52 protein-coding genes, 1 tRNA gene and 2 pseudogenes (2 of these 55 running past the window's edge) are annotated in these 55,470 nt (G+C 71.2%); 25 read left to right on the top strand and 30 right to left on the bottom strand.

What is annotated here, in order from left to right; genetic code table 11:
* Nucleotides 1-2,385, top strand: partial view of a beta-glucosidase gene (locus ACWD11_RS07275; RefSeq protein ID WP_451281779.1) — the 3' portion only. 48 nt of this gene lie to the left of the window's left edge; only the last 2,385 of its 2,433 coding nucleotides appear in the window; its start codon lies off the left edge, out of view; it ends in the stop codon at nt 2,383-2,385.
* A gap of 68 nt (nt 2,386-2,453) precedes the next feature.
* On the opposite strand, the gene ACWD11_RS07270 is transcribed toward ACWD11_RS07275, so the two are convergent.
* Both ACWD11_RS07270 and ACWD11_RS07265 read right to left on the bottom strand, forming a co-directional pair.
* Complete coding sequence (locus tag ACWD11_RS07270) at nt 2,454-3,428, bottom strand: aldose epimerase family protein (RefSeq protein WP_451281777.1); 975 nt, start codon at nt 3,426-3,428, stop codon at nt 2,454-2,456.
* 15 nt (nt 3,429-3,443) lie between these two features.
* Nucleotides 3,444-4,337, bottom strand: coding sequence for an SGNH/GDSL hydrolase family protein (locus ACWD11_RS07265; protein WP_451281775.1), 894 nt, complete (start codon nt 4,335-4,337; stop codon nt 3,444-3,446).
* A gap of 255 nt (nt 4,338-4,592) precedes the next feature.
* Here ACWD11_RS07265 and ACWD11_RS07260 point away from each other — a divergent pair, with 255 nt between their 5' ends.
* The gene (locus ACWD11_RS07260) at nt 4,593-5,087 is read left to right on the top strand and encodes a DUF3145 domain-containing protein (RefSeq protein ID WP_389416249.1); all 495 of its coding nucleotides are present in this window, start codon (nt 4,593-4,595) and stop codon (nt 5,085-5,087) included.
* Nucleotides 5,088-5,153: 66 nt separating this feature from the next.
* On the opposite strand, the gene ACWD11_RS07255 is transcribed toward ACWD11_RS07260, so the two are convergent.
* The 5 genes from ACWD11_RS07255 to fasR all read right to left on the bottom strand — a co-directional run bounded on the left by ACWD11_RS07255 (nt 5,154) and on the right by fasR (nt 10,094).
* Nucleotides 5,154-6,425, bottom strand: a complete 1,272-nt coding sequence (locus ACWD11_RS07255) for a beta-ketoacyl-[acyl-carrier-protein] synthase family protein (RefSeq protein WP_389416250.1) — start codon at nt 6,423-6,425, stop codon at nt 5,154-5,156.
* An 86-nt stretch (nt 6,426-6,511) separates the two neighbouring features.
* On the bottom strand, nt 6,512-6,760 hold the full coding sequence (locus tag ACWD11_RS07250; protein WP_389416251.1) for an acyl carrier protein: 249 nt from the start codon (nt 6,758-6,760) through the stop codon (nt 6,512-6,514).
* Between the two features lie 105 nt (nt 6,761-6,865).
* Nucleotides 6,866-7,867: a beta-ketoacyl-ACP synthase 3 gene (locus ACWD11_RS07245; protein WP_451120144.1), complete on the bottom strand. Its 1,002-nt coding sequence runs from the start codon at nt 7,865-7,867 to the stop codon at nt 6,866-6,868.
* Between the two features lie 17 nt (nt 7,868-7,884).
* The gene (locus ACWD11_RS07240) at nt 7,885-8,799 is read right to left on the bottom strand and encodes an ACP S-malonyltransferase (RefSeq protein ID WP_451281773.1); all 915 of its coding nucleotides are present in this window, start codon (nt 8,797-8,799) and stop codon (nt 7,885-7,887) included.
* A gap of 89 nt (nt 8,800-8,888) precedes the next feature.
* Nucleotides 8,889-10,094 carry a fatty acid biosynthesis transcriptional regulator FasR gene (gene fasR, locus ACWD11_RS07235; protein WP_389416254.1) on the bottom strand — a complete coding sequence of 402 codons (1,206 nt, stop codon included), beginning with the start codon at nt 10,092-10,094 and terminating at the stop codon, nt 8,889-8,891.
* Between the two features lie 63 nt (nt 10,095-10,157).
* Here fasR and ACWD11_RS07230 point away from each other — a divergent pair, with 63 nt between their 5' ends.
* The gene (locus ACWD11_RS07230; RefSeq protein WP_451281875.1) at nt 10,158-10,811 is read left to right on the top strand and encodes a pirin family protein; all 654 of its coding nucleotides are present in this window, start codon (nt 10,158-10,160) and stop codon (nt 10,809-10,811) included.
* On the opposite strand, the gene ACWD11_RS07225 is transcribed toward ACWD11_RS07230, so the two are convergent.
* Nucleotides 10,808-11,620 (bottom strand): serine hydrolase domain-containing protein, encoded by an 813-nt coding sequence (locus tag ACWD11_RS07225; RefSeq protein WP_389416255.1) that lies wholly within the window; start codon nt 11,618-11,620, stop codon nt 10,808-10,810. The genes ACWD11_RS07230 and ACWD11_RS07225 overlap by 4 nt on opposite strands.
* Nucleotides 11,621-11,680: 60 nt before the next feature.
* The gene (locus tag ACWD11_RS07220; RefSeq protein ID WP_451281770.1) at nt 11,681-12,151 is read right to left on the bottom strand and encodes a GNAT family N-acetyltransferase; all 471 of its coding nucleotides are present in this window, start codon (nt 12,149-12,151) and stop codon (nt 11,681-11,683) included.
* Nucleotides 12,152-12,248: 97 nt separating this feature from the next.
* On the opposite strand from ACWD11_RS07220, the gene ACWD11_RS07215 reads away from it, so the two are divergent.
* Together ACWD11_RS07215 and ACWD11_RS07210 are read left to right on the top strand one after the other, a co-directional pair.
* Nucleotides 12,249-12,713: a MerR family transcriptional regulator gene (locus ACWD11_RS07215; RefSeq protein ID WP_389416257.1), complete on the top strand. Its 465-nt coding sequence runs from the start codon at nt 12,249-12,251 to the stop codon at nt 12,711-12,713.
* Nucleotides 12,710-13,729, top strand: coding sequence for an aldo/keto reductase (locus ACWD11_RS07210; RefSeq protein ID WP_389416258.1), 1,020 nt, complete (start codon nt 12,710-12,712; stop codon nt 13,727-13,729). The genes ACWD11_RS07215 and ACWD11_RS07210 overlap by 4 nt, the downstream gene beginning before the upstream one ends.
* 4 nt (nt 13,730-13,733) lie before the next feature.
* Here ACWD11_RS07210 and ACWD11_RS07205 read toward each other — a convergent pair whose 3' ends face one another.
* The 3 genes from ACWD11_RS07205 to ACWD11_RS07195 are packed head-to-tail and all read right to left on the bottom strand — an operon-like array spanning nt 13,734 to nt 16,545.
* On the bottom strand, nt 13,734-14,588 hold the full coding sequence (locus ACWD11_RS07205; RefSeq protein WP_389416439.1) for a DUF4429 domain-containing protein: 855 nt from the start codon (nt 14,586-14,588) through the stop codon (nt 13,734-13,736).
* Between the two features lie 58 nt (nt 14,589-14,646).
* Nucleotides 14,647-15,864: an alpha/beta hydrolase gene (locus ACWD11_RS07200; RefSeq protein WP_389416259.1), complete on the bottom strand. Its 1,218-nt coding sequence runs from the start codon at nt 15,862-15,864 to the stop codon at nt 14,647-14,649.
* Between the two features lie 54 nt (nt 15,865-15,918).
* On the bottom strand, nt 15,919-16,545 hold the full coding sequence (locus ACWD11_RS07195) for a TetR family transcriptional regulator (protein WP_389416260.1): 627 nt from the start codon (nt 16,543-16,545) through the stop codon (nt 15,919-15,921).
* Nucleotides 16,546-16,610: 65 nt separating this feature from the next.
* Here ACWD11_RS07195 and ACWD11_RS07190 point away from each other — a divergent pair, with 65 nt between their 5' ends.
* Both ACWD11_RS07190 and ACWD11_RS07185 read left to right on the top strand, forming a co-directional pair.
* Nucleotides 16,611-18,203, top strand: coding sequence for an MFS transporter (locus ACWD11_RS07190; protein ID WP_451281767.1), 1,593 nt, complete (start codon nt 16,611-16,613; stop codon nt 18,201-18,203).
* A gap of 288 nt (nt 18,204-18,491) precedes the next feature.
* Nucleotides 18,492-18,799, top strand: a pseudogene (locus ACWD11_RS07185) (small hydrophobic protein).
* A gap of 4 nt (nt 18,800-18,803) precedes the next feature.
* Here ACWD11_RS07185 and ACWD11_RS07180 read toward each other — a convergent pair.
* Entirely contained in the window at nt 18,804-19,535 is a 732-nt protein-coding gene (locus ACWD11_RS07180; RefSeq protein WP_389416262.1) for a potassium channel family protein, read from the bottom strand.
* A 75-nt stretch (nt 19,536-19,610) separates the two neighbouring features.
* Complete coding sequence (gene aceE, locus ACWD11_RS07175) at nt 19,611-22,358, bottom strand: pyruvate dehydrogenase (acetyl-transferring), homodimeric type (protein WP_389416263.1); 2,748 nt, start codon at nt 22,356-22,358, stop codon at nt 19,611-19,613.
* Nucleotides 22,359-22,731: 373 nt separating this feature from the next.
* Between aceE and ACWD11_RS07170 the strand changes: the two genes are divergently transcribed.
* The 6 genes from ACWD11_RS07170 (at nt 22,732) to ACWD11_RS07145 (ending at nt 27,218) form a co-directional block, all read left to right on the top strand.
* Nucleotides 22,732-23,172 (top strand): DUF3052 domain-containing protein, encoded by a 441-nt coding sequence (locus tag ACWD11_RS07170; RefSeq protein WP_328871073.1) that lies wholly within the window; start codon nt 22,732-22,734, stop codon nt 23,170-23,172.
* Between the two features lie 121 nt (nt 23,173-23,293).
* A complete protein-coding gene (locus ACWD11_RS07165; protein WP_389416264.1) occupies nt 23,294-23,752 on the top strand; it encodes a peroxiredoxin in 459 nt (152 codons plus the stop codon).
* A gap of 113 nt (nt 23,753-23,865) precedes the next feature.
* Complete coding sequence (locus tag ACWD11_RS07160) at nt 23,866-24,441, top strand: calcium homeostasis/redox stress adaptation protein (protein WP_250078559.1); 576 nt, start codon at nt 23,866-23,868, stop codon at nt 24,439-24,441.
* Between the two features lie 105 nt (nt 24,442-24,546).
* Entirely contained in the window at nt 24,547-25,122 is a 576-nt protein-coding gene (locus ACWD11_RS07155; RefSeq protein ID WP_389416265.1) for a TerD family protein, read from the top strand.
* A 126-nt stretch (nt 25,123-25,248) separates the two neighbouring features.
* On the top strand, nt 25,249-26,388 hold the full coding sequence (locus ACWD11_RS07150) for a DUF475 domain-containing protein (protein WP_389416266.1): 1,140 nt from the start codon (nt 25,249-25,251) through the stop codon (nt 26,386-26,388).
* An 89-nt stretch (nt 26,389-26,477) separates the two neighbouring features.
* Nucleotides 26,478-27,218 carry a TerD family protein gene (locus ACWD11_RS07145; protein ID WP_389416267.1) on the top strand — a complete coding sequence of 247 codons (741 nt, stop codon included), beginning with the start codon at nt 26,478-26,480 and terminating at the stop codon, nt 27,216-27,218.
* A gap of 65 nt (nt 27,219-27,283) precedes the next feature.
* On the opposite strand, the gene ACWD11_RS07140 is transcribed toward ACWD11_RS07145, so the two are convergent.
* On the bottom strand, nt 27,284-28,063 hold the full coding sequence (locus tag ACWD11_RS07140) for a TerD family protein (RefSeq protein WP_389416268.1): 780 nt from the start codon (nt 28,061-28,063) through the stop codon (nt 27,284-27,286).
* A gap of 181 nt (nt 28,064-28,244) precedes the next feature.
* Here ACWD11_RS07140 and ACWD11_RS07135 point away from each other — a divergent pair, with 181 nt between their 5' ends.
* Genes ACWD11_RS07135 through ACWD11_RS07125 form a run of 3 tightly spaced genes read left to right on the top strand, consistent with a single transcriptional unit; the run spans nt 28,245 to nt 32,678 of the window.
* The gene (locus ACWD11_RS07135) at nt 28,245-29,411 is read left to right on the top strand and encodes an HpcH/HpaI aldolase/citrate lyase family protein (RefSeq protein ID WP_451281763.1); all 1,167 of its coding nucleotides are present in this window, start codon (nt 28,245-28,247) and stop codon (nt 29,409-29,411) included.
* A 22-nt stretch (nt 29,412-29,433) separates the two neighbouring features.
* Complete coding sequence (locus ACWD11_RS07130; RefSeq protein ID WP_451281761.1) at nt 29,434-31,866, top strand: phosphoribosyltransferase; 2,433 nt, start codon at nt 29,434-29,436, stop codon at nt 31,864-31,866.
* Nucleotides 31,866-32,678, top strand: a complete 813-nt coding sequence (locus ACWD11_RS07125) for an HAD family hydrolase (protein WP_451281759.1) — start codon at nt 31,866-31,868, stop codon at nt 32,676-32,678. Before ACWD11_RS07130 ends, ACWD11_RS07125 begins: the two co-directional genes overlap by 1 nt.
* An 18-nt stretch (nt 32,679-32,696) precedes the next feature.
* On the opposite strand, the gene ACWD11_RS07120 is transcribed toward ACWD11_RS07125, so the two are convergent.
* The 3 genes from ACWD11_RS07120 to ACWD11_RS07110 form a co-directional block, all read right to left on the bottom strand.
* Nucleotides 32,697-32,915: an FmdB family zinc ribbon protein gene (locus tag ACWD11_RS07120; protein WP_389416272.1), complete on the bottom strand. Its 219-nt coding sequence runs from the start codon at nt 32,913-32,915 to the stop codon at nt 32,697-32,699.
* Nucleotides 32,916-33,075: 160 nt separating this feature from the next.
* Nucleotides 33,076-34,461 (bottom strand): hypothetical protein, encoded by a 1,386-nt coding sequence (locus ACWD11_RS07115; protein ID WP_389416273.1) that lies wholly within the window; start codon nt 34,459-34,461, stop codon nt 33,076-33,078.
* Nucleotides 34,462-34,538: 77 nt separating this feature from the next.
* Nucleotides 34,539-35,264, bottom strand: a complete 726-nt coding sequence (locus ACWD11_RS07110; protein ID WP_451281757.1) for a DUF4097 family beta strand repeat-containing protein — start codon at nt 35,262-35,264, stop codon at nt 34,539-34,541.
* Nucleotides 35,265-35,459: 195 nt separating this feature from the next.
* Here ACWD11_RS07110 and ACWD11_RS07105 point away from each other — a divergent pair.
* Nucleotides 35,460-35,531 (top strand) — tRNA-Val (locus ACWD11_RS07105).
* 48 nt (nt 35,532-35,579) lie between these two features.
* Here ACWD11_RS07105 and ACWD11_RS07100 read toward each other — a convergent pair.
* Nucleotides 35,580-35,813, bottom strand: a complete 234-nt coding sequence (locus ACWD11_RS07100) for a DUF2277 domain-containing protein (RefSeq protein WP_451281756.1) — start codon at nt 35,811-35,813, stop codon at nt 35,580-35,582.
* Between the two features lie 117 nt (nt 35,814-35,930).
* Between ACWD11_RS07100 and ACWD11_RS07095 the strand changes: the two genes are divergently transcribed.
* Nucleotides 35,931-36,827 (top strand): ketopantoate reductase family protein, encoded by an 897-nt coding sequence (locus ACWD11_RS07095; protein ID WP_451281754.1) that lies wholly within the window; start codon nt 35,931-35,933, stop codon nt 36,825-36,827.
* A gap of 58 nt (nt 36,828-36,885) precedes the next feature.
* On the opposite strand, the gene ACWD11_RS07090 is transcribed toward ACWD11_RS07095, so the two are convergent.
* From ACWD11_RS07090 to ACWD11_RS07080, 3 genes are all read right to left on the bottom strand, one after another.
* Nucleotides 36,886-37,971 (bottom strand): hypothetical protein, encoded by a 1,086-nt coding sequence (locus tag ACWD11_RS07090; RefSeq protein WP_451281752.1) that lies wholly within the window; start codon nt 37,969-37,971, stop codon nt 36,886-36,888.
* Nucleotides 37,968-38,639 (bottom strand): hypothetical protein, encoded by a 672-nt coding sequence (locus tag ACWD11_RS07085; protein WP_451281750.1) that lies wholly within the window; start codon nt 38,637-38,639, stop codon nt 37,968-37,970. Before ACWD11_RS07085 ends, ACWD11_RS07090 begins: the two co-directional genes overlap by 4 nt.
* Nucleotides 38,640-38,915: 276 nt before the next feature.
* The gene (locus tag ACWD11_RS07080) at nt 38,916-39,422 is read right to left on the bottom strand and encodes a GNAT family N-acetyltransferase (RefSeq protein ID WP_451281748.1); all 507 of its coding nucleotides are present in this window, start codon (nt 39,420-39,422) and stop codon (nt 38,916-38,918) included.
* Between the two features lie 127 nt (nt 39,423-39,549).
* Between ACWD11_RS07080 and ACWD11_RS07075 the strand changes: the two genes are divergently transcribed.
* A complete protein-coding gene (locus tag ACWD11_RS07075) occupies nt 39,550-39,879 on the top strand; it encodes a hypothetical protein (RefSeq protein ID WP_389416284.1) in 330 nt (109 codons plus the stop codon).
* Nucleotides 39,880-39,942: 63 nt separating this feature from the next.
* Here the strand turns inward: ACWD11_RS07075 and helR are convergent, their stop codons facing one another.
* Both helR and ACWD11_RS07065 read right to left on the bottom strand, forming a co-directional pair.
* Nucleotides 39,943-42,111: an RNA polymerase recycling motor ATPase HelR gene (gene helR / locus ACWD11_RS07070; protein ID WP_389416285.1), complete on the bottom strand. Its 2,169-nt coding sequence runs from the start codon at nt 42,109-42,111 to the stop codon at nt 39,943-39,945.
* Between the two features lie 151 nt (nt 42,112-42,262).
* The gene (locus tag ACWD11_RS07065) at nt 42,263-42,862 is read right to left on the bottom strand and encodes a DedA family protein (RefSeq protein WP_389416286.1); all 600 of its coding nucleotides are present in this window, start codon (nt 42,860-42,862) and stop codon (nt 42,263-42,265) included.
* Nucleotides 42,863-43,044: 182 nt separating this feature from the next.
* Between ACWD11_RS07065 and ACWD11_RS07060 the strand changes: the two genes are divergently transcribed.
* Nucleotides 43,045-43,578 carry a superoxide dismutase family protein gene (locus ACWD11_RS07060; protein WP_389416287.1) on the top strand — a complete coding sequence of 178 codons (534 nt, stop codon included), beginning with the start codon at nt 43,045-43,047 and terminating at the stop codon, nt 43,576-43,578.
* Nucleotides 43,579-44,087: 509 nt separating this feature from the next.
* On the opposite strand, the gene ACWD11_RS07055 is transcribed toward ACWD11_RS07060, so the two are convergent.
* The 3 genes from ACWD11_RS07055 to ACWD11_RS07045 all read right to left on the bottom strand — a co-directional run bounded on the left by ACWD11_RS07055 (nt 44,088) and on the right by ACWD11_RS07045 (nt 48,526).
* Nucleotides 44,088-45,977, bottom strand: a complete 1,890-nt coding sequence (locus ACWD11_RS07055; protein ID WP_451281745.1) for an FAD/NAD(P)-binding protein — start codon at nt 45,975-45,977, stop codon at nt 44,088-44,090.
* A 188-nt stretch (nt 45,978-46,165) separates the two neighbouring features.
* Nucleotides 46,166-47,806: an alkaline phosphatase D family protein gene (locus ACWD11_RS07050; protein WP_389416289.1), complete on the bottom strand. Its 1,641-nt coding sequence runs from the start codon at nt 47,804-47,806 to the stop codon at nt 46,166-46,168.
* 75 nt (nt 47,807-47,881) lie between these two features.
* On the bottom strand, nt 47,882-48,526 hold the full coding sequence (locus ACWD11_RS07045) for an HNH endonuclease family protein (RefSeq protein WP_389416290.1): 645 nt from the start codon (nt 48,524-48,526) through the stop codon (nt 47,882-47,884).
* 358 nt (nt 48,527-48,884) lie between these two features.
* Between ACWD11_RS07045 and ACWD11_RS07040 the strand changes: the two are divergent.
* Together ACWD11_RS07040 and ACWD11_RS07035 are read left to right on the top strand one after the other, a co-directional pair.
* Nucleotides 48,885-49,467 (top strand): annotated as a pseudogene (locus ACWD11_RS07040) (TMEM165/GDT1 family protein).
* A 188-nt stretch (nt 49,468-49,655) separates the two neighbouring features.
* The gene (locus ACWD11_RS07035) at nt 49,656-50,321 is read left to right on the top strand and encodes an HAD family hydrolase (RefSeq protein ID WP_389416292.1); all 666 of its coding nucleotides are present in this window, start codon (nt 49,656-49,658) and stop codon (nt 50,319-50,321) included.
* Between the two features lie 141 nt (nt 50,322-50,462).
* Here the strand turns inward: ACWD11_RS07035 and ACWD11_RS07030 are convergent, their stop codons facing one another.
* The gene (locus ACWD11_RS07030) at nt 50,463-51,380 is read right to left on the bottom strand and encodes a peptidoglycan-binding domain-containing protein (protein WP_451281742.1); all 918 of its coding nucleotides are present in this window, start codon (nt 51,378-51,380) and stop codon (nt 50,463-50,465) included.
* 181 nt (nt 51,381-51,561) lie between these two features.
* Between ACWD11_RS07030 and ACWD11_RS07025 the strand changes: the two genes are divergently transcribed.
* The gene (locus tag ACWD11_RS07025) at nt 51,562-53,610 is read left to right on the top strand and encodes a DHA2 family efflux MFS transporter permease subunit (RefSeq protein ID WP_451281740.1); all 2,049 of its coding nucleotides are present in this window, start codon (nt 51,562-51,564) and stop codon (nt 53,608-53,610) included.
* Here ACWD11_RS07025 and ACWD11_RS07020 read toward each other — a convergent pair.
* On the bottom strand, nt 53,591-54,082 hold the full coding sequence (locus ACWD11_RS07020) for a GNAT family N-acetyltransferase (RefSeq protein WP_451281738.1): 492 nt from the start codon (nt 54,080-54,082) through the stop codon (nt 53,591-53,593). The genes ACWD11_RS07025 and ACWD11_RS07020 overlap by 20 nt on opposite strands.
* Before the next feature lie 108 nt (nt 54,083-54,190).
* Between ACWD11_RS07020 and ACWD11_RS07015 the strand changes: the two genes are divergently transcribed.
* Both ACWD11_RS07015 and ACWD11_RS07010 read left to right on the top strand, forming a co-directional pair.
* Nucleotides 54,191-54,874: a hypothetical protein gene (locus ACWD11_RS07015; RefSeq protein ID WP_389416295.1), complete on the top strand. Its 684-nt coding sequence runs from the start codon at nt 54,191-54,193 to the stop codon at nt 54,872-54,874.
* Between the two features lie 5 nt (nt 54,875-54,879).
* Nucleotides 54,880-55,365, top strand: coding sequence for a hypothetical protein (locus ACWD11_RS07010; protein WP_389416296.1), 486 nt, complete (start codon nt 54,880-54,882; stop codon nt 55,363-55,365).
* Between the two features lie 5 nt (nt 55,366-55,370).
* Here the strand turns inward: ACWD11_RS07010 and ACWD11_RS07005 are convergent, their stop codons facing one another.
* A protein-coding gene (locus tag ACWD11_RS07005) for a DnaJ family domain-containing protein (protein ID WP_389416297.1) crosses the window boundary here: on the bottom strand, nt 55,371-55,470 show its end. It continues 320 nt past the right edge of the window; the window shows 100 of its 420 coding nt (coding positions 321-420); its start codon lies off the right edge, out of view — the gene reads right to left on this strand; the stop codon is at nt 55,371-55,373.

Here is a 55,470-nt window from a genome sequence, read left to right as displayed (position 1 = left end):
GAGGCAGCCCTCGCCCGGCTCGACCTCGGCGCCAAGGCCCGACTGCTCGCCGGCCAGGACATGTGGACGCTGCCCGCCCTGCCGGAGATCGGCCTCAAGTCGCTGGTGATGTCCGACGGCCCGATCGGCGTCCGGGGTGTGCGCTGGACCGCCGACGACCCCTCCGTCGCGCTGCCCTCCCCGACCGCGCTCGCCGCCACCTGGGACCCGGAGCTGGCCCGCCGGGCCGGCGTGCTCCTCGCCCAGGAGGCCCGCCGCAAGGGCGTCCACGTCCTGCTGGCGCCCACCGTCAATCTGCACCGCTCGCCGCTGGGCGGCCGGCACTTCGAGGCGTACAGCGAGGACCCGTACCTCACCGGGCTGATCGGCGCGGGCTATGTCAGCGGCGTCCAGTCCGGCGGCGTCGGCACCACCGTCAAGCACTTCGTCGCCAACGACGCCGAGACCGACCGCTTCACGGTGAACAACCTGGTGAGCGAACGCACCCTGCGCGAGCTGTACCTCGCGCCCTTCGAGACCATCGTGGCGAACGCCCACCCGTGGGGCATCATGACCGCCTACAACACGGTCAACGGCACCACGATGACCGAGCACCACCACCTGGTGAACAAGGTGCTGCGCGGCGAGTTGGGCTTCGACGGGTTCAACGTCTCCGACTGGACGGCCGCCCGCTCCACCACCGGCGCCATCGAGGGCGGCCTCGACGTCGCCATGCCGGGCCCCGACACGGTGTACGGCGACGCCCTGGCGGCGGCCGTACGCGCGGGGGAGGTCAGGGAGGCCGCCGTCGACACCGCCGTACGCCATGTGCTGCGGCTCGCCGCCCGGGTCGGTGCCCTGGAAGGGGCCGAACCGGCGGTGACCGAACCGCCCGCGCCGGTCGACGGCGCGGCGCTGGCCCGCGAGATCGCCCACCGCTCCTTCGTCCTGGTCCGCAACCAGGGGGCGCTGCCGCTGAAGCCCGGCACGGTCGCGCTGATCGGCGCCGCCGCCCGCGACGCCCGGATCCTCGGCGGCGGCTCCGCCACCGTCTTCCCCGCCCGGACCGTCTCCCCGCTCGACGGCCTCACCGCCGCCCTCCCCGAGGGCAGCCTGCGCTACGCCGTCGGCGCCGACCCCACCACCGAACTCGCCGTCGCCGACCGGGGATTCGCGCTGCGGGCCATCTGCCGCGACGCCGCGGGACAGGTCATCGGCACCGCCTCCGCGCCCAACGGCCAGATCCAGTGGATGGGTTCCGACCTCCCCGACGGCGTCACCCACGACACCCTGCACAGCGTCGAACTGACCGGCACCTACACCCCGCGCGAGACCGGCCGGCACACCTTCGGCATCAAGGGCCTCGGCGCCTTCACCCTCACCGTCGCCGGCACCACCTGCTACGACGACGTCCAGGGCACCGAGCGCGACGACCCCTTCATCAGCTTCTTCGGCGCCCCCGAACCCCGCGCCGAGGCCGAACTGACCGCCGGGCAGCGCGTCGACGTCTCCCTCACCCACGTCGTGCGCTTCCCCGAGGGCGCCCCGGTCAAGGCCGTCGGCTTCGCCCTCGCCCACCAGGAGCCGCAGCGCGACCCCGACGAACTGATCGCCGAGGCCGTCGACGCCGCGCGCGCCGCCGACACGGCCGTGGTCGTCGTCGCCACCACCGACCGGGTGGAGTCCGAGGGCTTCGACCGCGCCGACCTGAACCTCCCCGGCCGCCAGGACGACCTGGTGCGCGCCGTCGCCGCCGCCAACCCGAACACCGTCGTGGTCGTCAACTCCGGCTCCCCGGTGGAACTCCCCTGGCGCGAGGACGTCGCCGCCGTCCTGCTCAGCTGGTTCCCCGGCCAGGAGGGCGGCGCGGCCCTGGCCGACGTCCTGACCGGGGCGCGGGAGCCCGGCGGCCGGCTGCCCACCACCTGGGGCTCCCTGACCGACGCCCCGGTCACCCAGGTCGCGCCCACGGGCGGCGAACTCCCGTACACCGAGGGCGTCTTCATCGGCTACCGGGCCTGGGACAAGGCGGGCCGCACGCCCTCGTACCCCTTCGGGCACGGCCTCGGCTACACCGAGTGGGCCTACCAGTCGCTGGAGCTCGACGGCCGGACCGCGAGGATCCGCGTCCGCAACACCGGCGCCCGGGCCGGGCGCGAGGTCGTGCAGCTGTATCTGGCCCCGGGGGAGCGCGACGCCGAGCGTCCGGCGCGGGTGCTGGCCGGATTCGCGCAGGTGACGGCGGAGCCGGGGGAGACGGTCGAGGCCGTGGTGGAGATTCCGCGCCGCGCTTTCGAGATCTGGGACGAGAAGACCACCTCATGGTCATGTGTGAAGGGTTCGTACGAGATCCAGGCCGGTCGCTCGATCACGGACCGCAGGCTCACCGGGACGATTAACGTCTGAGTCGGGACACGTTCCCCATGGACAGCCCCGGTCCGGGACCTGACGCCCGGACCGGGGCTCGACCATGCCTACCTGCGGGAGAAGGCGTACACCGTCGCCGAGCGGAACACCTCGCCGGGCCGCAGCACCGTGCTCGGGAACTCCGGCCGGTTCGGGGAGTCGGGGAAGTGCTGGGTCTCCAGGGCGATGCCGTCGCCGGGCGCGAAGGGCGCGCCGAGGTGGTCGGCGGTGTAGAGCTGCAGTCCCGGCTCGGTCGTCGACACCGTCAGGACCCGGCCGGACCCCGGGTCGTGCAGCTCGGCCACCTCCACCGGGGCCTCGGTCACGCCCTTGTCGAGCACGAAGTTGTGGTCGTAGCCCGCGCCCACCTTGCGCGCCGCGCGGAAGTCGAACCGGGTGCCCTCGACCGGCTCCAGGCCGACCGGGATCAGATCCGCGTCCACGGACGTGATCCGGGAGGCGGCGATCCGCAGTTCGTGCCCGCCCGCGTTGCCCGCCTCGGGACCGGCGAGGTTGAAGTAGCTGTGGTTCGTCAGGTTCACCACGGTCGGCGCGTCCGTCACCGCCTCGTACGCGATCCGCAGCGCCCCGCCGTCGTCCAGCGTGTACGTCGCCGACACTTCCAGCCGGCCCGGGAAGCCCTCCTCGCCGTGCCCGGCGACCCGGCTCAGCCGCACCCCGTGCTCGACCGGCTCCGCCTCCCACACCCGCTCGTCGAAGCCCCGCTCCCCGCCGTGCAGACAGTTCGGGCCGTCATTGCGCGGCAGCGTGTACGTCCGCCCGTCCAGCGTGAAGCGGCCGCCCGCGATCCGGTTGGCGTACCGCCCCACCAGGGCGCCGAAGTACGGCCCCCGGTGCGCCCGGTAGCCGTCCAGGTCGGCGAACCCCAGCACCACGTCCCCGGCGGTCCCGTCCCGGTCCGGCACCTCCAGCGACTGCACGATCCCGCCGTACGTCAGCACCCGCACCCGCACCCCGGCCCGCTCCAGCGTCCAGCGGTGCACGGCCGTTCCGTCGGAAAGTGCGCCGAAGAGTTCGTTCATGTGCGGAACCTTAAATCACGAGGTTCTCGCCGTGACGGTCCGGTAGGCGATCTCGGCCAGCCTCGCCTGGCCGTTCACGCTCGGATGGAACCAGTCCCAGCGGCTCAGCTGCTCCGTCCCGAACCGGTAGGCGTACACCGCGCCCCCGTCGGACCGGCACCGCCGGTCCTTCGCGCAGACCTCCCTCAGCACCGCGTTGTAATCCTCCACCCGCTTTTGCACCGTCTCCCGGCGCAGGGTCGCCGCCGCGTCCAGCGAGTCCGCGTCCCCGAGCATCGACGGGCAGATGCCCAGCTTCCACACCTGCTTGCCCAGCGCACTGGTCCGCCCCTGCGACCACAGCCGCTTCAGATCCGGCACGCTCGCCACATACACCTGCGCCTTCGGCAGCGCCCCGCGCAGCGTGCGCATCGCCTCCTCGAACTGCGCCCGGAAGTCGGCCACCGACGTCATCGCCGCGGTGGTGTTCCGGCAGGCGTCGTTCGCCCCGGCCAGCACCGTGACCAGCTCCGGCTTGCGGGTCGCCGCCTGCGCCATCTGCCCGGGGAGGTCCGCCATCCGGGCCCCCGTCACCGCGTAGTTCCAGCTCCGCCCGGCCGCCCGCGTCTCGCCCAGCAGCCGTACGGCGAGACTGTCCACCTGCTCGCTGCTGCCCGTCGCCCACGACACCTCGGGGCAGTCCGAGAGCACCGAACAGGCGTCGAAACCGGTGGTGATGGAGTCCCCGACGGCCGCGACCGACTCGGGGCTGCGGTCCCACACCGGCGTCGGCTTCGGCTTCACGCGCTGCGCGTCCGTCCCCGACGGCCCCGGTGAACTGCCCCCCACGGCGTCACAGCCGGTGAGGCCCAGGACGGCCGCGGACAGCACGGCGAGCACGGCTCGTGCGCGGTGACCGGTCTTCCGCATCCGCTGCTGCTCCCCTCGCTCGACGGCTACTGCCCCCTCCCCATACAACGCGTGGGAGTTCCCGAGCGCGCGCGAGGCGGCGGATCCACCCCGCACAGGGGTCCTGCCGGGTGAATGGCGGGCGTTTCGCGGCACCGGGACCGACGGTACGTCACACTCCTTGCGCCGCCGCACGGTAGCCTCGCCATCAGCGTGGCTGCCCGGCCACCGCCGTCCGTCGGTTCGCAAGATGTCCCGCTCTGCCCGGAGGTCCCGGTGACGACACGTGGAGTTCTGTACGTGCACTCCGCGCCGCGCGCGCTGTGCCCGCACGTCGAGTGGGCCGTCGCCGGGGTGCTCGGCACACGCGTCAGCCTCGACTGGATCCGGCAGCCCGCCGCGCCCGGCACCTGGCGCTCGGAGTTCTCCTGGAAGGGCGAGGTGGGCACGGCCTCCAAGCTGGCGTCGGCCCTCAGAGGCTGGCACCTGCTGCGCTTCGAGGTCACCGCCGAGCCCTGCCCCACCGCCGAGGGCGAGCGCTACAGCTGCACCCCCGACCTCGGCATCTTCCACGCCGTCACCGGCATGCACGGCGACATCCTGATCCCCGAGGACCGGCTGCGCGCCGCGCTGCTGCGCAGCCAGCGCGGGGAGACGGACCTGGAGGGCGAACTGCTCAAGCTCCTCGGCAAGCCCTGGGACGACGAACTGGAGCCCTTCCGGTACGCGGGAGAGGGAGCCCCGGTGCGCTGGCTTCACCAGGTGGTCTGAGACCCGGACACCCGAAGGGCCCCCACCTCGCGAGGTGGGGGCCCTTCACGTTCGTACCAGCGCTGGTCAGACCGTACGGAACGCCAGCACCACGTTGTGCCCGCCGAAGCCGAACGAGTCGTTCAGCGCGGCGATGCGGCCCTCGACCGGCAGCTTGCGGGCCTCGCCGCGGACCACGTCCGCGTGCGCCTCGGCCTCGGGGTCGAGGTTCTCGACGTTGATGGTCGGCGGCGCCACCCGGTGGTACAGGGCGAGCACGGTCGCGACGGTCTCGACACCGCCCGCGCCACCGAGCAGATGCCCGGTCATCGACTTGGTCGCGGACACCGCGATGTGGTCGGCGTCGTCGCCGAACACCTTCCGCAGCGCCTTCAGCTCGGCGATGTCACCGGCCGGCGTCGAGGTGGCGTGCGCGTTGACGTGCACGACCTCCGACGGCGCGAGGTCGGTGCGGTCCAGCAGGTTCTGCAGGGCGTGCGCGATGCCGCGGCCCTCCGGCTCCGGCTGCACGATGTCGTGGCTGTCGGCGGAGACGCCCTGGCCGACCGCCTCGGCGTACACCCGCGCCCCGCGCTTGGCGGCGTGCTCGGCGGACTCCAGGACGATCACGCCGGCGCCCTCGCCGAGGACGAAGCCGTCGCGGGCGACGTCGTAGGGACGCGACGCGCCCTGCGGGTTCTCGTTGTTCTTGGACATCGCCATCATGTTGCCGAACGCGGCGATGGGCAGCGGGTGGATCGCCGCCTCGGTGCCGCCGGCGACGACCACGTCGGCACGGCCGGAACGGATCATCTCGATGGCGTAGCCGATGGCCTCGGCGCCCGAGGCGCACGCGGAGACCGGCGTGTGCACGCCCGCGCGGGCGCCCACCGCCAGGCCCACGTTCGCGGAGGGGCCGTTCGGCATCAGCATGGGGACGGTGTGCGGGGAGACGCGGCGGACGCCCTTCTCCTTGAGCACGTCGTACTGCTCCAGCAGGGTCGTCACGCCACCGATGCCGGAGGCGATGACGGCACCGAGCCGGTCGGGGTCGACATTGCCGTCCTCCCCCGCCTTGTCGGTGAAACCGGCGTCGGCCCAGGCCTCCTTCGCCGCGATCAGCGCGAACTGCGCCGAGCGGTCCAGCCGGCGCGCCTGCGGGCGCGCGATCACCTCGGTCGGCTCCACGGCGACCGGTGCGGCGATCCGGACCGCCTGGTCGGCGGCCCACTCCTGCTCCAGGGACTTGACACCGGAACGTCCGGCGACGAGGCCCTCCCAGGTAGAGGCCGCGTCGCCACCCAGCGGTGTGGTTGCGCCGATACCGGTGACGACCACGGTGCGATTGGTCGAGCTCACGGGAATTCTTTCTCCAACGGGATACGAGGATTCAGCGGCGCCACCGCCGGGTGGCGGGGCCGGGCACGTCCGGCCTAAGCGGAAACTCAGGCCTGGTGCTTGAGGATGTAGTTGGTCGCGTCGCCGACCGTCTTGAGGTCCTTCACGTCCTCGTCCGGGATCTTGACGTCGAAGCGCTCTTCGGCGGCGACGACGACCTCGACCATGGACAGGGAGTCGACGTCCAGGTCGTCGGTGAAGGACTTGTCCAGCTGGACGTCCTCGACCGGGATGCCGGCGATCTCGTTCACGATGTCGGCGAGACCGGCGACGATCTCTTCCTGAGTGGCGGCCATGTCAGGCGCTCCTTCTTAGTGATCCAGAGGGTTTGGCAGGCCCGCCGCGGAAGCGGCGGGTAAGTACAGCCGGGCCGGACCTGATGATGATCCGGCACGGAGTGCCTAGGGGAGGGTAACGACAGTGGCGGCGTAGACGAGACCCGCCCCGAAGCCGATGACGAGCGCGGTGTCGCCGCTCTTCGCCTCGCCGGTCGCCAGAAGCCGCTCCATCGCGAGCGGGATCGAGGCGGCCGAGGTGTTGCCGGTGGTGCGCACATCGCGGGCGACCGTGACGTGCTCCGGCAGTTTCAGCGTCTTCACCATCGAGTCGATGATCCGCTCGTTGGCCTGGTGGGGAATGAAGACGTCCAGGTCGTCCGGGCTGATTCCGGCCGCGTCCAGCGCCTGCTGGGCGACCTTAGCCATCTCGAACACGGCCCAGCGGAACACCGCCTGGCCTTCCTGCGTGATCGCAGGGAACTTGTCGACCCCGCCGGTGCGGTAGTCCGTCCACGGCACGGTCTGCTTGATCGTCTCGGACTTGTCGCCCTCGGAACCCCAGACGGTGGGGCCGATGGCCGGCTCCTTGGCGGGGCCCACGACGACCGCGCCCGCGCCGTCGCCGAACAGGAAGGCCGTCGCGCGGTCCTCCAGGTCGGTCAGGTCGCTGAGCCGCTCCACGCCGATGACGAGGACGTACTCCGCGCTGCCCTCGACGATCATGCCCTTGGCGAGGGTGAGGCCGTAGCCGAAGCCCGCGCAGCCGGCCGAGATGTCGAAGGCGGCGGCCTTGTTCGTGCCGAGCTTGTCGGCGATCTCGGTGGCCACGGCCGGGGTCTGCTTGAAGTGCGAGACGGTCGAGACGATCACGCCGCCGATCTGCTCGGCGGAGATCCCGGCGTCGGCGATCGCCTTGCCGGACGCCTCGATCGACATGGCGGCGACGGTCTCCTCGTCGGAGGCCCAGTGCCGGGTCTCGATGCCGGAGCGGGAGCGGATCCACTCGTCGGACGAGTCGATCTTCTCGAGGATCACCTCGTTCGGCACGACCCGGGTGGGGCGGTAGCCGCCCACACCGAGGATCCGCGCGTACGGGGCGCCCTTGCTGGGCTTGATCTTCGACATGCTCTTCGGGCTCCTTGTCAGCCGCTGTGCTCTGCGATGAGCTCGCGAGCCGCGTCGAGGTCGTCGGGGGTCTTCAGGGCGAGCGTCTTCACACCGGGCAGCGCGCGCTTGGCGAGGCCGGTCAGGGTGCCGCCGGGGCACACCTCCAGCAGCGCGGTGACGCCGAGCTCCTTGAAGGTCTCCATGCACAGGTCCCAGCGGACCGGGTTGGCGACCTGGCCGACCAGCCGCTCCAGCACCTCGGCGCCGGTGGCGACGGTCCGGCCGTCCTTGTTGGAGACGTAGGGGACCGCCGGGTCGGCCGCCGAGAGCGCCTTGGCGGCCTCGGCCAGCGTGTCCACGGCCGGCGCCATGTGGTGGGTGTGGAAGGCGCCGGCCACCTTCAGCGGGACGACCTTGCGCACGCCCTCGGGCTTGTCCTCGGTGAGCGCGGCGAGCTGCTCCATGGTGCCCGCGGCCACGATCTGCCCGGCGCCGTTGATGTTCGCCGGGGTCAGGCCGAGCTTCTCCAGGTGCGCCACGGAGGTGTCCGGGTCGCCGCCGAGCAGCGCCGACATCCCGGTCTCGGTGATCGCGGCGGCCTCGGCCATGGCCAGGCCCCGCTTGCGTACGAGGGTGAGGGCGGCGGTGTCGTCCAGCACACCCGCGAAGGCGGCGGCGGTGATCTCACCGACACTGTGGCCCGCGACGGCACCCGGGGTCACGGCACCCAGTGCCGCGGCGGAGAGGATCCCGGCGGCGACCAGGAGCGGCTGGGCCACGGAGGTGTCCCGGATCTCGTCCGCGTCGGCCTTGGTGCCGTAGTGGACGAGGTCGAGGCCGACGGCGTCGGACCAGCCGGCGACGCGGTCGGCGGCGCCGGGCAGGTCGAGCCAGGGAGTCAGGAAGCCGGGCGTCTGGGCGCCCTGGCCGGGAGCGACGAGTACGAGCACTCTCACACTCTCTCTTGGGGACGGCCACGGCCGCCCGTGGGGACAAGGACGAAGAACAGGAGGGGGTTTTGTGGAACCCCGACAAAACCCTACGGCTGAAGATCGCCGTCGACCAGACGTCCCAGGATGAGCGCGATCCGCAGCGTGAACGCGGAACGTACATCGGAAGGCGACCAGCCGGTGACGTCAGTCACACGTCGAAGCCGGTAGCGCACGGTGTTGGGATGCACGAACAGCATCCGGGCGGCGCCCTCGAGGCTGCTCGCCTGCTCCAGATAGACGGAGAGGGTCTCCAGAAGCGCCGACCCGGCCTCTTCCAGCGGTCTGTAGATCTCCTCCACCAACTGCTCGCGCGCACCGGGATCCCCGGCGATGGCACGTTCCGGAAGCAGGTCGTCCGCCAGGACCGGGCGCGGGGCGTCCTGCCAGGCGGAACAGGCCTTGAGCCCGGCCGCGGCGGCCTGCGCGGAGCGGGTGGCGGCCAGCAGATCGGGCACGATCGGCCCGGCGACGACGGGCCCGGCGGCATAGGGGCCGATCAGCGACTTGGCGACGGCGAGCGGATTGTCGCTGCCGCCGGCGATGACGACGAGCCGGTCGCCGAGCACCCCGGTGAGCACCTGGAGCTTGGCGTGCCGGGCGGCCCGCCGGATGGCCTCGACGGTCAGCTCGGAGTCCCCGTCGGGGGCGGTCCCGAGGACGACGCACACATGCTCGGGGGAGTTCCAGCCGAGGGCGGCGGCCCGGGACACGGCGCCTTCGTCGGCCTCGCCGCTGAGCACGGCGTTGACCACCAGGGACTCCAGGCGGGCGTCCCAGGCACCGCGTGCCTCGGCGGCCTGGGCGTAGACCTGGGCGGTGGCGAAGGCGATCTCCCGGGCGTAGACGAGCAGGGCCTCACGCAGCACGGACTCGTCGCCCGGGGCCGCCACCTCGTCGATGGCGGACTCCATGACCTCGATCGTCGTCCGCACCATCTCGACGGTCTGCCGCAGGGTGATCGCCCGGGTCAACTCGCGCGGGGCGGTGCCGAACACATCGGTGGAGATGGCCTGCGGGGCGTCGGGACGCCGGAACCACTCGGTGAAGGCGGCGATGCCGGCCTGGGCCACGAGACCGATCCAGGAACGGTTCTCCGGGGGCATGGCCCGGTACCACGGCAGCGTCTCGTCCATGCGCGTGATGGCCTGCGCGGCCAGGCTGCCGGAGGACTGCTCCAGCCGCTTCAGGGTCGCGGGGTGCGGGTGGGCGGCGTGCGCAGCGGCTTCGGGCTCGTGGGCTTCGGGTTCGGGCACGGGGACAAGAGTGCCTTATCCGGACGGGAGCGTGCGCCGGTGGGGTCTACGGTGGGATTCGTGATGGACGTACGGCGCGCCGACGAGCGCTACCCAGGCGGCGACCCGGCGGCAGGAATCGACTCCCGGCACGCCTTCTCCTTCGGCCCGCACTACGACCCCGGCAACCTCCGCTTCGGCACGATGATCGCCTGCAACGAGGAGCGGCTGGCCCCGGGAGCGGGCTTCGACGAGCATCCCCACAGCCACACCGAGATCGTGACGTGGGTGGTGGAGGGCGAACTGACCCACCGCGACTCCACCGGCCACGAGACGGTCGTCCGCCCCGGGGACGTCCAGCGGCTGAGCGCGGCGGCGGGCGTGCGCCACGTGGAACGCAACGACGGCACCGCCCCCCTCGTCTTCGTCCAGACCTGGCTGGCCCCGCTGACCCCGGGCGGCGACCCGGCCTACGAGATCGTCCACGGCATCGCGGACTCCACGCCGTACGCCGTCCCCGAGGCCGGAGCGCTGCTCCACGTCCGCCGCCTGGCCCCCGGCGAGCGCACCGCGGTCCCGGACGGGGCGCACGTCTATGTCCATGTGGTCCGCGGTGAGGTGCGGCTGGCCGGGGAGACGCTGGGTGCGGGGGACGCGGCGCGGATCGGCGGGGCGAAGGACGTCGAGGCGGTCGGCGTGACGGGCGTGGAGCTGCTGATGTGGGAAATGGCCGGTTAGCGCAGCTCGGCCAGGACCGCGTCGGTGAGTTCCGGCCACACCTCCACCGCCCACGGGCCGAACGCCCGGTCCGTGAGCGCCACGCACGCCGCGCCCGCCGCCGGGTCGATCCACAGGAACGTGCCGGACTGGCCGAAGTGGCCGAAGGTGCGCGGCGAGGAGGAGGAGCCGGTCCAGTGCGGGGACTTGCCGTCGCGGATCTCGAAGCCGAGGCCCCAGTCGTTCGGGTTCTGGTGGCCGTACCCCGGAAGCACCCCCTTCGTGCCCGGGTACTGCACCGTCATCGCCTCCGCCACCGTCCGCGGGTCCAGCAGCCGCGGCGCCTGCACCTCCGCCGCGAAGCGGACCAGGTCGTCCACCGTGGAGACGCCGTCCTTCGCCGGTGAACCCTCCAGGGACGTCGACGTCATCCCCAGCGGCTCCAGCACCGCCTGCCGCAGGTACTCCGCGAACGGGATGTCCGTGGCCTTGGCGAGGTGGTCCCCGAGCTGCTCGAAACCGGCGTTGGAGTACAGCCGCCGCTCCCCGGGCGGAGCCGTCACCCGGTGCTCGTCGAAGGCCAGGCCCGAGGTGTGGGCGAGGAGATGACGGACCGTCGAGCCGGCCGGCCCCGCCGCCTCGTCGAGCTCGACCGCCCCCTCCTCGTACGCCACCAGCGCGGCGTACGCGGCCAGCGGCTTGGTGACCGAGGCGAGCGGGAAGCGGTGCCCGCCGGGACCGTACGCTCCGAGGACCGTCCCGTCGGCCCGTACGACGGCCGCGGCGGCGGTGGTGACCGGCCAGTTCTCGATCAACGCGAGGCTCTTCATGGCACCGAGCCTAAAGGGGCTCGGACACCGGGCCGAAAGGGGCACCGGGCCCGAGGGTGCTCAGAGCATCAGCCGCATGAAGGGGTCCGGCGTGCGCCCGAAGCCCAGCGAGGCGTACAGCGGCTCGGCGGCGGGGGAGGCCGTGAGGTCGACCTGGCCGACGCCCCGCTCGCGGAACCACTCCAGCAGCGACTCCATGCAGGCGCGGGCGTGGCCCCGGCGGCGGGCGTCCGGGTCGGTGGCCACGCTGAAGACGTACCCGGACAGTCCGCGCGGGTTGGCCGGCTTGCCGATCCGGTACTCCACCGTCCCCACCACCAGCGCGGCGAGGGCGCCCGGCCGGTCCGGATGATCGACGACGAAGGCCGCGAAGTCGCCGTCCGGCTCGGCCAGCCGCGCCCGCAGGCCCGCCAGCCCGGCCGGGTGCCAGTCGGTGGAGGTGTCGGCTCCGGGCATCGAATCGATCATCACCTGGCGCAGCCGGAGCACCTCGGCGCCGTCCTCGGCGGTGGCACGGCGTACGAGACTCATGACCGGCACGCTAGCCACGGCGATCACGTCATGTCCCGTGGTTTTCTGCCCTGTTCCGCTTGCTTGGAGTGCACTCGAAGGCCATAGCGTTGAGGGCATGACGGTGATGGAGACCACGGGCACCGGGACCGACACCTGCGCGGGACCGCCGCAGTCCGACCGGCGCCCCGACGGGCAGGACAGCTACACGATCAGCGAGGTCGCCGCGCTCACCGGCCTGACCGCGCACACCCTGCGCTGGTACGAGCGCATCGGCCTGATGCCGCACATCGACCGCTCGCACACCGGCCAGCGCCGCTACAGCAACCGCGACCTCGACTGGCTCGACCTCGTCGGCAAGCTCCGGCTGACCGGGATGCCGGTCGCCGACATGGTCCGGTACGCCGAGCTGGTGCGCGAGGGCGACCACACCTACGGCGCGCGCTACGAACTGCTGGAGGAGACCCGCCGGGACGTCCTGGCCCGGATCGCGGAACTCCAGGACACGCTCGCCGTGCTCGACCGCAAGATCGCTTTCTATGGCGACGCCGGGCTCGCCCTGGCGTCGGAGAGGCCCCGATGACCGAGAACAGCACGATCGCGACCGCACGCCTGGGCGACACCGGCCCCGAGACCGGGATCCAGGGTCTCGGCTGCATGGGCATGAGCTTCGCCTACGGCCCCTCGGACGCGAAGGAGTCCAGGGCCACCCTGGAGCGGGCCCTGGAACTGGGCGTCACCCTGTACGACACGGCGGACGCCTACGGCGCCGGAGAGAACGAACGCTTCCTGTCCCCCTTCTTCAACGCCCACCGCGACGAGGTCGTCATCGCGACCAAGTTCGCCCTGGCGATCCCGCCGGACGACCCGACGCGCCGGATCATCCGCAACGACGCGCCCTACGTCCGCCAGGCCGTCGAGGCGAGCCTGAAGCGCCTGGACGTCGAGACGATCGACCTCTACTACATGCACCGCCGGGACGTGAACGTCCCCATCGAGGAGACCGTCGCCGTCATGGCCGAGCTGGTGCGCGAGGGCAAGGTCAAGCACCTGGGTCTGAGCGAGGTCACCGCCGCCGAACTGCGGGCCGCGCACGCCGTGCACCCGATCGCCGCCGTGCAGTCGGAGTGGTCGCTGTTCAGCCGGGACATCGAGGCGCGGGTGGTGCCGGCGGCCCGGGAGCTGGGCGTGGCGCTGGTGCCGTACTCCCCGCTCGGCCGGGGCTTCCTCGCGGGCTCCTTCGGCTCCGCCGACAAGGACCTCACGCCCGACGACTTCCGCCGCCGGCAGCCCCGCTTCACCGGCGAGAACGCCACGGCGAACGCGGCCCTCCTGGCACCGATCCGCAAGATCGCCGACGCGCACGGCGCCTCCCTGGGCCAGATCGCCCTGGCCTGGGTCCAGCAGCAGGCGACGGTCCACGCGCTCCCGGTCGTCCCGATCCCGGGCACCCGCAAGCCGGCCCGGGTGGAGGAGAACACCGCGGCCACCCGGATCGTCCTGACGGAGGAGGAACTGGGCCTGCTGGAACCGATCGCGGAGCAGGTGGCGGGCGACCGGTACCCGGACATGACGTTCACGTCGGCGGGACGGGAGTAGTTGTTCACAACTCCGCCAGCAACTCCGCCTTCTTGGAGGAGAACTCCTCATCGGTGACCAGCCCGGCCTGGTGCAGCTCCCCGAGATGGCGGATCCGCTCGGCGATGTCGGCGGGATCCCGGCGCGGCACGGCCGCAGCCGGGACGGCCGGCGCCGCCGAGCGCACCGCCGCCAGCACGGCCGCGGCGAACGGCAGCGACTCGTGCACCGGCCCGTACCCCAGCCCGAACACCACCGCGGCCGGATCCTGGTCGACCTGCGCGGGCGGCGCGGCCACCTCGCGCCGCAGCAGCCGCAGATGCCCCTCGAAGACCTCGGGGGAGCGCCACTCGACCCCGCTCAGGTCACCGATCGCGAAGGACTGGTCCCCGGCCTTCCACTTCGCGGAGGAGGCCCCCGTCCAGAACCAGCGGAACGCCACCGTCCGCCCGTCGAAGGACGCCTTGGCGTCGTACGCCTTGAAGGACCGCGGGACCTCCGGCGCCGCCACCAGGAAACGGTCCGCCGGGCCAGAGTCCTTCACCTGCGCCCGCAGTTCGTCGGCGTAGTACTCGGCGAGCGTCTCCCGCTCGGCCGGCAGCACCAGACGATACGGATCGCACCCTTCCTTCAGCTGCCCGTCGGCCGCCTCCATCAGCGGATCGGCCCCCACTCGCGGCTCGGCGCGCAGCACCACGGTGCCGCGTCTGCCCGGCGTCAGCGTCACCGCCGAGATCGCCGCCAGCGGCACCCGCCGCTCCCCGAGCGCCTGCAACAGCTTGGGTGTTCGAATCCCCCGTTCGTAACGGATGAGCACGGAGTCGGACTCGAACTCCCAGGCGGCATGAAATCCGGCCAGTACGTCACCCATGCGGCTCATCGTATGCGGCACGCGCCCCTCCGTCGCCTCCCCGCGCAGACCGTAGTTTCTGCGCCCTCTACGCGCGTCCGACCGGCGTGGTGCCGGACAAACCCTCCCGGCAGACCGCGTCATCGCCCGCGCAGGCCACCGCGTCGTACGCGCCAACCCCGATCTCCGCGAGGTTGCGCACGCTGTCGGTGCCGGGCTCGAAGTACCCGCTGTGCCCCTGGGCGTCCCGCGCCGACAGCACCCGTGCCCCGAACGCCGAGGACATCGGATCCGCCCCGTGTCCCAGCCCGCCGAGCTCCAGGTACGGCACGTCCTGCACCCAGTCGTCCGTGTCCCGCATCGCCCACACCCGTGCCGAGGTGCCCAGGTGGGTCACCTTCGCCGCCCGCATGCCGGGGCTGCCCGCCACCGCGATGTCCGCGACCCGGCCGGGCAGCGTCCGCGCGGCGACCCCGCACACCACCGAGCCGTAGCTGTGGCAGAACAGGGAGACCGGCGAACCGCCGGGCAGCGCCCGCACCAGCGCGTTCAGCCGTGCCGCACCGCCCACGGCGTGCCCCGCCGTGGCCGAGTCGAGGCCGAGGCCGCCGGGCGCGCTGTAGTCGGCCCAGGCGATCACGGCCGTACGCGTCGACGGGTCGGCGGTGCGCTCGGCCGCGTACAGCGACTGCGCCATGCCGACCGGCGCCGAGTACTTGCGGTAGGTGCGCTGGAAGGTGAGCACATCGGTGTTGACACCGGGCACCACCACGGAGATCCGCTCGGCCCGGTCCAGGTCGCCGAAGACCTCGGCGACCCGGCCGGAGCCCGCCGGGTCGAAGGCGAGGATGTGCCGGCCGGGGTTCATCAGCGCCGCGTAGCGGTTCATTCGGCGGCCGGCCTCCCGCTGTCCCCCGGGCGTGAGCCGGCTGTCCTGCATGCGTTTGCGCTCGACCTTGCGGGCCTGCGCCAGCGCGAGGTGGTTGGCGCGGTAACGCAGCCGGACCGGGGCGCCGTTCATGTTGCCGACCGCGAGCGGATAGCGGCGCGCCAGAGCGGTGCGCTGGTCAGCGGTGAGCGAGGCGAAGAAACGGGTCAGCCGGGCCGGGGCCGAGTCGGTGTCCGGCAGTGCGCGGCCGCCGATCCGGGCGTGCTCCCACGCGGCACGCGAGGCCTCGAGGGCGGGCGTGGGGCGCTGGTCGCGCAGCGCGGTCCAGCCGGTGGTCGCCAGCATGACGAACACCACGGCCAGCGCGAGCAGGACGCGCCAGACGTTCAGTTGCGGGGACGTGTCGAAGGAAGTCACTGGGAGGACACACTAGGAGAACGAACGGGTCTCGCGTCAACCGAGTGACGGGGATCACGTTTCGCGCCAGCTTTCCGTGAGAGCGGGCCCCACCTGCTCCAAATAGGCGACGGTCAGGGCCCGGATGCCCGCCAGGCTGACGTCCTCGCTCCGACTCCACTGCCGCCCCGTCACCCGCATCACCCCGCCGAACACCGCGACCGCGAGCCGGGGCCGCGGATCGGCGTCCACGTCCAGGCCCTCCCGCTCGGCGAGCACCCGCGCGATCCGCTCCTCGGTCTCCGCCGAGCGCCGCAGATGCGCGGCGAGCAGCGCGGGTGTCGACTCCATCACCCGGTACATCCGCAGATACAGCTCCACCGGCACCACGGACTCGATGACCTCGTGCAGCCCGTCCCAGCCCTCCACCACGGCCTGCCGCAGCGCCCGCATCGGCGCCTCCCCGGCCGGCCGCAGCCGCACGGCCTCGACGTAGTGCGCCTCCGCCATCTCCTGTACGGCGAAGGCGGCGTCCTCCTTGCTGGCGAAGTAGCGGAAGAAGGTGCGCTGGGAGACCTCGACGGCGTCGGTGATGTCGTCGACCGTCGTCTCGTCGTATCCCCGGGTGGTGAACAGCTCCAGGGCCGAGCGCAGCAGCGCGTCCCGGGTGCGCTGCTTCTTGCGGTCACGCAGTGTTTGCATATTCGTCAGTTACTGACTTTTGAATATGTTTGTCAATTGTCAGAGGCTGTCATTAACCTCGCGGCATGACTAGTCAGACCGTCGTCGACAAGGCGCCCCAGGACGCCGTCCCGCCCTCCGGGCTGCGTGGGCACCCCTGGTTCACGCTCATAACCGTCGCCGTGGGCGTCATGATGGTGGCCCTGGACGGCACCATCGTGGCCATCGCCAACCCGGCCATCCAGAAGGACCTCGGCGCCACCTTCGCCGAGGTGCAGTGGATCACCAACGGTTACTTCCTGGCCCTCGCGGTCGCCCTGATCACCGCCGGCAAGCTCGGCGACCGCTTCGGGCACCGGCAGACCTTCCTCATCGGCGTGATCGGCTTCGCGGCCGCCTCCGGCGCGATCGGCATGTCCAGCAGCATCGGACTGGTGGTCGCCTTCCGGGTGCTCCAGGGTCTGTTCGGCGCGCTGCTGATGCCGGCCGCGCTCGGCCTGCTGCGGGCGACCTTCCCGGCCGAGAAGCTCAACATGGCGATCGGCATCTGGGGCATGGTCATCGGTGCCTCCACCGCGGGCGGCCCGATCCTCGGCGGTGTCCTCGTCGAGCACGTCAACTGGCAGTCGGTGTTCTTCATCAACGTGCCGGTCGGCATCCTCGCCGTCGTCCTCGGTGTGCTGATCCTGCTGGACCACCGCGCCGTGAACGCCCCTCGCTCCTTCGACCTCCTCGGCATCGGCCTGCTGTCGGGCGCGATGTTCTGCCTGGTGTGGGCGCTCATCAAGGCGCCGGAGTGGGGCTGGGGCGACGGCCGGACGTGGACGTTCCTCGTCGCGTCGGTGGTGCTCTTCGGGCTCTTCGCGTTCTGGGAGACCAAGGTCCGCGAGCCGCTGATCCCGCTCGGGCTGTTTCGCTCGGTCCCGCTGTCGGCGGGTGTGGTGCTGATGGTCCTGATGGCCATCGCCTTCATGGGCGGCCTGTTCTTCGTGACGTTCTACCTCCAGAACGTGCACGGCATGAGCCCGATCGACGCGGGCCTGCACCTGCTCCCGCTCACCGGCATGATGATCGTCGGCTCGCCGCTGGCGGGCGCGATGATCACCAAGCTCGGCCCGCGGGTACCGCTGGCGGGTGGCATGGCCCTCACCGCCATCGCCATGTACGGCATGTCCACCCTGGAGACGGACACCAGCAGCGGGCTGATGTCGATCTGGTTCGCCCTGCTGGGCCTCGGCCTCGCGCCGGTCATGGTCGGCGCCACCGAGGTCATCGTCGGCAACGCCCCCATGGAGCTCTCCGGTGTCGCCGGCGGTCTCCAGCAGGCCGCGATGCAGATCGGCGGCAGCCTCGGTACGGCCGTGCTGGGCGCCGTGATGGCCTCCAAGGTCGACAGCGACCTCGCCGGGAACTGGACGGACGCGGGCCTTCCGGAGCTGACGGCGGCTCAGGAGGCGCAGGCCGCCGAAGCGGTGCAGGTGGGTGTGGCACCGGTGGCCCCGGGCACGCCGGACGCGATCGCCGCCAAGATCACGGACGTCGCGCACGACACCTTCATCTCCGGGATGAGCCTCGCGTCACTGGTCGCGGCCGGTGTGGCGGCGGTGGCCGTCGCCGTCGCGTTCCTGACCAAGCGGGGCGAGAACGCGGAGGCGGGAGCGGGGGCCGCGCACATCTGACGCGGCAAGGGGTTTGCCCCCGCTTTCCCCTATCAGGGTGACAAAGCTAAAGATTCCTCGTCCTCGGCACGCGCCGCGGGTCACAGTGGGTCAAGCCCTCCGTACGGCATGTTCCTCGGGCACGTTCGTACGGCAAGGAGGGCGGCCGGTGCTGCGGCGCGCTGCCGGAGGGGGACAGCGCGCCGGCAGCCCGGTGGAATGAATCCGGAGGAATAGACCCGCGGGACGGGGTACCCGACCGGGGAACCGAATCCAACAGATCGACGGTTCCCGGGAGTTGAGTGCACCATGGCGGGCTTCGGACAGGGAACGCGCAGGCACCCCCGCACGCGTGGCCGGACGTGGTCACGGTCCGGGCCGGACCGCGCGACACTCGGCATCATCGGAACCATCTGCGCGGTGGCCGGTTTCTTCGTCCTGGGCATCATCCTGGGCCCGGTGGCCATCGTCTTGCGGCTGGCTCGTGATGAACCCGATCCTGGTCCGGCGCCCGCCCGGTCCCGGCACTGACAGCCGTGGTACTGGGTGCGATCGACACCCTTCTGGCCCTGGTCCGGCTGGCGGGCACGGGCGCTCCGGGCGGCGGTCTGTTCTGACCCGTCACGGCGCCCGTTCCGACAGCGCCGCGACCTGAGCCCGCAGCTGACGGACCTCCTCCGTCAGCTGGTGGATCGCCTCCGTCTGGCGCCGCTCCTCCACGTCGTCCATCTCGAAGCGGGCGATGAACCAGGCGGCGATGTTCGCCGTCACGACACCGAGCAGCGCGATGCCGGACAGCATCAGGCCCACCGCGAGGACGCGGCCCAGACCGGTGGTCGGGGCATGGTCCCCGTACCCCACCGTGGTCATCGTGGTGAAGGACCACCACACCGCGTCACCCAGCGTCTTGATGTTCCCCTCCGGGGAGTCCCGCTCCACGGACAGCACCGCCAGCGAGCCGAACATCAGCAGACCGACGACCGTGCCGACCACATAGGTCGTCAGCCGGACCTGCGAGGCCATGCGGGCCCGCCGGCCGACCAGCATCAGCGTCGACACCAGCCGCAGCAGCCGCAGCGGCTGGATCAGCGGCAGCGCCACCGCGCACAGGTCCAGCCAGTGCCGCCGGACGAACTGCCGCCGGTGCTCGGCCAGTTTGAGCCGGACCAGGTAGTCGGCGGCGAAGGCGGCCCACACCACCCACTCGATCACCGTGCAGGCGCGCGTCAGCCCCTCGCCCGCCGAGCTGTCCACGATCGGCACGGCGTAGGCGACGGCGAACAGCACCGCCAGCGCCAGCAGCGGCCGTTGCGTGTGCTGTTCCCAACGGACCTGCGCGGATCTCTCCTTCATGAGCGCATCGTAGGAAACGCCGGAGGACCGGGGGGCAGTCGCCCCTCGGCCCTCCACGCGTCCCCGAGCGGGGCGCTACGCGTCGCCGCCCGCGGCGCCGGGATCCGCCGCCGACACGTCCAGCAGCTGGTACCGGTCGATCGCCTGCTTCAGCGCCGAGCGGTCCACCTTCCCCTCCTTCGCCAGCTCCGTGAGCACGGCCACCACGATCGACTGGGCGTCGATGTGGAAGTACCGCCGGGCCGCGCCCCGGGTGTCGGCGAAGCCGAAGCCGTCCGCGCCCAGCGACTGGTACGTCCCCGGCACCCACCGCGCGATCTGGTCCGGAACCGACCGCATCCAGTCGGACACCGCCACGAACGGGCCCTCGGCCCCGGCGAGTTTCCGGGTCACGTACGGCACCCGCTGCTCCTCCTCGGGATGCAGCAGGTTGTGCTCCTCGCACGCCACGGCATCGCGCCGCAGCTCGTTCCAGGAGGTCGCCGACCAGACGTCGGCCTTCACGTTCCACTCCTCGGCGAGGATCCGCTGCGCCTCCAGGGCCCACGGCACCGCGACACCGGACGCCATGATCTGCGCCGGGACCGAGCCCGAGCTGCCCTCGCTGAAGCGGTAGATGCCCTTGAGGATGCCCTCGGCGTCCACGTTCTCCGGCTCGGCCGGGTGCTGGATCGGCTCGTTGTAGACGGTGAGGTAGTAGAAGACGTCCTCGCCGGGCCTGCCGTCCGCGGTCGGGCCGTACATCCGCCGCAGGCCGTCCTGCACGATGTGCGCGATCTCGAACCCGAAGGCCGGGTCGTACGCCACGCAGCCCGGGTTCGTCGACGCCAGCAGCTGCGAGTGGCCGTCGGCGTGCTGCAGCCCCTCACCGGTCAGGGTCGTGCGGCCGGCGGTCGCGCCGAGCACGAAGCCGCGCGAGAGCTGGTCCGCCATCTGCCAGAACTGGTCGCCGGTCCGCTGGAAACCGAACATCGAGTAGAAGACGTACACCGGGATCAGCGGCTCGCCGTGCGTGGCGTACGCCGAACCCGCCGCGATCAGCGAGGCGGTGCAGCCCGCCTCCGAGATGCCGTCGTGCAGCATCTGCCCGTTCGGCGCCTCCTTGTACGCCAGCAGCAGCTCACGGTCGACCGCCTCGTACTGCTGCCCGAGCGGGTTGTAGATCTTCGCGCTCGGGAAGAAGGAGTCCATGCCGAACGTGCGGTACTCGTCCGGCGCGATCAGCACGAACCGCCTGCCGATCTCCTTGTCCCGCATGAGGTCCTTGAGGAGCCGGACAAAGGCCATGGTCGTCGCGATCGACTGCTGCCCCGAGCCCTTCTTCACGGTCGCGTACGTCTTGTCCTCGGGTAGCGGAAGCGGCTTCGCGCGCACCACACGGGTCGGGACGTACCCGCCGAGCGCCTGGCGGCGGTCGTGCATGTACTGGATCTCCTCCGTGTCCCGGCCGGGGTGGTAGTACGGCGGCGCGCCGGACTCCAGCTCCTTGTCGGAGATCGGCAGGTGGAGGCGGTCCCGGAAGCGCTTGAGGTCGTCGACCGTCAGCTTCTTCATCTGGTGCGTGGCGTTGCGGCCCTCGAAGTTCGGGCCCAGTGTCCAGCCCTTGATCGTCTTGGCCAGGATCACGGTCGGCTGGCCCTTGTGCGCCTTGGCCGCCGCGAAGGCCGCGTAGATCTTCTTGTGGTCGTGACCGCCACGGCCCAGGTGCAGGATCTGGTCGTCGGTCATGTTCTCGACCATCGCGCGCAGCCGGTGGTCGTCGCCGAAGAAGTGGTCGCGGATGTACGCACCGGTCTCGGTGGCGTACGTCTGGAACTGCCCGTCCGGGGTGGTGTTCATCCGGTTGACCAGCACACCGTCCCGGTCCTGGGCCAGCAGCGGGTCCCAGGTGCGGTCCCAGACCAGCTTGATCACGTTCCAGCCGGCGCCCCGGAAGATCGACTCCAGCTCCTGGATGATCTTGCCGTTGCCACGCACCGGGCCGTCGAGCCGCTGCAGGTTGCAGTTGACGACGAAGGTCAGGTTGTCCAGGCCCTCCCGGGCCGCGATGGACAGCTGGCCGAGCGACTCCGGCTCGTCCATCTCGCCGTCCCCGAGGAACGCCCACACCTGCGACTTGGAGGTGTCCGCGATCCCGCGCGCCTCCATGTAGCGGTTCATCCGCGCCTGGTAGATCGCGCCGATCGGGCCGAGGCCCATCGACACGGTCGGGAACTCCCAGAAGTCCGGCATCAGCCGCGGATGCGGGTACGACGACAGCCCGTGCGGCGCCCTGGACTTCTCCTGGCGGAACGCGTCCAGGTTCTCCTCGCTGAGCCGGTCCAGCAGGAAGGCGCGGGCGTAGATGCCCGGCGAGGCGTGCCCCTGGAAGAAGACCTGGTCCCCGCCGTCGCCCTCGTCCTTGCCCCGGAAGAAGTGGTTGAAGCCCACGTCGTACAGGGAGGCGGAGGAGGCGAAGGTGGCGATGTGGCCGCCCACGCCGATGCCGGGGCGCTGGGCCCGGGACACCATGACCGCGGCGTTCCAGCGGGTCGCGTTGAGGATCTTGCGCTCGATCTCCTCGTTGCCGGGGAAGAACGGCTCGTCCTTGGTCGCGATCGTGTTGACGTAGTCCGTGCTGCGCATCTCGGGCACGGCCACGCGCTTCTCGCGGGCCCGCTCGATCAGCCGGAGCATCAGATAGCGGGCCCGCTCACGGCCGCGCTCGTCCACGGCGGCGTCGAGGGAGTCGAGCCACTCCTGGGTTTCCTCGGGATCGAAGTCAGGAACCTGACTCGGAAGGCCGCCAATGATGATCGGGTTGCGATCGGATCCGGAAGCCACGCTGGTCCTTACCTGTCAGAGGGCTGGTATTCGGGGCTTGCTTCGGGGCATGTTTCTGGGGTTTTGCACTGCCTGCGCCGTTCCCCATCGTGTACCTCGGGACGGCAAACGTCATCTCTACTGCGAGGTAATCCAAGCCTGGTCCCCCCGGAGGGTTCCCAAAAGCGCAAAGAGGGCAGAACGGTGTGGCGTGTGTCACCTTGGAGTGTGACGCCACGGCGGGAATCGCGGTGACACAGCCCGGAACGTCACCGTTTCGGCGGTCTCGGCGGCCGGGTACTTGCGCGATCCGCCCCGCCCGTGTGGACTACGGCCAGGCTTCGCGCACGCGCGTGGCTGAGTTATTCCCGAAGACATGATCAGGAGGCAACCCGTGAGCGCGACCGCGGACCACGCGGAGGAGCGGACGAACCCTGCCGTCAGGCTGGGGTTCCAGCCCGAGCAGGTGGTCCAGGAGATCGGCTACGACGAGGACGTAGACCAGGAACTCCGCGAGGCCATTGAGGAAGTCATCGGCAGCGATCTCGTGGACGAGGACTACGACGACGTCGCCGATGCCGTGGTGCTGTGGTTCCGCGACGAGGACGGCGACCTGACAGATGCGCTGGTGGACGCCACCACGTACATCGAGGAGGGCGGCTCGATCCTGCTGCTGACACCCAAGACCGGACGCGACGGCTACGTAGAGCCGAGCGACATCTCCGAAGCCGCGACGACGGCCGGACTGTCCGCGTCCAAGAGCGTCAGTGTCGGCAAGGACTGGAGCGGCAGCCGACTGGTGACGCCGAAGGCGGCGAAGTCCACGAAGAAGTAATCCTCCGCCAGGCACCGGACGGGCCGCCGGCTTCGGTCGGCCCCGTCCGGGGGCCCTTCGGGATCCCTGCGTAGGGTGGCTGCGACCACCCGAACAGCCCCATCGAAGGGACAAGCCGGACATGGCCCTCCAGGTCGGCGAAAAGGCCCCCGACTTCGAACTCAAGGACAACCACGGCCGCGCCGTGCGGCTGTCCGACTTCCGCGGTCACCAGAACGTGGTGCTGCTCTTCTACCCGTTCGCCTTCACCGGCGTGTGCACCGGCGAGCTGTGCGAGCTGCGGGACAACCTGCCGAAGTTCGCCGACCGCGACACCCAGCTGCTCGCCGTCTCCAACGACTCGGTCCCCACCCTGCGCGTCTTCGCCGAGCAGGAGGGCTTCGAGTACCCCCTGCTCAGCGACTTCTGGCCGCACGGCGAGGTGTCCCGTGCCTACGGCGTCTTCGCGGAGGACAAGGGCTGCGCGGTGCGCGGCACCTTCGTCATCGACAAGGAGGGCGTGGTCCGCTGGACCGTCGTCAACGGCCTGCCGGACGCCCGTGACCTGAACGACTACGTCAAGGCGCTCGACACCCTGTGATTCGTGGGCCCCAGGGCCTGCGGCCCACGGGAACCCCTTACTAGGATCGACTCGTTGATCCGGTACCAAACGCATGGCGGGGCTCCCCGCCCCTGGACACCAATGGAGGACTCGTGGGAGTCAGCCTCAGCAAGGGCGGCAACGTATCGCTGACCAAGGAGGCCCCCGGCCTCACCGCGGTCATCGTCGGTCTGGGGTGGGACATCCGCACCACGACCGGCACCGACTTCGACCTGGACGCCAGCGCGCTGCTGCTGAACTCGTCCGGCAAGGTCGCGAGCGACGCGCACTTCATCTTCTTCAACAACCTCAAGAGCCCCGACGGCTCGGTCGAGCACACCGGTGACAACCTCACCGGTGAGGGCGAGGGCGACGACGAGCAGATCAAGGTCGACCTGGCGAACGTCCCGGCCGACGTCGAGAAGATCGTCTTCCCGGTGTCGATCTACGACGCCGAGAACCGCCAGCAGTCCTTCGGCCAGGTGCGCAACGCGTTCATCCGCGTCGCCAACCAGGCCGGCGGCGCCGAGATCGCCCGCTACGACCTCAGCGAGGACGCCTCCACCGAGACCGCCATGGTCTTCGGTGAGCTCTACCGCCACGGCGCGGAGTGGAAGTTCCGCGCCATCGGCCAGGGCTACGCCTCGGGCCTGCGCGGCATCGCGCAGGACTTCGGCGTGAACGTCTGAGCCAAGCACCGATCGCGCTCCAACCGCCCGGCGCCGCACGGTTTGCGTGCGGCGCCGGACGCGCAGGGAAACAACCAAAGAAGCTTGACCTGGGGAGGAAGCATCATGGGCGTCACGCTTGCCAAGGGGGGCAATGTCTCCCTGTCCAAGGCCGCACCGAACCTCACCCAGGTGAAGATCGGGCTCGGCTGGGACGCGCGCTCCACCACCGGAGCCCCCTTCGACCTGGACGCCAGCGCGCTGATGTGCACCGGCGGACGGGTGATGGGCGACGAGTGGTTCGTGTTCTACAACCAGCTCAAGAGCCCGGACGGGTCCGTGGAGCACACCGGTGACAACCTCACCGGTGAGGGTGACGGCGACGACGAGTCGCTGGTGATCGACCTTTCCAAGGTGCCCGCACAGTGTGACAAGATCGTCTTTCCGGTCTCCATCCACATGGCGGACGAGCGGGGCCAGACCTTCGGGCAGGTGAGCAACGCCTTCATCCGGGTGGTGAACCAGGCCGACGGTCAGGAGCTCGCCCGGTACGACCTCAGCGAGGACGCCTCCACCGAGACGGCGATGATCTTCGGCGAGGTCTACCGCTACCAGGGCGAATGGAAGTTCCGGGCGGTGGGCCAGGGATACGCCTCGGGGCTGCGGGGCATCGCCCTGGACTTCGGGGTCAACGTCTCGTAACGCGATATGAGCAAAAGCCGGGGCCGCGTGGGGTACCAGGGGGCGCCGACTAGACTGCGGCTTCAAAAGTTCGTAAAGCCGAGTACGGCAGCGGGGGAGACCCGTACATACAGGATTGGGTAGCCAGTGGTTCTGAAAACCTTCGGCTGGTCGTTCGCGGTCACCGCGCTCGGCCTCGTCGCAGCGGTCCTCTTCGGGGGGTGGACCGCCTTCGGCATCGTGGCGATCCTCTCCGTGCTAGAGATCTCGCTGTCCTTCGACAACGCGGTGGTCAACGCCGGAATCCTGAAGAAGATGAATGCCTTCTGGCAGAAGATCTTCCTCACCATCGGCATCCTGATCGCCGTCTTCGGTATGCGACTGGTCTTCCCTGTCGTCATCGTCGCCATCAGCGCGTCGATGGGTCCGATCGAGGCCGTCGACCTCGCTCTGACCGACAAGGACCGTTACGAGCAGCTCGTCACCGACGCCCACCCGGCGATCGCGGCCTTCGGTGGCATGTTCCTGCTGATGATCTTCCTCGACTTCATCTTCGAGGACCGTGACATCAAGTGGCTGGGCTGGCTGGAGCGCCCGCTGTCCAAGCTCGGCAAGGTCGACATGCTGTCGGTCTGCGTCGCGCTTGCGGTGCTGCTGGGCACCGCCATGACCTTCGCCACCCACGCCCATCTGCACGCGGGCCCCGAGAACAAGGCAGAGACGGTTCTCCTCTCCGGCATCGGCGGCCTGATCACGTACATGGTCGTCGGCGGTCTCTCCGGCTACTTCGAGAACAAGCTGGAGGAAGAGGAGGAGCGCGAGCACGAGGCGGAGGAGGCGGCCGCCCGCGAGGGCAAGCCCCGCTCGGCGGTGGCCATGGCCGGCAAGGCCGCGTTCTTCATGTTCCTCTACCTCGAGGTCCTGGACGCGTCCTTCTCCTTCGACGGCGTGATCGGCGCCTTCGCCATCACCAACGACATCGTGCTGATGGCGCTGGGTCTGGGCATCGGCGCGATGTACGTCCGTTCGCTCACGGTCTACCTGGTCCGCCAGGGCACCCTCGACGACTACGTCTACCTGGAGCACGGCGCGCACTACGCCATCGGCGCCCTCGCCGTGATCCTGCTGATCACCATCCAGTACGAGATCAGCGAGCTCATCACCGGCGGTATCGGTGTCGTCCTGATCGGCTGGTCCTTCATCTCCTCGGTGCGCCGGAACCGCGCGCTGGCGGCCGAGGGAAAAGCCTCCGACCCGGACAAGACTGAGGTCTCGTCCGGGGTGTGACCGACCTCCTCGTGAGGGAACGCTTCTGAGCGGGGCGGCCGGGTCTCCGGCCGCCCCGTCGGATTGTCCACAGCACTATGGGGGCGGGAATGGGCTTGTTCGACGGGTGGCTCCGGAGCGGAGGCTCTGCCCAGTTCGACTCGGGCAGTGCGTCGTCCAACGCGATCGAGCTGACCAAGCGGCACAGTCAGGTCTCCCTCACCAAGCAGGACGCGGCCAACGGTCATCTGCGCATCAACCTGGCCTGGCGGATGCGCAGCTCCGACATAGGCGGGCCGCAGCGGGAGAGCCTGCTGCGGCATCCGTTCAAGGCGCTCAAGCCGCCGGAGGTCGTGGGGCACAGCCAGAGCATGGTCAACGTCGACCTGGACCTCGGGTGCCTGTACGAGCTGACCGACGGGACCAAGGGCGTGGTCCAGCCGCTGGGCGGGTTCCTGGGAGACGTCAACGCGCCGCCGTACGTCAAGCTCAGCGGGGACGACCGGTTCGGGTCGGGGTCCGGAGAGACGATGTACGTCAACCTCGATCAGCGCGAGAGCATCAAACGCCTGCTGGTCTTCGTCTACATCTACGACCAGACGCCGGCGTTCGACCGGACCCAGGCCATGGTCACGCTCTACCCGAGCAACGGGCCCCGGATCGAGATCGGCCTCGACGAGCGGCAGCCGCAGGCCCGGTCCTGCGCGGTGGTGATGATCGAGAACGTGAAGGGCGAGATCCTCGTCCGCCGTGAGGTCAAGTTCGTCTACGGATTCCAGGGCGAGCTGGACCGGCTGTACGGGTGGGGATTGCAGTGGGGGCGGGGCTACAAGGCGAAGTCGGGGCGGTGAACGCCCGGCCGCGGGTCGTCCGTGCCTGGTCGCGCGGTTCCCCGCGCCCCTGACGGGGTGCTTCCCTACCGTCCGACGAACTGCGGGCCCTGCGGCGGGAGGCGGAACTCTCCCGCCGGGACCGGGGCCGGGGTCACCGGCGGCGGATAGCCGTACTGGGGATAGCCGTACGCCGACCGGGCCGGGGGCGGGGACTGGGGGTAGCCGTACGACGGCTGCGGGGGGACGGCCGTGGTCGGCTGCTCGGGGGGCAGCGGCTGGGACCTCGGCTCCTCCGGCGGCTCCTGCGCGGCCGCCTGCTCCGCCTCCTCCACCGAGATGCCGAAATCCGTGGCCAGGCCCTCCAGGCCGTTGGAGTACCCCTCGCCCAGGGCGCGGAACTTCCAGCCCTCGCCGCGGCGGTACAGCTCACCGCAGATCAGGGCCGTCTCCTCGCCCGTCTCCGGCTTGATGTCGAAGTGCAGCAGCGGCTCGCCGTCGGCCACCGAAGCGTCGTACAGCAGGATGCGCAGCGACCGTACGCGGTCGAACGTGGCACCGTCGGCCGAAGCGACCAGGTAAATCTGGCTGACGCCGGGCTCGACACCGGACAGATCTGTCTGGATCGTGTCGGTGAGGCCCTCGGCGACCCGCTTCTTGCCGAGCCGCCAGACCTTGCCGGAAGGGTGGCGGGGCTGGTTGTAGAAGACGAAATCCTCGTCGGACCGCACCCTGCCGTCGGGGCCGAGGAGCAGTGCCGAGGCATCGACATCCGGGACCCCCTGCCCGGGCGTCCAGCGGAGCACGGCACGTACGGTCGTGGCTTCGAGCGGGACGTTCGACCCCTTCAGCATCGCGTGCGTCATGCGGTCATCCTGCCCTCTCGGTAGTGATCACGACAACGCGGGGTACATGATCAGCTGGTGGGTGTGCGCACTCGCGTTACCAGGAGTTCATGCCCACCGGGAACCCCTGACACAGGAATCTACGTACTATTACCGGCCACCTGCGAACATCACAGGGGCACAGCCGCCACGGGGGAGTTATATGCGTCATTTCGGGCACATCGCCCCTGCGGTGCGGAAGCGTCTCTTCCACCGGGAGCCGTGCGAGTTCGACTCCGACTCCTCCGCCCGGCTGCTCGCCACGGCCCTGGGCGCCACGCTGTACAGCCCGGCCACCCGGCCCCGCCTCGCCGACGACATCCGCAAGCAGGCGGCGCGCGGCGTGGTCTCGATGGTGCTGTGCCTGGAGGACTCGATCGGCGACGAGGACGTCGCGGCGGGCGAGGAGAACCTCGTCCGGCAGTTCACCGACCTCGCGGCCCACGAGCAGGCCGGCCTGCCGCTGCTGTTCATCCGGGTCCGGGCCCCCGAACAGATCCCCGACCTGGTACGACGCCTCGGCCCCGCCGTACGGCTGCTGTCCGGGTTCGTCCTGCCGAAATTCACCGAGGAACGCGGCATCCCCTTCCTGGAGGCGCTGGCGAGCGCCGAGGCGGCGAGCGGGCGGCGGCTGTTCGCCATGCCCGTGCTGGAGTCCCCCGAGCTGCTCTTCCGCGAGTCCCGGGGGGAGACGCTGGAGGGGATCTCCCGAGCGGTCGACAAGTATCGTGAGAGGGTGCTCGCGCTGCGCCTCGGCGTGACCGACTTCTGCTCCTCCTACGGTCTGCGCCGGGCTCCCGACATGACGGCGTACGACGTCCAGATCGTCGCCTCCGTCATCTCCGACGTGGTCAACATGCTCGGCCGCGCCGACGGCACCGGCTTCACCGTGACCGGCCCGGTGTGGGAGTACTTCCGCGTGCAGGAACGTATGTTCAAGCCCCAGCTGCGGCGCAGCCCCTTCCTGGACGGCCAGGCCGAGGAACTGCGCGCCGCCCTCATCGAGCACGCCATGGACGGCCTGCTCCGCGAGATCGCCCTCGACCAGGCCAACGGCCTCACCGGCAAGACCTGCATCCACCCCTCCCACGTCCTGCCCGTGCACGCGCTGTCCGTGGTCAGCCACGAGGAGTACAGCGACGCGCAGGACATCCTGCGGCCCGAGCGCGGCGGCGGGGGCGTGCTGCGCTCGGCGTACACGAACAAGATGAACGAGGTGAAGCCGCACCGCGCCTGGGCCGAGCGGACCCTGCTGCGCGCCGAGGTCTTCGGGGTCGCCAACGAGGACGTCGGCTTCGTCGAGCTGCTCGCCGCCGGAATCCCCGGCTGACACCTGACAAACCAAGGGACGCATGAACAAGGCAGTGAACAACGGGGTCTGGTCCGGCACCTGGGTCGCCCAGCGGCTCGGGGTCGAACTGGAGGGCGACGACGCGCTGAAGGAGCTGCTGGGACTCGCGCTGCGCCGCAACCCCAAGCGGGCGCATCTGCTCGTCTCCCAGGTGCTCGGCAAGCACGTACCGCAGTCACCGGCCGTGGTCCACGGCCACGGCGTCGCCCTCGGACGCCGGGTGCGAGACCTGCTGGGCGACGAGGAGGCGGCCGCCGCGGTCGTCCTCGGCTACGCGGAGACCGCGACCGGCCTGGGGCACTCGGTGGCCGACGGCATCGGCCTCGCGCCGTACCTCCACTCCACCCGCCGCCCGGTCCCGGGGATCACCCCGGCGGGCGGCTTCGAGGAGTCCCACTCGCACGCCACCTCGCACCTGCTCCTGCCCGAGAACCCGGTCCTGCTGGCCGGCGACGGCCCGCTGGTCCTGGTCGACGACGAGTTCTCCACGGGGAACACGGTGTTGAACACCGTGCGGGATCTTCATACGCGGTACCCGCGGCGGCGGTACGTGGTGGTGGCGCTGGTCGACATGCGGTCGGCGGCGGATGCCGGGCGGCTGGAGGAGTTCGCGCGCGAGATCGGTGCGCGGGTGGACCTGGTGGCGGCGGCATCGGGGACGGTGCGGCTGCCGGAGGGAGTGCTGGAGAAGGGCCAGGAGCTCGTCACCCGGTACGAGGAGGGGGCGCGGCCGGCCCCCACCGCCCCGCGGCCGGCAGTCGAGCGAGTCGATCTGCACTGGCCCCCCGGCCTCCCCGACGGCGGACGGCACGGCTTCACCCCCGCCCACCGAATACGCCTGGAAAACGCGCTGCCGGAGATGGCCGCCAGGCTCGCCGAGGCACTGCCCGACAACGCGCACCGCGTGCACATCCTCGGCTTCGAAGAGCTGATGTACGCCCCTCTCCGCCTCGCCGGCGAACTGGAGCGGATCACCGACGCCGACGTCAGCTACTCCACCACCACCCGCTCACCCGTCCTCGCCGTCGACGACCCCGGCTACGCCATCCGCAGCCGCCTCGCCTTCCCCGCCCACGACAACCCGGCCGACGGCCCCGGCGAGCGCTACGCCTACAACGTCGCCGGCGCCGGCTTCGACGCCGTCATCGCCGTGGTGGACTCGACGGCCGACACCCCGCACCTGCACGCCCCCGACGGCCTGCTCGCGCAGCTCACCGCGCACACCCCGCAGGTCCTCCTCGCGGTCGTCCCCTCGTACGTACCCGAAAGGCCCTCGATGCTGCCCGAGCCCCTCCGCGGCCCCGCCTTCTCCTCGTACGCCCCCGAGGAGGTCGGCTGGCTGCTCCAGGACCTGTCCGACGTGACCCTGGAGGCACCGACCGAGGAACGCGAGGAGGCCATCCAGAGCGGCGGCGCCCACTACGCGGAGTCCCTCCCGGTCGAGTACCAGCCGAGCGAGCAGTACCAGGAGCTGTTCCGGACGGCACTCGAGGAGTCCGCGGCCCGGCTCGCCCAGGCGGTCGGCGCGGTCACCGAGGTCGTGCTCGCCGAACGCTCCCCGCGCCCGGTGCTGGTCTCGCTGGCCCGCGCCGGCACCCCCGTCGGCGTCCTGATGCGCCGCTGGGCCCAGCACCGCCACGGCCTGGACCTGCCGCACTACGCCGTCTCCATCGTCCGCGGACGCGGCATCGACGCCAACGCGCTGCGCTGGCTCGCCGCCCACCACGACCCCCGCGACGTCGTCTTCGTCGACGGCTGGACCGGCAAGGGCGCGATCACCCGCGAACTGGCCGCCGCCATCGAGGAGTTCGAGGCGACCGAGGGCATCACCGGCTTCGACCCGGAGATCGCGGTACTGGCCGACCCGGGCTCCTGCGTACGGACGTACGGCACCCGCGAGGACTACCTCATCCCCTCCGCCTGCCTCAACTCCACCGTGTCCGGCCTGATCTCCCGCACCGTGCTGCGCGCGGACCTGGTGGGCCCCGACGACTTCCACGGCGCGAAGTTCTACCGCGAACTCGCCGGCGCCGACGTCTCGGTGCACTTCCTGGACGCCGTCTCCGCCCGCTTCCCCGAGGTCGCCGACGCGGTGGAAGCCCAGGCCAAGGAGCTGCTGTCGGCCGACCGGACGCCCACCTGGGAAGGCTGGGCGGCGGTCGAGCGCATCAGCGAGGAGTACGGCATCCACGACGTGAACCTCGTCAAGCCCGGCGTCGGCGAGACCACCCGCGTGCTGCTGCGCCGGGTGCCGTGGAAGATCCTGGCGCGAGCGGGGGCCGGCGCCGACCTGGACCACGTCCGCCTGCTCGCCGAACACAGAGGGGTACCGGTGGAAGAGGTCGCCGAACTGCCGTACACCTGCGTAGGGTTGATCCACCCCAAGTACACGCGCGGCGCGACCGGCGCCGACGGCAAGGCGGTGACCCTCTGATGCCGGTGCTGGTGGCGAGCGATCTGGACCGTACCCTCATCTACTCCTCGGCGGCCCTCGCCCTGACCATGCCGGACGCGCGGGCACCCCGGCTGCTGTGCGTGGAGGTGCACGAGAGCAAGCCGCTGTCCTACATGACCGAAACCGCCTCGCAGCTGCTGGCGGAACTCGGCGACGCGGCCCTCTTCGTCCCCACCACCACCCGCACCCGCAAGCAGTACCAGCGCATCAACCTCCCCGGCCCGCCCTCCAAGTACGCGATCTGTGCCAACGGCGGCCACCTCCTGGTGGACGGCGTCTCCGACCCCGAGTGGCAGGCACGGGTCAACGCCCGGCTCGCGGACGAGTGCGCCACTCTCGACGAGGTCCGCGACCACCTGATGGCGACGGCCGACCCGCTGTGGGTACGCAAGCACCGGGTCGCCGAGGACCTCTTCGCCTACCTGGTCGTGGAACGGGAACTGCTGCCCGACGACTGGGTCAAGGAACTCGCCGTCTGGGCCGAGAACCGCGGCTGGACCGTCTCGCTCCAGGGCCGCAAGCTCTACGCCGTACCCAAACCGCTGACCAAGAGCGCGGCCATGAACGAACTGGCGCGACGCACCGGCGCGGACCTCACCCTCGCGGCCGGTGACTCCCTCCTCGACGCGGACCTGCTCCTCGCCGCGGACAAGGGCTGGCGCCCCGGGCACGGCGAACTCGCCGACGCGGGCTGGACGGCACCCACGATCTCCGCCCTGCCGGAGCGGGGAGTGCTGGCCGGGGAGCGGATCCTCAGGGAGCTCCTGCGGGAGTCACAGATGCCGAGGTAGCCCGGCCATCGGCTCATGTCAGCTGCAGCAGCCTCCGCCGCAGCAGCCCCCGCCTCCGCCCCCGCTTGCCCGGGGTGCGGGGGCGCTCGTCGTCCCGCCGACCGCCACCGTCGACAGCAGCTTCACCGTGTCCCCATGCCCCGCGGGACACTCCGCGGGATCGGAGGACTCGGCCATCGGCCGGCTCAGCTCGAAGGTGTCACCGCAGGACCGGCACCGATACTCATAGCGAGGCATACGAACAGGCTAACCGGCCGGGCGCATGGCGAGGCATACGGAGGGCGGACCGGGCCGAAGTCACAGCGAGGCGTACGAACGCAGGACCGGGCTGAAGTCATAGCGAGGCATACGGACAGAGGACCGGGCTGAGGTCACAGCGAGGCGTACGACCGCACGGCTAACCGGCCGAGCCGCCCCGCTCCTCACGGATCTGCGCCACCACCCGGGCCACCGTCTGCCGCACCCCCTCCAGCTCCGTCAGGAAGTGCCAGTAGTCGGGGTGCCGCCCCTCCAGCGTGCCGATGGCCCGCTCCAGCCGGGCCACCGAGTCGTCCAGCGGCCGGGCATGCCGCGGATCCGGCGTATGGCGACCGGCCATCGCCAGCCGCTGCGCGTCCCGGATCGCGAACCGCGTGCGCTCGATCTCCGCCCGCGGATCCTTCTGCACGGCGTTCAGCCGCCGCAGCCGGTCACCCGCGGCCGACACGGACTCGTCCGTCGAGTTCAGCAGCGCCCGGGCCGTGGACAGCAGCGCCGTCGCATCCGGCCACCGCTGCTCGTCCCGCGCGGCCTGCGCCTCCTTCAGCTTCAGCTCGGCCTGCCGGACATTCTCCACGGCCTGGTCCGGCACGCCCTGGAGGTCCTGCCAGCAGGCGACCGTGAACCGCCGCCGCAGCTCGCTCAGCACCGGCTCCACCTGCCCGGAACGGGTCGTCAGCGCCTGCGCCCGCGTCCGCAGCGACACCAGCCGGTGATCGATCTCGGCCGCCCGCTCCGGCAGCCGGTCGGCCTCCACCCGCACCGCCTCGGCCTCCCGGGCCACCCGCTCGGCCCGCTCCAGCGTCTGCGGCACGCCATGCTGCCCGGCACCCTGGTTCAGCTTGGTCAGCTCAGGCGCCAGCGCCGCCAGCCGGGCCGCGAGGTCGTCCGCCGCCAGCCCGGACGACCGTACGGCGTCCAGCGCGTTGGACGCGGCCAGCAGCCCCTGCCGGGCCCGCTCCACCGCGGGCACCAGCCGGGCCAGCTGCGTCTCCGCCTTCCCCAGCAGCGGCCCCAGCCCGTCTTCAAAACGGTCCAGCTCCCCCTTGACCCGGACCAGCTCCTCCTTGGCCCGGGTCAGCGCGTTGCGCGCCTGCCCGGCGACCGAGGACTCCAGATCGTCCCGGTCCAGGTCATGGGCGTCGACGGCCTCGATGTACTGCTGGCTGGCCGCGTCGATACGTCCGCTGATCGCCTCGAAGTCGGTGACCGCGCGACGCGCGGCGGGGGAGTCGTCGACAGCCGTGATGGTCTCGATGGAGATCCGCAGATCACGCTGAGCCGTGTCGAGTTCGTAGAAGGCCGCCGCGGCGGCGTCCTTCGCGGCCTGCGCCTCGGCCCGCTGATTCTCCGCGCGCCCGCCGAACCAGCGCCGGGTGCCGCCGCCGGCGAACGCGGCGGGCAGCACGAGCGCCGCGGCCAGCGGCAGGGCGAGCAGGGCGACGGTGTCCACGAGCGCCTGCCGCACGGGACGGGGTGCACGCGGCACCAACGGCGAGTACGGCTGCGAAGGTGTCGCCGTCACATCCCTCTCCCGTGCTGTGGTCCGCCCTGCCCGGAGCTGTCATTCTCCCACCGGTTAAGGACGAACACACGGGCCGGTTAGTTCACGGTTCGCACCGTGACTTTCCCGTCCCCGGTCCGCGCGCTCACCACATGCGCGCTGCGCTCGTCCCGCGGTACGTCGACATCCACCCCGCCGTCACCGGTCTCGGCCGTCACCCGGTACGTGGCCCGGGGCACCTCGATCGTCACGGAACCGTCCCCGCTGCGGGACTCCACCAGGTCGGGCACGGCCCCCAGTTCGAGCTTCACCGACCCGTCCCCGGTCTGCGTGTGCACCTCACGCGAATCGACCTCGGCCCGCACGGAGCCGTCCCCGGTGCGCAGCCGCAGCGGCCCGCTGGAGTCGGTGACGTGCACGGACCCGTCACCCGTACGGATGCTCAGCGCCTCCTCGAACCCCCGCGCCCGCACACTGCCGTCCCCGTCCTCGACCTCGACGGCGACGCCCCGCGGCACCTCGATCCGGTGCTTGGCCGAACAGTCCGCGATCACCCCGGAACACTTCAACCGCAGAGTGAGCCGGTCCCCCTCCATCGCCCACGTCACCTTGGGCTCGCCGCCCACCACGACGGACCCCTCGAACCACCGGGTCACCTTGATCTTCCCGGCCGGATGCGCGTCCGAGGCGACGATCTCCAACGCGGAATCATCGGAGTCGACGACCAGCGGACTCCCCTCCAGCCCAAAACTCCGCTGCTCGGGCTCCTTGTCGTCCCCCGCGGAAGCCCCACACCCCGCGAGCCCCCCGACGACCAGCGCCACGACCCCACCCACAACAGCAACCCGACGACCCACGACGATCTCCCCCACCACTGGAAACGGACCTTCCCCAAGCCCTCCCGACGGTATGCACCCCAGTCCCCCAGGGGGATCCGGACCACTCCCGGGTTTCGGGTGGGGTTAACCCCCGGGTTTGCGGGGCAGTGCCCCGGGCAAGGTACGCTGTCGACTCATCCAGGGTGCGTAGCTCAGGGGTAGAGCGTCTGCCTTACAAGCAGAATGTCGGCGGTTCGAAACCGTCCGCGCCCACCTTGATGAGTGAGAGGTCCCGGTCCTTGTGGCCGGGGCCTTTTGCGTTCAGGCCGACTTGCGGGTCGCCGGGTGGCCTCGGACTTCCAGGTCTGCCAGGAGGGCCGCTGTGGCTTCAGCGATGGCGTCCACCGCTCGGTCGAAGACCTCCCTGTTGTGGGCGGCCGGGGTTCTGAAGCCGGAGACCTTGCGGACGTACTGGAGGGCGGCGGCTCTGATGTCTTCCTCGGTGGCCTCTTCGGGGAGGACCGGAGGGCGGAGGGTCTTGATGCTGCGGCACATGTGTCCAGTCTGACTCCCGGCACTGACAATGCGCCTCCGCGCGTGGGCGGGGTCTGCCATGATCGCGAAGAGGCGGCCACCGACCGATGGGGCCGACCGACGAAGGGATGTACTCCCATGACCGACTTCACCGTCGCGATACTCGGGCCCGGCGGAATCGGGGGCCTGCTCGGTGCGCTGCTGTCCCGGGCCGGGCACCGGGTCATTTGTCTGGCCGGCGATGAGACCGTCGGCACGCTGCGGGAAACCGGGATTCAGGTGCGCAGCGGGCTGTACAGGGACTTCCGGGCCCCCGTCGAGGCGGACACCGTGCTGCGCGAGCCCGTGGACGCCTGTGTCGTCGCCGTCAAGCACACCTCCCTCGACGCGGCCCTGGAGCGGGTCCCGGCCGAGGCTCTGGGCGACGCGCTCCTCGTACCGTTTCTCAATGGGGTGGAGCATCCCGCCGTGCTGCGGGCCCACCATCGGCCGGAGCTGGTCGCTCCCGGTGTCATCCGAGTGGAGTCGACGCGGGTCGCTCCGGGCGTCATCGAGCACGGCAGTCCGTTCGCCGAGATCGATCTCAGTGGGGATCTCGTGTCGCGGGAGCGGCTGGACGGGTTGGCCGGCGTGCTGAGGGCTGCCGGGCCCACAACCCGGGTGCTCGAGGACGAGTCCGCCGCACTGTGGGCGAAGATGGCCTTCCTCGCGCCGCTCGCCCTGCTCACCACCCGATACCGGCTTCCGCTGGGTGAGGTGCGTACGCGGTACCGGGAAGAGCTGATCGCGCTCGTCGAGGAGGCCGGGGCCGTGAGCCGGGCGTGCGGGGGGCCCGCCGATCCCGCGCAGGCCCTCGGGCGGTACGACGCCTTTCCGGCCGCCACCAAGTCGTCCATGCAGCGGGACGCCGAGTCCGGTCGTCCGCTGGAACTGGACGCCATCGGCGGGGCGCTGCTCCGGGCGGCGGACCGGCACGGGGTCGCCGTGCCCGTAACGGCCCGCCTCGTGGCGGAGCTGCGGGCGGCCGGGCACTGATACGACGGGGAGGGGCCGTCAGCAGATCCTGCTCGGCCCTTTTCGCCGTGGCCGCGCTTCAGCGGTTGATGGCCTGGATTTCCTGGACCGTGACGGCCTGGTTGTTGCCGAAGGTGCCGTTCGGGAGGTTGCCGCCGGTGCCTCCTGTGCCTGTCCAGGTGATTTGCCAAGTGATGGTGGCCTGGAGGTTGTAGGTGCCGTTGCCGGAGGAGCGGAGGTACATCAGGCCGCAGGGCGGGGTTTCGTCGGCCTTGCCCTTGGCGTACGGCTCGCCGATGGAGCCGTCGGTGTTGATGGCGCACTCGCCCGATGCGGGGTAGGTCTCGGCGTCTGCCGTGCCCGGCTGCAGCTTCAGGGCCACCGGCTTTGCCGTGGTCGTGGCTTGGAGGTTGACACCGGGGGCGTTGATGGCGGCCGTGGCCTGGATCTCGTTGAAGACGGTCTTGTCGAGCCAGGCCCAGGTCGGCAGGTTCACCTTGGTGACCGCCTTGGGGGCGAGGGCGACTTCGGTGTCGGGCAGTTGCATGTGCTGGTAGGCGAGGGCTGCGAGGATCTGCGGGGTGATCGCCTGTTCGTACTGGGGTGGCGGGGTCTCGCCGGTCTCGACCCAGAAGGGGAGGTCGTTGCATGAGCTGCGCTTGAGCAGGTCCGGTTCGTTCGGGTTCTCCACGGCGGCCCAGAACATGCCCTTGCCGTCGTTCTCGACGTTGTAGTCCTTGTAGCCCGGGGTGTTGGTCCAGCCGTATTCGTCCTCGTAGTGGCGCTGCAATTCGCTGAGCGCGGCGCCTGCGTGGCCGCCCATGCCGGGGGCGTTCATCTGGCCCTGGATGTCCTTGGACATCCTTTTCTTGAAGTCCTTGGCGCCGAGGTAGGGGGCGTACCAGCAGGGCGGTGGCGTCCAGTTGACGTCGGTGGGCGTCATGTTGCCGGTGCCGCCGTTCTTGGCCACGGAGCCGGAGTACGTGATCTGTGCTGCGGCGTAGATGCCGTTCTTGTCGCTGCCGCCCTCTTGTTTGGTGTCGGCTCCGTTGCCGTTGCTCGACGGTTCTGCCGAGTGGGCGGGTGCCGTGAACGTGGTGATGCCGAGGGTCAGTGTCAGGCCAGTTACGCAGGCGCCGAGTGCCGTACCTCGCGCCCAGTTCACCGGCACTTCTCCGCCTTCGTCTCCACGAACACCTTCGATGCTTGCCACAGCCCGTCACCTGTGGGGACCTTGACCATGATGATCTTGAAGTGGTCGTAGTCCGCGATGCTGGGCTCGCTCTTCAGAAGCTTCCCGGTCTTGACCTCTTTGCCGTAGAACTTGCTGGAGTCCACGCAGAACGCGACCTCCGCCGAGGTGCCGTTCGAGGCGGACCTGGTGGTGGCCTGGTAGTGGCGTCGAGTTCCGGTGGCCGTCCAGCCTCCGTCCACCCTGTCGTCGATCTGCGTCTTCGCGTAGCTCAGTCCGCCGCCCGTGGAGTAGGCGGTCACCGCGGCGACGTCGGACGTGCGCTGGTCGACGCCGTGGTAGATGGCGCGGACGTAGTTCGCCGCGTCCTCCATCGCCGCTGCCTCGTTCTCGTCCTCCGGCTCGGCCCAGTCGAAGACCAGGTTCATGTCCTTCGGCAGGGAGACGTCCACGCCGTCCGGCTTGTTCTCCGCCGGTGCTCCGGAGGGCTGTGCCGACTTCGTCGGCTTTTCCGTCCCCTGCTCGGCTCCAGCGATCTTGTCGTTGCCGCTGGAGTTGTCGTCCTCGCTGCCGCACGCTGTCAGCAGCAGGGCCGCCGTCGCGGCGAACGCGGCAGCAACGGGCAAAGAGCGGCGCTTCACAGTGGACTCCCCGTGAGATACAGATGCAGGTGAGAGCACTGACGGTATCGGTGGGGCTGGCGGGTTCGCCAGGCGGAACCTGCCCGCTGGGGTGGGTATTTGGGGGAGCAGTGGGGTAAAACGTGCGCCGTCTGTGTCCTGATCGTTTCCGCTGGGGAGTGACGTCGGTCTCGGGGATCGGGGGCGTTTCGGGTCGGGTCCGGCCCAGCCGCTTCGCGGAAGCTATTGGCCGGCACGGTGCCCGACCTCACCTGCCGGTGCGGGGGGACGCGGTCGTCAGATTCCGAACGGCTTGGCGTAGCGGATCGTGCCGGTCGGCAGCGGATCGGTGGTCAGGGCGAGGGTCATCAGGGCCTCGTCCGGGACGTCGAAGGTGACGCCGATGCCGTGGGCGGAGGCTCGGTCGAAGCCGAAGCGCGGGTAGTAGTCGGGGTGGCCGAGCACGGTGACGAAGCGTTCGCCCCGCTCCCGCGCCGCGTCCAGGACCGCCCGGATCGCCGCGCCGCCCGCGCCGGTTCGCTGGTGGGCGGGGTGTACGGCGACGGGGGCCAGGCACAGGGCCGGTACGTCGTCGATGTGGCAGCGGGTCAGCAGGGCGTAGCCGACGGCGGTGTCGGCGGTGTCTGTGCTGACGTACGAGAGGCCCTCGATCCACGCGTCGTCGGTCCGCAGGGCGTCCACCAGGTCGGCCTCCAGTGGCGTCTCGAACGCGCCGAGGACGATCTCGCGGACGGCGGCGATGTCGGAGCCGGTCTCCGGGCGTGTGGTCCAGGGTGAAGTCATGGGTCCATTCTCGGCGCGCTGCTTCGGGTCCGTCGACGCCCAGTGCCTCCGGTGATCAGGCACCCGTTCGAATGAACCCCGGGAAGCAACTCGCCACCCAAAATCGAACAGGCGTACCATTGCGGCCGTGGCTACGACCTATGACTTTCCGAGTGACCTCCTCGCCGGTCAGGAGGAGCTGCATCAGGTCCGGGCCGAGCTGTCGGCCCTGCTCAAGCGGCTGCCCTGGTCGGTCGAGCCGCTGGACGGATTCAGCGACGACCACGGCTGGCGGAAGATCGAGCGCCCGGCCTCTCCCGGCTGGACCGCGGATGAGCAGGCAGCCGTGGAGAAGCTCCGGCAGCGCGAGCACGAACTCGCGGTGTTCGTCAGTACGCACCGGTTCTGGGCCGAGGTCGCCGCGGAGGACCGGGTGGACGCGCGGATGAAGGCCAAGCACGCCCACGACACCTCATGAGCTCCTGTCCACGCGGGTGCGGGCCGGCCCGTTCGGAACACCGGCCGGCCCGCCCGCCGCACCTCATGAGCTCGTGAGGACTACCAGCTTCTGCGTCGCCCTCGTCATCGCCACGTAGCGGTCCACCGCTCCCTCGATGCCCTCGCCGAAGCGCTCCGGGTCGACCAGGACCACCAGGTCGAACTCCAGCCCCTTCGACAGCGACGGGGTCAGCGACCGGACCCGGGGCGTCGCCTCGAACGACGGGTCGCCGATCACGCAGGCGATCCCGTCGTCGTTCGCGTCCAGCCATTCGGCGAGGATCCGGTCCCGGTCCGCTACCGGGCCGTGGACCACCGGGATGCCCGAACTGCGGATGGAGGTCGGCACGTTGGCGTCCGGCAGCGCCGCGCGGATCACCGGCTCGGCCTCGGTCATCACCTCTTCCGGCGTGCGGTAGTTGACGCTGAGGGACGCCACCTCGACCCGGTCCAGGCCGATCCGTTGCAGCCGTTCCTGCCAGGTCTCGGTGAAGCCGTGCCGGGCCTGGGCTCGGTCGCCGACGATCGTGAAGCTGCGGGAGGGGCAGCGCAGCAGCAGCATCTGCCACTCCGCGTCGGTCAGCTCCTGCGCCTCGTCCACGACGACGTGCGCGAACGGGCCCGCGAGCAGGTCCGGGTCGGCGGTGGTCAGTTCGGACTCGTCGACGAGGTTGCGCCGGAAGTCCTCGCGGCGCAGCTGGGTCATCAGGCCGTCGCCGTCGTGATCGGCCGCGATCAGGTTCTCGACGACCTGGGTCATCCGGTCCCGCTGGACGTCGAGGGCGGCCTGCGCCCGGCGCTTGCGGCGCGCCGCCTTCGGGTCGCCGAGCCGCTGCCGGGCCGCGTCCAGGATCGGCAGGTCGGAGAGCGTCCAGGCGTGCGGGGCCGCCTTGCGTTGCAGCAGCCGGACCTCGTCCGGGGTGAGCCAGGGCGCGCACAGCCGCAGATAGGCGGGGACCGACCACAGGTCGCCGACGAGGTCCCTGGCAGCCACCAGCGGCCAGGCCCGGTCCAGGGCCTCGACCAGCTCCCTGTCGTGCTGCAGCGCCCTGCGGAACTGCTCGGGCGGGATGTCGGCGTCGTGCTTGTCGAGCAGGATGGTGACCAGTTCGGCCCAGACCAGCTCGCGTCCCTCGTTGTGCGGGGTGCCCGGCCCCGGGGCCTGGAAGGCCTCGGCCCAGTCGGTGGCGGTGAGCCGGACGTCCGCCCAGGGGGTGCTGACCGTCATGCCCTCGGTGGGCGGGTCCTCGTAGAAGCGGACGGCCTTCTCGACGGCGCGCACCATGTCCGCGGACGACTTCAGGCGCGCGACCTCCGGGTCGCTCTCCTCCGGCGCCTCGGCGCCCTCGGCGACGAGATCGCGCACGGTGCAGGTCTGCACGCCCTCCTCGCCGAGGCTGGGCAGCACATCGGAGACGTACGACAGATAGGGCTGGTGCGGGCCCACGAAGAGCAGGCCGCCGCGCCGGTGGCCGAGGCGGGGGTCGGAGTAGAGGAGGTAGGCGGAGCGGTGCAGGGCGACGACGGTCTTGCCGGTGCCGGGTCCGCCGTCGACGACGAGAGCGCCGCGCGATCCGGCGCGGACGATGGCGTCCTGGTCGGACTGGATGGTGGCGAGCACGTCGCGCATCCGGTCCGAGCGGTTGGCGCCGAGGCTGGCGATGAAGGCGGACTGGTCGTCGAGGGCGGCGTGGCCCTCGCGGGCGTCGGCGGTGAACACCTCGTCCCAGTAGTCGCTGATCCGGCCGCTCTTCCAGCGGTACCGGCGGCGGCTGGCCAGGCCCATCGGGTTGCCGTGGGTGGCCGCGAAGAAGGGTTCGGCCGCGGGGGAGCGCCAGTCGAGCAGCAGTCGGCGGCCGGTGCTGTCGGTGAGGCCGAAGCGGCCGATGTAGACCGGCTCCGGGTCGTCCGCGGTGACGATGTGGCCGAGGACGAGGTCGAGCCCGAAGCGGCGCAGGGCGCGCAGCCGGGCGGTGAGCCGGTGGACCTCCGCGTCCCGGTCCATGGCGGCGCGGCCCGCGCCGCCAGGTGCCTTGAGCTCGGTGGCGAGCTGGTCGGACAGCTCGGCGATCGTCTGCTCCAGGCTCTCCGCGATGGCCGCGAAGTGCCGCTCGTCGGCGGCGATCAGCGCGGGGTCGGCCTTGGCGGCCAGCCGCTCGGGAAGGTCGAACGCACTCTCACTGGACAGGTCGATCGACAGAGAAGCACTCACTTCGTGAATCACTCATTTCCGCAGCTACCGGCGTTGAGGGAGCGATTCTGCGGCATGAGGGGGGCCTTGCCGCAAGGCCCCCCGTGCGCTATAAGTTGAGAGTGGCAAGGGACGCGATCCCTTGCCTTTCCTTGTGTCCAGGGTACGCGGATCAGGCAGGACGGCGCCGCATCAGGTACGTCGCCCCCGCGCCCGCCGCCGTCAGCGCCCCCAGGGACACCCCCGCCGCCAGCCAGCCCGCGCCCATCCACTGCGCGCCCAGGTAACCCAGCGCCACGCTGTAGGTGGCCCAGGACAGGCCGGCCAGCGCCGACCAGGGCAGGAAGTCGCGGGCGCGGCGGTGTGCGGCGCCGGCGCAGAAGGAGACGACCGAGCGGCCGGCCGGGGCGAAGCGGGCCAGGACGACCAGGGTGCCGCCGCCGCGGGACAGGGTCGCGCCGAGACGTTCCTGCGCGGTCCGCAGCCGACGGGAGCGGGCGATCGCGCGGTCCAGGCGGGCGCCGCCGTGCCAGGCGAGGCGGTAGGCCACCAGGTCGCCGAGGACGGACGCCGTCGCCGCGCAGAGGGTGAGCGCCAGGATGTCCGGGAACTGGGCCGCGGTACCGGCTGCCGCGGCGGTGGCGGCCATGATCACCAGTACGCCGCTCGGCAGGACCGGCACGAACACGTCCAGCAGGACCGACAGGGCTACTGCCCCGTAGATCCATGGACTGGCGGCCAATGATCCAACACTTTCGAAACTCTCCAGCACCCCGACTCCCCGTTTCCCCCGTGGTCGTACAGCGTACGCGGCAGGGAGTGACGGGTGGTTCACAGGGGGCTCGTGTGTTCAACACGTGATGTTCACCCGGCTGCCGGTCCCCGGCGGGCGGGGGGCCGGGGTGTCCCGTAGCAACGGAGAGGGGTCCTGAATCCAGCGACGTTAGGAAGATCATGGTGGCAGGCATATGTGCGGGCGCCCTCGCGGCGGTCGTGCTCGCCGTCGGCGGCGGTGACGGCGCCGGTGGTTACTCGATGCGGACGGACGCGCGGTTCGCGCCGCCCGGCGCCTTCGTCGGCTCGGCGGCGCTGACGTACGACGCGGAGCTGGTCCCCGCCGCCTCGTGGATCGAGGTGGAGCAGCGGATGACGACCGGCGGCGCGACGAGCGTGCGGCTGCGGGTCACGGGCATGAAGGCCGGTCACCGGTACGGCGTCCATGTGCACCAGAAGCCGTGCGGCGCCGATCCGGCCGCCGCCGGCGGGCACTACCAGCACGAGGTCTCCTCCGCGCCGCACCATGTGACCGCCGAGAACGAGGTCTGGCTGGACTTCACGGCCGACGAGCGCGGGGCGGGCGAGGCGCGGGCCCGGCACAACTGGGGCTTCCGGCAGGGCGAGGCCTCCTCCGTCGTCCTGCACCAGGAGCCGGGCAGCAAGGGCGGCCGGGTCGGCTGCTTCACGGTGCCTTTCGGCTGGGCCGCCTGAGCCCACGCTGATTGGGGCGTCACGTGTGCCCCATGTTGCTCGCGAGTGCAGCATGGGGCCGGGCTGCGGGCGCGCCGCCTCCGCGGCCCTACGGAACGCGGCCCGCGGACGGCAGCGCCGTCCCGGCTGGGGTGGGGCCATGCGGGCCCCGTGGTGTCGGCGGGTGTCGGATTCGGCTGGGTTGCGGGGCTGTTTCGTTCGCGGCGCTATGGTGCGCGGTCCATGGATGACGGTGGCCGTCCCGGCTGGGGCGGGGCTGTGCAGGCGCCTCGGTGCCGGGGGGTGCTGGATCGGCCGGGCTGCGGGGCCGTTTTCTTCGCGGCTTCATGGTGCGCGGAGCGGCCGTCCCCGCTGGGGCCGGGGTGCGCCGGGGTGTCGGCGAGTGGCGCATTCGGATCCGCCGTCGTGGCGGCAGTGCGGGCCAATGTCGCCGCGCTCGGACGGCGGCGTCTGTTCCCGGTGGGGCGGGATTGCGCGGGCCCGCGCCGAGCGCCACCCGGGCCGCCGTCTCACGCGCACCCTCTGGTTGTGGCGAGTGCCGTATGAGGAGTGGCTGGGGGTGCTGCTTCCGTCGCGGCGGTACGCAGTGCGGCCCTTGCCACCGCGTCCGCGTCCGAGAGGGTGACCGAGTCCACGCCCGGTCTGGCACCGGCCGCGGTGACCCAGTGGACTCCCTCGGTCGGTACCCCGAAGGCGAACCGGCGCGCGTGTGCGTGGTCTTGACGGTCTATCAGGTGGTAGGGGCGGGCGGTCACGTCCAGGCCGCCGGTCTCGTAACCGTCGACCGTGTGCGGACGGCACTGTCCGGTCTTCAGCAGCCGGGCGAGGAGGTCGTCGGCCGTGCGGCGCAGGTCCGGTTCCGGGAGCCGGGCCTCGACCAGCGTGGTGACCCGGACCGCCGATCCCGGCACGGCCGGGGAGTGCGCGACCCATGCCCCGTCCTCCTCCCGGACCTCCAGGCGCGGCCCGAGGACCTGGACCACGCCCGCCTCCATCAGGGCCGCCAGTTCCTCGATGCGGCGCCGGGGCGGGCCGATGGAGAGGAAGGCGTTGAGCGGGGTGTACCAGCGGTCCAGGTGGTCCCGGCGGGAGGCGCCGGCCAGTCCGCCGTGGTCCACGATCTGCCGCAGCTCGTTGCGCAGATCGCGCAGCACGTCCAGGGCCGCCTTGAGCGGGCCCGCCGTATTGCCGAGGGCGGCCTGCGCGGCGTCCTCGCGCAGGTAGGCCAGCAGCCAGGCGCGCCACGCGTGGGGGTCGGCGAAGTCCAGTCCCTCGTACGGCCGGGAGATCCGGTCCCAGGACCAGCGCTTCTCCTCGGGAACCCCGAACTCGTCCAGCACATCCCGCTCTTGAGGACTCCGGTGCGGGGCGGCGAGGAAGCGGTCGGTGAAGTCCGGGGCGGGGGAGAGCAGCGCCCCGTAGTAGACCGTCTCCACCTCCTTCGCCACCAGCGGCCATATCTCCGCGAGGAAGTCCGGGGCCTCGCCGGAGTCCGCGCGCTTGCGGAAGGCGGCGATGACCTCGGGGGTGAGGACCAGGGGGAGATGGCGGCCGTAGGGGCCCTTGGCGTTGTCGCCGCGCGCCTGGTAGGGCAGGCCGCGCCGGGAACCGGCGTACAGGCGGGGCTCGTTGCCGGAGGGCAGGTACCGCAACACCTGCCCGGCGCGGACGAAGCGGCCGCCACGGCCGGTGGTCAACAGGGCCATGTGGTCGAAGAAGTTGAGACCCAGACCGCGCAACAGCACCGGCTCGTGCGGGAGTACGGCCGACAGGTCGACGTCGGCCGGGTTGGCGGGCGGGATGTGGCGCAGGCCGTGCTGCTCGGCGTACGCGGTCGTCGCGCGCTCGGCGGCGTCCGGTGCCGTCGGGAGGTGGCCCTGGGCGAGGACGACCGCCGACAGGCCGGTCAGGGTGCGGCCGTTGTCGAGGGTGAGGGTCTGGCGGCCGTCCGGGGCGTCGTCGAGGCGGGTCGCCCGTGCCGGGTGGGTCTCGACGCGGACCGTGGGCGGTGCCTCGCGGACCGTGCGGGCGAACACCCACTCCAGGTAGCGGCCGTAGTGGGCGCGGGTCGGGTACTCGTCGGGGCCGAGGGCGCCGGCCGCCCACTCGTGCAGGCTGGGGCCCGGGCGCAGGGGGCCCGAGCAGTCGACGCTGTCGTCGGTGAACAGGGTGACCTGGCTCGCCACGGTGTTCATCAGCAGCTCGGGCGACTGGGCGGTGCGCCAGACGCGTCCGGGTCCCGGCGGGGCGGGGTCGACGACGTGGACTGTCAGCCGGGCGCCCGGGGGGAGGAGTTCGGGGGCGGAGGCGCACAGGCGTTCCAGGACGCTGGTGCCGCGCGGGCCGGCGCCGACCACGGCGACGGAGAGCGGCAGGGGGTCCGTGGTCGGTGCAGACAAGAGGGTGACTCCCGGGCGGTGGGGCGCATGGGCGGACGGCCGCCGCCTCCACTGGAAGCGGACGGTCCGCCTCATCATGCCGTCGGGAGGGGGTGGATCCGGGCCCGGGGTGGGGCGACTGTGGGATGCCTCACTGGCAACTGGGATATCGGGTGCCACGCCCGCGACAACCGCCCGAAAAGGGACGATCAGGGGCTGAGTTCGGACTCCGCGACCGTTTGCAGCCGGGCCCCGCCGCCCTTCTGCGGGCGTGCCTGCTCCAGCCGCAGGGAGGCCGAGCGCCCGCGCATGGTCAGGGTCATCAGCTGGTTGCCGAACCAGGGCCCGCCCGTGCGCCGCCACTCGATCCGTGGCCGCGGCACCCCGCCGTGCCCCGCGAGCCGCCGCCCCAGCGCCCGCGCCACCGCGCTCCAGCCGAACCGGAACCCGAGCCGAATGTGCAGCGGGATGGAGTTGTGGACGGGGGAGCAGGTCAGCTGGACGACCCGGGCGCCGGGTCCCTCGTCGCCCGGCCAGGACGGCTCGGCGACGTACGCGTGATGGACGTCCCCCGACAGCACGCACACCGTCGCCGGCGCCTGGGGCCCCGAACCGGCCTCCCGGATCGCCTCCGCCAGTGCGTCGAAGGACGCCGGGAAGGCCGCCCAGTGCTCCAGGTCCGCGGCCCGCCTGAGCCGCTCCCCGAACCGGGCCCAGCGCTCGCCCCGTTCACCCCGGCACAGCGCGGCGTCCCAGGCCTCGGCGTAGTGCACCAGATGCGGCAGCAGCCAGGGCAGTGAGGTGCCGATGAGGAGATGGTCGTAGCTCCCGGGCCCGTCGTGGACCTGCGCGCGCAGCCAGTCGGCCTCGCCCGGGTCGAGCATCGCGCGATGCTGCTCGTCGAGGACGCGGGCCGCGCGGGTGTCGACCATCAGCAGGCGTACGCGGCCGAAGTCGCGCCGGTAGCTCCAGCGCACCGAGGCGGGGTCGGCGTCGGCCGCGATGGCGAAGTCGCGCAACGCGTCGGTGCCGTCGGAGCTCTCGCGTACGGCGGCGTAGAGCGGGTCGGCGGCCAGCTCGGCCGGGGTGAGGTTGCCCAGGTGCTGGTGGACCCAGTACGACATCAGGCCGCTCAGCAGGCGTTCGCGCCACCAGGGGGTGGCCCGCATGTCGGCGAGCCAGGAGGCGGAGGTGTTCCAGTCGTCGATGACGTCGTGGTCGTCGAAGATCATGCAACTGGGGACGGTGGAGAGCAGCCAGCGCACCTCGGGGTCGAGCCAGGACTCGTAGTAGAGGTGGGTGTACTCCTCGTAGTCCGCGACCTCGGCGCCCGGGGGTTCGCTCAGGTCGCGGCGGCCGGCGAGCCAGCGGCGGGTGTCCTCGGAGACCTCGTCGGCGTACACCTGGTCGCCGAGCAGGACCAGGACGTCCGGGCGCTCGCCCTCGGGGTCCGCCGCGATCCGGGCCGCGAGGGTGTCCAGGGCGTCCGGGCCGACCGGGTCGTCCCCGCCGTCCGGAGGCGACGCCCAGCGGCAGGAGCCGAAGGCGACGCGGACCGTGTCGTCCGCGGCCGGGGTGCGGATCACCGAGGGCGGGAAGCGGGAGTCCGGCAGCGGCCACACCCGGGCGCCGTCCAGGAACACCTCGTACGACTGTGTCGTGCCCGGTGCGAGGCCGGCCACCTCCACCAGGGCGTAGTGGTGCCCGGCGATCCGGAAGGTGCGGGACGCGCCGTGCGCGCCGTCCGCGCCGCGCACCTCGGCGGTGCACGGACGGCTCGTCTCGACCCAGACGGTCGCGGACGAACCACCGGCATGTCTCAGCAGCGGTCCCAGCCGCAGTTCGGCCACGTGATCACACTCCTCCGTCGCCCCGTACGGTACGGAACGACGGAGGCCGGTGGGTAGGTTCCGGGGTCTTCCGGCTCAGCAGGCGCTCAGATGGCTGGTCAGGGCGCTCTTCTCGGCGGAGTCCACGGACAGGCCGTAGTAGTACTTCGTCTGCACCCAGGCGCGGACGTAGGTGCAGCGGTAGGCCGTGCGGGACGGCATCCAGGTGGCCGGGTCCTGGTCGCCCTTGGCCTGGTTGACGTTGTCGGTGACGGCGATGAGCTGCGGGCGGGTCAGGTCGTTGGCGAACGCCTGGCGGCGGGAGGTGGTCCAGCTGTCGGCGCCGGAGTCCCATGCCTCGGCCAGCGGGACGAGGTGGTCGATGTCGACGTCGGAGGCGGCGCTCCAGGTGGCGCCGTCGTAGGGGGAGTACCAGCTGCCGCTGGTGGCGGCGCAGGCGGAGTCCTGGACGACGTTCGTGCCGTCGCGCTTGAGGACGACCTCGCGGGTGTTGCAGGCGCCGGACTGGGTGATCCAGTGCGGGAAGAGGTCGCGGTTGTAGCCGGTGCGGTCCTCGGCCGTCACGGTGAGCGAGGCGAGGTAGCTGCGGGCGGTGGCGGCGCTGACCGGGGTGGGGAGGGCGGCGGAGGCGGTCGGCCCGTTGACGAGGCCGACGGAGGCTATGAGACCGGTGAACGCCGCGAGTATGCTCAGGCGTCGACGCGCGTAGAACTTCGGCATGCGAACTCCCTTGGAAAGTGGGGGCGTTGGGCGTGCGGGCGAGGGAATGCTCGCGACGCCGTGTTGCCGGGAGGTGTGCGTTGCGTGAGAAGTTAATGACGCGTGCATGACATGACAAGGTTCACGGTCGAACAATCACGTAAGATGGACGGCGCAGAAGGGGAGTAGCTCTTCGCCGGACCGTCGACATACTGCTCAGCTCGTCTGAGCCGGCGCCCGGAGGCGGACCTCGTCACAGGGGTCCCGCCAGCGAGACCTTCGGCAACGCAGTGCATCTTCCGTGTGCTGCCGTGCCGAGGTGTCTTTGTGCAAGAGGTACTGCACTCTCGGTGGGGCGGCCCCGACCGATTGAGGAACCTTGATCAGCTTCAGTGTGATGGCGCTCGTCTTCGGCGTCGTCTTTCTCGCGGAACTGCCGGACAAGACGGCGTTGGCGGGGCTCGTGCTCGGTACCCGGTACCGGGCGTCGTACGTCTTCGTGGGGGTCGCCGCCGCGTTCGCGCTGCATGTTGCCCTGGCCGTGGCTGCGGGGAGCGTGCTGACGCTGCTGCCGCAGCAGATCCTGCACGCGCTGACCGGTGTGCTGTTCCTGGGCGGCGCGGCGGTGCTGCTGCTGAAGAAGGACGAGGACGAGGCGGAGGTCCGCCGGCCCGAGAATCAGTCCTTCTGGAAGGTCTCCGGGGCGGGGTTCATGCTGATCCTCGTCGCCGAGTTCGGGGATCTGACGCAGATCATGACGGCGAATCTCGCCGCGCGGTACGACGATCCGCTGTCGGTGGGCCTCGGTGCGGTGCTGGCGCTGTGGGCCGTGGCGGGGCTGGGGATCGTGGGGGGGCAAGGCGCTGATGAAGCGGGTGCCGCTGAAGCTGATCACTCAGATTGCGGCGCTGTTGATGTTGGGACTCGGGGTGTGGAGTCTGTACGAGGCCGTCGCCGGGTGATCTTCGGGGGATCGTCCGGGGGCGCGGACGGTCTTCGGCTGAGCTGAACGGTCGGTGAACCTTTGCCGGGGTGGTGGCGGGATCATGGAAAGGTTTTGTACCGTAGAGAAACAAAGTGGCTCCCGCCCGTTTTCCCTGACCGGCGGGCGGGACCACCTTGTTTCCCGCCTCGTGCTTTGGAGCTGCCGATGACGTCCACCGCCGTGCTCACCGCCCGCGCCCTCCTGCTGGACATGGACGGCACCCTCGTCGACTCGCATGCCGTCGTGGAGCGGATCTGGCGCCGCTGGGCCGACCGGCACGGGCTGGACGGCGACGAGGTCATGAAGGTCGTCCACGGGCGGCAGGGGTACGCCTCGATGGCGTTGCTGCTGCCCGGGCGGCCCATGGCGCAGAACCACGCGGAGAACACGCGCATGCTCGCCGAGGAGACGGCGGACATGGACGGTGTCGTCGCGATACCGGGGGCTGCGGAGTTCCTGACCGCGCTGCGGGGTGGTTCCGTGCCGCATGCGCTCGTGACGTCGGCGGATGTGGCGCTGTCCACGGCGCGGATGCGGGCGGCTGGGCTGGCGCTGCCGGATGTGCGGGTGACCGCGGAGTCGGTGGGCGCGAGCAAGCCGGATCCGGAGGGGTTCTTGAAGGGGGCCGCCGAGTTGGGGGTGGATCCGGGGGAGTGTGTGGTCTTCGAGGACTCGGGGGCCGGGATTCAGGCGGGGCGGGCGGCTGGGATGCGGGTGGTGGGGGTGGGGCCTCGGGCCTCGTTCCATGGGCCTGATGTGGTGGTGCGGGATCTGAACGAGGTGCGGGTGGAGGCGGTGGAGGGCGGGGGCGTGCGGCTGTACGTGGGCTGAGGCCTGGTTGTTCTCGCCCCCGCCGCCCCTACCCGTCCCATCCCTGGGGGCTGCGCCCCCGGACCCCCCTTTCGGCCCTTAAAGGGCCTCATCCTCAAACGCCGGACGGGCTGAGGGTGCCGACCGTGTCACGAAAAGCCCCTACGGCTCCTGCGTCTCCGATTCCAGGCTCGCCCTCGTCTCCACGGTGTAGACGCCCAGGCTCTCCCTGCCCACCCCCCGGCTCCACTGGTAGTTCTTCAGGGCGTTCTCCAGCTGGTGGTTGAAGGTGCCGTCGATGTCGTCGTTGTAGAGCCAGAGCTGGTGCAGGCGGAGCTGGAGTTCTGTCACCTCCGTGCCCTTGTCGCCCCGGCGGAGGACCGGCGGGGCGGGGTCGGCGGCGGTTTCCTGGGGGGCGGCCTCGGAGGCCTTGGCCGGGGTGGGTGTGGGCGTCGGGGACGGTGACGTGGACGGCGTCGCGGACGCGCTCGTCGCGGACGGTGAGGGGGATGCGCTCTCCGTCGCCGACGGGCTCGCGGACGTGGACGAGGGGGACGGGGACGCCGACTTGCCGGTCGGCTCGGGCGCCTCGCTCGCCGTGGGGTCCGGGACGCTCGCCCGTACCGCCTCCGGGAGACTCGTGTCCCGGGTGGGGGACTCGTAGCTGAACAGGCCGCTCGCCATGCCCGCCGCCGCCACCACTGCGACCATCGCCGCCGCGGCTCCCAGCAGCGCCACCGTCCTGCGGCGGCCCCTGGGGCGTCCCGTCCCTTGCTGCGCGGGTGCCGGAGACTCGGGCGGGGCCTCGAACAGGTCGATGTCCGTCGCGTTCGGTTCCGCCGGCGGTGGTGCCAGGGGCGTGTGCAGCGGCATCGTCGCCCCCGGGTCCGCCTCCGTGCCGTCCAGCTCGACGTACGGCCGTATCCGCAGCGGATCGAAGTCCTCCGCCGCCGCTGCCTGAGCCTCGCGCGCGTCGCGCAGGGCCTCGGACGCGCGCTGCGTGCAGGCGCAGGACGGCGTGCGGTCGGCCCCCCTGGCCGCCCCGCACTCCGGGCACCCGTGGTCCTCGTGGTCTGTCACCTGTTCGTCCCTTCCCCCTCGCGACTCCCCTCGCGAACTCCAGAGATTATGCAGATTTTCTTCACGGCGTCGTCGACGCGCCCCCGGTTCGGCTGCGCATTCCGGATTCAACAGGCCATACGCGGCCGCACCCAGCACGATGGAAGGTGCATCGAGCCTCGGGAGGCCTGGGGAGGTCCGTATGGCCGGGGATACCCACACGCGGCACGGAACCGCGGTCCAGGAGAACGTGCCGGGCAATGTCCTCGTCCCGATCGGCGCGCTGCTGCTCGGGATGCTGCTCGCCGCGCTCGACCAGACCATCGTCTCCACCGCGCTGCCGACCATCGTCAGCGACCTGGGCGGGATGGACCACCTCTCGTGGGTGGTCACCGCTTATCTGCTGGCCTCGACCGCCGCCACGCCGCTGTGGGGCAAACTCGGCGACCAGTACGGGCGCAAACGGCTCTTCCAGACCGCCATCGTGATCTTCCTCGTCGGGTCCGCGCTGTGCGGCATGGCGCAGGACATGCCGCAGCTCATCGCCTTCCGGGCACTGCAAGGGCTGGGGGGCGGCGGGCTGATGGTGCTGTCCATGGCCATCGTCGGGGACCTCGTCTCACCCCGCGAACGCGGGCGCTACCAGGGGCTGTTCGGGGCCGTTTTCGGCGCCACCAGTGTGCTCGGACCGCTCCTGGGTGGGCTGTTCACGCAGCATCTGAGCTGGCGGTGGGTGTTCTACATCAACCTTCCCGTCGGGGTCGTCGCCCTCGCCGTCATCGCCGCCGCGCTGCACATCCCGCGCCGCACCGAGCGCCATGTCATCGACTATCTCGGCACCTCCCTCATCGCCGCCGTCGCCACCTGCCTGGTGCTCGTCGCCTCGCTCGGCGGCACCACCTGGGGCTGGGGCTCACCGCAGATCGTCTCGCTCGCCGTGCTCGGGGTCGTCCTCGCCGTCGCCTTCGTGGCCGCCGAGCGCCGGGCCGCCGAACCGGTGCTGCCGCTGAAGCTGTTCCGGATCCGCACCTTCACCCTCGCCGCCGTCATCAGCTTCATCGTCGGGTTCGCCATGTTCGGCGCGATGACCTACCTGCCGACGTTCCTCCAGGTCGTGCAGGGCGTCACCCCGACCATGTCCGGGGTGCACATGCTGCCGATGGTGCTGGGGCTGCTGCTGGCGTCCACCGCCTCCGGGCAGATCGTCAGCCGTACCGGGCGCTGGAAGGTCTTCCCGATCGCCGGCACCGGCGTGACCGCCCTCGGGCTGCTGCTCCTGCACCAGCTCCACGTGGACAGCTCCACGGCCGTGATGAGCACCTTCTTCTTCGTCTTCGGGCTCGGCCTCGGCCTGGTCATGCAGGTGCTGGTGCTGATCGTGCAGAACGCCGTGGCGTACGAGGATCTCGGCGTCGCCACCTCCGGCGCGACCTTCTTCCGGTCCATCGGGGCGTCCTTCGGCGTCGCCATCTTCGGCACCGTCTTCGCGAGCCGCCTCGACGACAAGCTCGCCGACGTCTTCCGGAGCGCCGAACTGCCCCCCGGCGTCTCGGTGGACGCCCTTGAGGCCGACCCGCGCGGCATCACCGAACTTCCCGCCGCGCTCCAGCCCGGCGCGGTGGAGGCGTACGCCACCTCCATCACCGACGTCTTCCTGTACGCCGCCCCCGTCGCCCTCGTCGGCTTCGTGCTGGCCTGGTTCCTCAAGGAGGACAAGCTGCGCGGCTCGGTCACCGCCCCGGACGTCACCGAGACGCTGGCCAGCAACCCGGTGCAGCGGTCGTCGTACGACGAGGTGTGCCGTGCGCTGTCGGTGCTGGGCACCCGGGAGGGGCGGCGCGAGATCTACCGCAGCATCACCGAACGGGCCGGGTACGACCTGCTCCCCGGGGCGAGCTGGCTGCTGCTGCGCATCAGGCGGTACGGGTGGGTGGAGCCCGGGCAGCTCGCCGAGCGCAGCACCGTCCCCCTGGCGGTGATCCTCGCCGCCGCCCGCCAGGTCGAGGAACGGCGGCTGGCCAGGCGCGAGGGCCTGGACCTCGTCCTGACCGACCAGGGGCGCGAGGTCGCCGAGCGGCTTTCGCAGGCCCGGGAGGACTCCCTGGCCGAACTCCTCGGCGACTGGTGGGGCCCGGACCGGCCGACCGATCTGGCGCAGCTGGTGAAGGAACTCAACGCCGAACTGTGCGGCTCGGCCGGCGAACAGCCCCGCAACGGCCCGGCGCCCGGGGTCAGCCGAGGTTCTTCGTGAACCAGTGATCGGCGTAGGGGTCGTCGTTGTGCGGCTCGGTCTCGGTGTACCCGAGGCGCGCGTACAGGGCCCGGGCCTCGGTCAGGTCGCTGCGGGTGTCGAGGATCATGCGGACCGCGCCCATCGCGCGGGCGGCCTCCTCGGCGGCCCGGACCAGCAGCGGGGCGCCGCCCTTGCCGCGCAGGGACTCCGTCACGAACACCCGCTTCAGCTCGGCGACTCCGTCGGGAAGGAGCCGTACACCCGCCGTCCCGGCCGCCTCCCCGGCGAACCGCGCCACCAGCAGCCGCCCCTTCGGCGGCCGGAGTTCGTCCCAGGTCGGGGCCGCGATCTCCCGCTCCAGCTCGGCCGGGTCGGTGCGGCGGCCCTCGTGCAGCAGGTAGTAGCGGTCGCTGACCTCCGTGTAGTACGCCCGCCAAAGGGCTGTGGCGGTGGGGGAGTCAGGGGGTTCCGGGGTGATGGTCCAGGTCATGGCCGTCATTGTCGGGCGCCGCCGTTTGAGGAGGTAAGTCGGGGCAACCCGGAGCGTGTACCGGTTCGCAGGGAGGACCGGTTGGGTCGAGAACCCCGGAAGGCATACATGTCCACAGGTCTGATCATCGCTCTGATCGTGATCGTGGCGGCCGTTCTCATCGTCGCGGCCGTCCTGTTCCTGCGCGCTCGACGAGGCGGGCAGGGGGGTCGGAGCCTCAAGGGGCGTTTCGGCCCCGAGTACGACCGGGCCGTTGCCCGGCACGACGGTGACACCAAGGCCGCGGAGCGCGAGCTCTCCGAGCGGGTGCAGCGGCACGGTTCGCTGCACGAGCGCCCGCTGGAGCCCGCGCAGCGGCAGCAGTACGAGGCGCGCTGGGCGGCTGCCCAGGAACACTTCGTCGACTCCCCGCAGCAGGCGGTGAGCGAGGCCGACCAGCTGCTCGCCGAGCTGGCAGGGGCCAAGGGTTTCCCGGACGGCGGTCGGTACGAGGAGCAGCTCGCCGCGCTCTCCGTCCACCACGCCCGTCACGTCGACGGCTACCGGCGCGTCCACCGCGCCGCGCACGCCGGAGCGGGCGGAGGCGCGGGGATGGCCGCGGTCGGGCAGAGCGGCACCGCCGGCACCGAGGAGATGCGCGAGGCCATGATCGAGGCCCGGCTGCTCTTCGAGGAGCTGGTGGGGCAGTCCGAGAACAAGCGTCACCGGCCGGCTCGGGAGGAGTCGGCCAAGCCCACTGACGGTCACCACGCTCCGTGGGCGATCACCAGGCGTCACGCGAAGGGGAGCTGAGTGACATGACGGATGCGACACGCGGTACAGGAACAGGCGCGGGCATAGGCGCCGGCGCCGGTATGGGCGGCACGGGCACCGGCCGCACGCCGGGCGGAGACCCGGCGGTGGGCGGCCACACGGCCGACCCCACGCGCGCCACGACCGCCACCACCGGCGGGGGCGCGGTGACCGGCCGCACGACCGGCCAGGCAGGCCACACCGGCCAGGCAGGCCAGACGACCCCGCTGCTGCCCCGTGAGGAATACGACAAGCTCGAGACCCGGCTCCAGCACGCCATGACCGGGTTCGTCGACGAGCCCCGGGCCTCCGTCGAGGAAGCCGACCAGGCGCTGGAGGAGCTCACCGGCCGGCTCACCGACGCGCTCACCCAGCGGCGGCGCACCCTGCGCGGCTCCTGGCAGGGCGACGAGCGTTCCGCCGACACCGAGCAGCTCCGCCTCGCGCTGCGCGACTACCGCGAGCTGGCCGACCGGCTGCTGCGCGTCTGACGCCCTCAGGCGTCCGACGGATCCGCGAACCGGGCCTCCCGCCACCGTCGTACCACGTCCTCGACGTCGTACGGCTTCTTCCCGAGCGGGGGGCCCGGCGGCGGT

Source organism: Streptomyces sp. NPDC002776, assembly GCF_053592195.1.
The sequence above is the reverse complement of the archived record's forward strand: the minus strand, read 5'-3'. Positions and strand labels throughout refer to the sequence as shown.

Bases quoted from the DNA above. Each gene is read 5' to 3' on its own strand.
- ACWD11_RS07265 (WP_451281775.1), bottom strand. From the start codon at position 4,337: ATGCGGAAGACCGGTCACCGCGCACGAGCCGTGCTCGCCGTGCTGTCC.
- ACWD11_RS07035 (WP_389416292.1), top strand. From the start codon at position 49,656: ATGACGTCCACCGCCGTGCTCACCGCCCGCGCCCTCCTGCTGGACATG.
- ACWD11_RS07060 (WP_389416287.1), top strand. From the start codon at position 43,045: ATGGTGGCAGGCATATGTGCGGGCGCCCTCGCGGCGGTCGTGCTCGCC.
- ACWD11_RS07120 (WP_389416272.1), bottom strand. From the start codon at position 32,915: ATGCCTCGCTATGAGTATCGGTGCCGGTCCTGCGGTGACACCTTCGAG.
- ACWD11_RS07100 (WP_451281756.1), bottom strand. From the start codon at position 35,813: ATGTGCCGCAGCATCAAGACCCTCCGCCCTCCGGTCCTCCCCGAAGAG.
- ACWD11_RS07225 (WP_389416255.1), bottom strand. From the start codon at position 11,620: ATGAAGAGCCTCGCGTTGATCGAGAACTGGCCGGTCACCACCGCCGCC.
- ACWD11_RS07215 (WP_389416257.1), top strand. From the start codon at position 12,249: ATGACGGTGATGGAGACCACGGGCACCGGGACCGACACCTGCGCGGGA.
- ACWD11_RS07205 (WP_389416439.1), bottom strand. From the start codon at position 14,588: ATGAGCCGCATGGGTGACGTACTGGCCGGATTTCATGCCGCCTGGGAG.
- ACWD11_RS07180 (WP_389416262.1), bottom strand. From the start codon at position 19,535: ATGAAGGAGAGATCCGCGCAGGTCCGTTGGGAACAGCACACGCAACGG.
- ACWD11_RS07220 (WP_451281770.1), bottom strand. From the start codon at position 12,151: ATGAGTCTCGTACGCCGTGCCACCGCCGAGGACGGCGCCGAGGTGCTC.
- ACWD11_RS07140 (WP_389416268.1), bottom strand. From the start codon at position 28,063: ATGACGCACGCGATGCTGAAGGGGTCGAACGTCCCGCTCGAAGCCACG.
- ACWD11_RS07130 (WP_451281761.1), top strand. From the start codon at position 29,434: ATGAACAAGGCAGTGAACAACGGGGTCTGGTCCGGCACCTGGGTCGCC.
- ACWD11_RS07125 (WP_451281759.1), top strand. From the start codon at position 31,866: ATGCCGGTGCTGGTGGCGAGCGATCTGGACCGTACCCTCATCTACTCC.
- ACWD11_RS07080 (WP_451281748.1), bottom strand. From the start codon at position 39,422: ATGACTTCACCCTGGACCACACGCCCGGAGACCGGCTCCGACATCGCC.
- ACWD11_RS07145 (WP_389416267.1), top strand. From the start codon at position 26,478: ATGGGCTTGTTCGACGGGTGGCTCCGGAGCGGAGGCTCTGCCCAGTTC.
- ACWD11_RS07010 (WP_389416296.1), top strand. From the start codon at position 54,880: ATGACGGATGCGACACGCGGTACAGGAACAGGCGCGGGCATAGGCGCC.
- ACWD11_RS07190 (WP_451281767.1), top strand. From the start codon at position 16,611: ATGACTAGTCAGACCGTCGTCGACAAGGCGCCCCAGGACGCCGTCCCG.
- ACWD11_RS07045 (WP_389416290.1), bottom strand. From the start codon at position 48,526: ATGCCGAAGTTCTACGCGCGTCGACGCCTGAGCATACTCGCGGCGTTC.
- ACWD11_RS07245 (WP_451120144.1), bottom strand. From the start codon at position 7,867: ATGTCGAAGATCAAGCCCAGCAAGGGCGCCCCGTACGCGCGGATCCTC.
- ACWD11_RS07165 (WP_389416264.1), top strand. From the start codon at position 23,294: ATGGCCCTCCAGGTCGGCGAAAAGGCCCCCGACTTCGAACTCAAGGAC.
- ACWD11_RS07020 (WP_451281738.1), bottom strand. From the start codon at position 54,082: ATGACCTGGACCATCACCCCGGAACCCCCTGACTCCCCCACCGCCACA.
- ACWD11_RS07015 (WP_389416295.1), top strand. From the start codon at position 54,191: ATGTCCACAGGTCTGATCATCGCTCTGATCGTGATCGTGGCGGCCGTT.
- ACWD11_RS07210 (WP_389416258.1), top strand. From the start codon at position 12,710: ATGACCGAGAACAGCACGATCGCGACCGCACGCCTGGGCGACACCGGC.
- ACWD11_RS07095 (WP_451281754.1), top strand. From the start codon at position 35,931: ATGACCGACTTCACCGTCGCGATACTCGGGCCCGGCGGAATCGGGGGC.
- ACWD11_RS07195 (WP_389416260.1), bottom strand. From the start codon at position 16,545: ATGCAAACACTGCGTGACCGCAAGAAGCAGCGCACCCGGGACGCGCTG.
- ACWD11_RS07250 (WP_389416251.1), bottom strand. From the start codon at position 6,760: ATGGCCGCCACTCAGGAAGAGATCGTCGCCGGTCTCGCCGACATCGTG.
- ACWD11_RS07155 (WP_389416265.1), top strand. From the start codon at position 24,547: ATGGGCGTCACGCTTGCCAAGGGGGGCAATGTCTCCCTGTCCAAGGCC.
- ACWD11_RS07270 (WP_451281777.1), bottom strand. From the start codon at position 3,428: ATGAACGAACTCTTCGGCGCACTTTCCGACGGAACGGCCGTGCACCGC.
- ACWD11_RS07135 (WP_451281763.1), top strand. From the start codon at position 28,245: ATGCGTCATTTCGGGCACATCGCCCCTGCGGTGCGGAAGCGTCTCTTC.
- ACWD11_RS07025 (WP_451281740.1), top strand. From the start codon at position 51,562: ATGGCCGGGGATACCCACACGCGGCACGGAACCGCGGTCCAGGAGAAC.
- ACWD11_RS07230 (WP_451281875.1), top strand. From the start codon at position 10,158: ATGGACGTACGGCGCGCCGACGAGCGCTACCCAGGCGGCGACCCGGCG.